This is a genomic window from Streptomyces sp. NBC_00154 (genome assembly GCF_026342835.1).
Lineage (GTDB): Bacteria > Actinomycetota > Actinomycetes > Streptomycetales > Streptomycetaceae > Streptomyces.
Window position 1 is genome coordinate 5,307,156 of record NZ_JAPEMI010000001.1, and the last position, 56,567, is coordinate 5,363,722.

At 70.9% G+C, this 56,567-nt stretch carries 50 protein-coding genes, 2 pseudogenes and 1 riboswitch (2 of these 53 cut by a window edge); of the genes and pseudogenes, 22 read left to right on the forward strand and 30 right to left on the reverse strand.

Annotated elements, in window-relative coordinates:
- The 5 genes from OHA03_RS23790 to OHA03_RS23810 form a co-directional block, all read right to left on the reverse strand.
- Positions 1-384 carry the 5' portion of a metallophosphoesterase gene (locus OHA03_RS23790; RefSeq protein ID WP_267005817.1) on the reverse strand. 2,046 nt of this gene lie to the left of the window's left edge, so 384 of the gene's 2,430 nt are visible here — the first part of the coding sequence; it begins with the start codon at positions 382-384; the stop codon falls past the left edge of the window.
- A 10-nt stretch (positions 385-394) separates the two neighbouring features.
- On the reverse strand, positions 395-1,519 hold the full coding sequence (locus tag OHA03_RS23795) for a phosphodiester glycosidase family protein (RefSeq protein WP_267005818.1): 1,125 nt from the start codon (positions 1,517-1,519) through the stop codon (positions 395-397).
- 390 nt (positions 1,520-1,909) lie between these two features.
- Positions 1,910-4,657: an alkaline phosphatase family protein gene (locus OHA03_RS23800; protein ID WP_267005819.1), complete on the reverse strand. Its 2,748-nt coding sequence runs from the start codon at positions 4,655-4,657 to the stop codon at positions 1,910-1,912.
- A 6-nt stretch (positions 4,658-4,663) separates the two neighbouring features.
- Complete coding sequence (locus OHA03_RS23805; RefSeq protein ID WP_267005820.1) at positions 4,664-6,040, reverse strand: ABC transporter permease; 1,377 nt, start codon at positions 6,038-6,040, stop codon at positions 4,664-4,666.
- A complete protein-coding gene (locus OHA03_RS23810; protein WP_267005821.1) occupies positions 6,037-6,978 on the reverse strand; it encodes an ABC transporter ATP-binding protein in 942 nt (313 codons plus the stop codon). The genes OHA03_RS23805 and OHA03_RS23810 overlap by 4 nt, the downstream gene beginning before the upstream one ends.
- A gap of 654 nt (positions 6,979-7,632) precedes the next feature.
- Here OHA03_RS23810 and OHA03_RS23815 point away from each other — a divergent pair.
- The 6 genes from OHA03_RS23815 (at position 7,633) to OHA03_RS23840 (ending at position 14,075) form a co-directional block, all read left to right on the forward strand.
- Complete coding sequence (locus OHA03_RS23815) at positions 7,633-8,103, forward strand: GNAT family N-acetyltransferase (RefSeq protein WP_267005822.1); 471 nt, start codon at positions 7,633-7,635, stop codon at positions 8,101-8,103.
- Positions 8,104-8,246: 143 nt separating this feature from the next.
- Positions 8,247-10,718, forward strand: a complete 2,472-nt coding sequence (locus OHA03_RS23820) for a Tox-REase-5 domain-containing protein (RefSeq protein WP_267005823.1) — start codon at positions 8,247-8,249, stop codon at positions 10,716-10,718.
- An 80-nt stretch (positions 10,719-10,798) separates the two neighbouring features.
- A complete protein-coding gene (locus tag OHA03_RS23825; protein ID WP_267005824.1) occupies positions 10,799-11,509 on the forward strand; it encodes a hypothetical protein in 711 nt (236 codons plus the stop codon).
- Positions 11,506-12,033 (forward strand): hypothetical protein, encoded by a 528-nt coding sequence (locus OHA03_RS23830; RefSeq protein ID WP_267005825.1) that lies wholly within the window; start codon positions 11,506-11,508, stop codon positions 12,031-12,033. The genes OHA03_RS23825 and OHA03_RS23830 overlap by 4 nt, the downstream gene beginning before the upstream one ends.
- A 151-nt stretch (positions 12,034-12,184) precedes the next feature.
- On the forward strand, positions 12,185-12,904 hold the full coding sequence (locus OHA03_RS23835; RefSeq protein ID WP_267005826.1) for a DsbA family oxidoreductase: 720 nt from the start codon (positions 12,185-12,187) through the stop codon (positions 12,902-12,904).
- Between the two features lie 109 nt (positions 12,905-13,013).
- Positions 13,014-14,075 (forward strand): aminotransferase class V-fold PLP-dependent enzyme, encoded by a 1,062-nt coding sequence (locus tag OHA03_RS23840; protein ID WP_267005827.1) that lies wholly within the window; start codon positions 13,014-13,016, stop codon positions 14,073-14,075.
- 4 nt (positions 14,076-14,079) lie between these two features.
- Here the strand turns inward: OHA03_RS23840 and OHA03_RS23845 are convergent, their stop codons facing one another.
- Positions 14,080-14,574: a MarR family winged helix-turn-helix transcriptional regulator gene (locus tag OHA03_RS23845; RefSeq protein WP_267005828.1), complete on the reverse strand. Its 495-nt coding sequence runs from the start codon at positions 14,572-14,574 to the stop codon at positions 14,080-14,082.
- Between the two features lie 165 nt (positions 14,575-14,739).
- On the opposite strand from OHA03_RS23845, the gene OHA03_RS23850 reads away from it, so the two are divergent.
- Entirely contained in the window at positions 14,740-15,807 is a 1,068-nt protein-coding gene (locus OHA03_RS23850) for an alkene reductase (protein ID WP_267005829.1), read from the forward strand.
- A 4-nt stretch (positions 15,808-15,811) separates the two neighbouring features.
- On the opposite strand, the gene OHA03_RS23855 is transcribed toward OHA03_RS23850, so the two are convergent.
- The 4 genes from OHA03_RS23855 to OHA03_RS23870 are packed head-to-tail and all read right to left on the reverse strand — an operon-like array spanning position 15,812 to position 20,021.
- A complete protein-coding gene (locus tag OHA03_RS23855) occupies positions 15,812-16,873 on the reverse strand; it encodes a LacI family DNA-binding transcriptional regulator (protein ID WP_267005830.1) in 1,062 nt (353 codons plus the stop codon).
- 42 nt (positions 16,874-16,915) lie between these two features.
- A complete protein-coding gene (locus OHA03_RS23860) occupies positions 16,916-17,782 on the reverse strand; it encodes a carbohydrate ABC transporter permease (protein ID WP_267005831.1) in 867 nt (288 codons plus the stop codon).
- Positions 17,779-18,705, reverse strand: a complete 927-nt coding sequence (locus OHA03_RS23865; protein ID WP_267005832.1) for a carbohydrate ABC transporter permease — start codon at positions 18,703-18,705, stop codon at positions 17,779-17,781. Before OHA03_RS23865 ends, OHA03_RS23860 begins: the two co-directional genes overlap by 4 nt.
- A complete protein-coding gene (locus OHA03_RS23870) occupies positions 18,702-20,021 on the reverse strand; it encodes an ABC transporter substrate-binding protein (RefSeq protein WP_267005833.1) in 1,320 nt (439 codons plus the stop codon). The genes OHA03_RS23865 and OHA03_RS23870 overlap by 4 nt, the downstream gene beginning before the upstream one ends.
- 180 nt (positions 20,022-20,201) lie before the next feature.
- Between OHA03_RS23870 and OHA03_RS23875 the strand changes: the two genes are divergently transcribed.
- Together OHA03_RS23875 and OHA03_RS23880 are read left to right on the forward strand one after the other, a co-directional pair.
- Complete coding sequence (locus OHA03_RS23875; protein ID WP_267005834.1) at positions 20,202-22,247, forward strand: beta-galactosidase; 2,046 nt, start codon at positions 20,202-20,204, stop codon at positions 22,245-22,247.
- Between the two features lie 58 nt (positions 22,248-22,305).
- Positions 22,306-22,470: pseudogene (locus OHA03_RS23880) on the forward strand (arabinogalactan endo-1,4-beta-galactosidase); the annotation flags it as partial.
- A 19-nt stretch (positions 22,471-22,489) separates the two neighbouring features.
- Here the strand turns inward: OHA03_RS23880 and OHA03_RS23885 are convergent.
- The 6 genes from OHA03_RS23885 to OHA03_RS23910 form a co-directional block, all read right to left on the reverse strand.
- Positions 22,490-23,506 carry a VOC family protein gene (locus OHA03_RS23885; RefSeq protein WP_267005835.1) on the reverse strand — a complete coding sequence of 339 codons (1,017 nt, stop codon included), beginning with the start codon at positions 23,504-23,506 and terminating at the stop codon, positions 22,490-22,492.
- Positions 23,507-23,618: 112 nt separating this feature from the next.
- Positions 23,619-24,512, reverse strand: a complete 894-nt coding sequence (gene thpD / locus OHA03_RS23890; RefSeq protein ID WP_267005836.1) for an ectoine hydroxylase — start codon at positions 24,510-24,512, stop codon at positions 23,619-23,621.
- Between the two features lie 3 nt (positions 24,513-24,515).
- The gene (locus OHA03_RS23895) at positions 24,516-24,914 is read right to left on the reverse strand and encodes an ectoine synthase (RefSeq protein WP_267005837.1); all 399 of its coding nucleotides are present in this window, start codon (positions 24,912-24,914) and stop codon (positions 24,516-24,518) included.
- Positions 24,915-25,018: 104 nt separating this feature from the next.
- Positions 25,019-26,287, reverse strand: coding sequence for a diaminobutyrate--2-oxoglutarate transaminase (gene ectB / locus OHA03_RS23900; RefSeq protein ID WP_267005838.1), 1,269 nt, complete (start codon positions 26,285-26,287; stop codon positions 25,019-25,021).
- 92 nt (positions 26,288-26,379) lie between these two features.
- Positions 26,380-26,910, reverse strand: coding sequence for a diaminobutyrate acetyltransferase (gene ectA / locus OHA03_RS23905; protein ID WP_267005839.1), 531 nt, complete (start codon positions 26,908-26,910; stop codon positions 26,380-26,382).
- Between the two features lie 309 nt (positions 26,911-27,219).
- Entirely contained in the window at positions 27,220-28,326 is a 1,107-nt protein-coding gene (locus tag OHA03_RS23910) for an alanine--glyoxylate aminotransferase family protein (protein ID WP_267005840.1), read from the reverse strand.
- A gap of 105 nt (positions 28,327-28,431) precedes the next feature.
- Here OHA03_RS23910 and OHA03_RS23915 point away from each other — a divergent pair, with 105 nt between their 5' ends.
- A complete protein-coding gene (locus OHA03_RS23915; RefSeq protein WP_267005841.1) occupies positions 28,432-29,532 on the forward strand; it encodes an amidohydrolase family protein in 1,101 nt (366 codons plus the stop codon).
- A gap of 338 nt (positions 29,533-29,870) precedes the next feature.
- On the forward strand, positions 29,871-30,839 hold the full coding sequence (locus OHA03_RS23920; RefSeq protein WP_267005842.1) for an SCO1860 family LAETG-anchored protein: 969 nt from the start codon (positions 29,871-29,873) through the stop codon (positions 30,837-30,839).
- Positions 30,840-30,978: 139 nt separating this feature from the next.
- Here the strand turns inward: OHA03_RS23920 and cobC are convergent.
- The 8 genes and pseudogenes from cobC to OHA03_RS23965 form a co-directional block, all read right to left on the reverse strand.
- Positions 30,979-32,558: pseudogene (cobC, locus tag OHA03_RS23925) on the reverse strand (Rv2231c family pyridoxal phosphate-dependent protein CobC).
- A 104-nt stretch (positions 32,559-32,662) separates the two neighbouring features.
- The gene (locus tag OHA03_RS23935) at positions 32,663-34,135 is read right to left on the reverse strand and encodes a cobyrinate a,c-diamide synthase (protein WP_267005844.1); all 1,473 of its coding nucleotides are present in this window, start codon (positions 34,133-34,135) and stop codon (positions 32,663-32,665) included.
- Positions 34,129-34,737, reverse strand: a complete 609-nt coding sequence (cobO, locus tag OHA03_RS23940; RefSeq protein WP_030920034.1) for a cob(I)yrinic acid a,c-diamide adenosyltransferase — start codon at positions 34,735-34,737, stop codon at positions 34,129-34,131. The genes OHA03_RS23935 and cobO overlap by 7 nt, the downstream gene beginning before the upstream one ends.
- Complete coding sequence (locus OHA03_RS23945) at positions 34,737-36,761, reverse strand: putative cobaltochelatase (RefSeq protein ID WP_267005845.1); 2,025 nt, start codon at positions 36,759-36,761, stop codon at positions 34,737-34,739. The genes cobO and OHA03_RS23945 overlap by 1 nt, the downstream gene beginning before the upstream one ends.
- A 175-nt stretch (positions 36,762-36,936) precedes the next feature.
- Entirely contained in the window at positions 36,937-38,496 is a 1,560-nt protein-coding gene (locus OHA03_RS23950; protein ID WP_267005846.1) for a cobyric acid synthase, read from the reverse strand.
- Positions 38,493-39,473, reverse strand: coding sequence for a cobalamin biosynthesis protein (locus OHA03_RS23955; RefSeq protein WP_267005847.1), 981 nt, complete (start codon positions 39,471-39,473; stop codon positions 38,493-38,495). The genes OHA03_RS23950 and OHA03_RS23955 overlap by 4 nt, the downstream gene beginning before the upstream one ends.
- A 150-nt stretch (positions 39,474-39,623) precedes the next feature.
- Positions 39,624-39,755, reverse strand: a riboswitch (cobalamin riboswitch).
- A 163-nt stretch (positions 39,756-39,918) separates the two neighbouring features.
- The gene (locus OHA03_RS23960; RefSeq protein ID WP_267005848.1) at positions 39,919-40,152 is read right to left on the reverse strand and encodes a hypothetical protein; all 234 of its coding nucleotides are present in this window, start codon (positions 40,150-40,152) and stop codon (positions 39,919-39,921) included.
- Positions 40,153-40,164: 12 nt separating this feature from the next.
- Positions 40,165-41,451 (reverse strand): inorganic phosphate transporter, encoded by a 1,287-nt coding sequence (locus OHA03_RS23965; RefSeq protein WP_267005849.1) that lies wholly within the window; start codon positions 41,449-41,451, stop codon positions 40,165-40,167.
- Between the two features lie 293 nt (positions 41,452-41,744).
- Between OHA03_RS23965 and OHA03_RS23970 the strand changes: the two genes are divergently transcribed.
- From OHA03_RS23970 to OHA03_RS23980, 3 genes are all read left to right on the forward strand, one after another.
- Entirely contained in the window at positions 41,745-42,467 is a 723-nt protein-coding gene (locus OHA03_RS23970; protein WP_267005850.1) for a class II aldolase/adducin family protein, read from the forward strand.
- Between the two features lie 82 nt (positions 42,468-42,549).
- Complete coding sequence (locus OHA03_RS23975) at positions 42,550-43,677, forward strand: alpha/beta hydrolase (protein ID WP_267005851.1); 1,128 nt, start codon at positions 42,550-42,552, stop codon at positions 43,675-43,677.
- A gap of 182 nt (positions 43,678-43,859) precedes the next feature.
- Positions 43,860-45,170 (forward strand): hypothetical protein, encoded by a 1,311-nt coding sequence (locus OHA03_RS23980; protein ID WP_267008136.1) that lies wholly within the window; start codon positions 43,860-43,862, stop codon positions 45,168-45,170.
- A gap of 40 nt (positions 45,171-45,210) precedes the next feature.
- On the opposite strand, the gene OHA03_RS23985 is transcribed toward OHA03_RS23980, so the two are convergent.
- Entirely contained in the window at positions 45,211-45,624 is a 414-nt protein-coding gene (locus tag OHA03_RS23985; protein ID WP_267005852.1) for a VOC family protein, read from the reverse strand.
- 90 nt (positions 45,625-45,714) lie between these two features.
- Complete coding sequence (locus OHA03_RS23990; RefSeq protein WP_267005853.1) at positions 45,715-46,605, reverse strand: neutral zinc metallopeptidase; 891 nt, start codon at positions 46,603-46,605, stop codon at positions 45,715-45,717.
- A gap of 284 nt (positions 46,606-46,889) precedes the next feature.
- On the opposite strand from OHA03_RS23990, the gene OHA03_RS23995 reads away from it, so the two are divergent.
- The 3 genes from OHA03_RS23995 to OHA03_RS24005 all read left to right on the forward strand — a co-directional run bounded on the left by OHA03_RS23995 (position 46,890) and on the right by OHA03_RS24005 (position 49,980).
- The gene (locus tag OHA03_RS23995) at positions 46,890-48,488 is read left to right on the forward strand and encodes an ABC-F family ATP-binding cassette domain-containing protein (protein ID WP_030974527.1); all 1,599 of its coding nucleotides are present in this window, start codon (positions 46,890-46,892) and stop codon (positions 48,486-48,488) included.
- 320 nt (positions 48,489-48,808) lie between these two features.
- Complete coding sequence (locus OHA03_RS24000) at positions 48,809-49,030, forward strand: helix-turn-helix domain-containing protein (protein WP_267005854.1); 222 nt, start codon at positions 48,809-48,811, stop codon at positions 49,028-49,030.
- A 158-nt stretch (positions 49,031-49,188) separates the two neighbouring features.
- Positions 49,189-49,980 (forward strand): enoyl-CoA hydratase/isomerase family protein, encoded by a 792-nt coding sequence (locus tag OHA03_RS24005; protein ID WP_267005855.1) that lies wholly within the window; start codon positions 49,189-49,191, stop codon positions 49,978-49,980.
- A gap of 42 nt (positions 49,981-50,022) precedes the next feature.
- Here the strand turns inward: OHA03_RS24005 and OHA03_RS24010 are convergent, their stop codons facing one another.
- Positions 50,023-50,724, reverse strand: a complete 702-nt coding sequence (locus tag OHA03_RS24010) for a hypothetical protein (protein ID WP_267005856.1) — start codon at positions 50,722-50,724, stop codon at positions 50,023-50,025.
- 93 nt (positions 50,725-50,817) lie between these two features.
- Between OHA03_RS24010 and OHA03_RS24015 the strand changes: the two genes are divergently transcribed.
- Genes OHA03_RS24015 through amaP form a run of 5 tightly spaced genes read left to right on the forward strand, consistent with a single transcriptional unit; the run spans position 50,818 to position 53,153 of the window.
- Positions 50,818-51,306, forward strand: a complete 489-nt coding sequence (locus OHA03_RS24015) for an Asp23/Gls24 family envelope stress response protein (RefSeq protein WP_267005857.1) — start codon at positions 50,818-50,820, stop codon at positions 51,304-51,306.
- Positions 51,307-51,338: 32 nt separating this feature from the next.
- Positions 51,339-51,530, forward strand: coding sequence for a hypothetical protein (locus OHA03_RS24020; protein ID WP_030920082.1), 192 nt, complete (start codon positions 51,339-51,341; stop codon positions 51,528-51,530).
- Positions 51,531-51,535: 5 nt separating this feature from the next.
- The gene (locus tag OHA03_RS24025) at positions 51,536-51,889 is read left to right on the forward strand and encodes a hypothetical protein (protein WP_267005858.1); all 354 of its coding nucleotides are present in this window, start codon (positions 51,536-51,538) and stop codon (positions 51,887-51,889) included.
- Positions 51,886-52,569 carry a DUF6286 domain-containing protein gene (locus tag OHA03_RS24030; RefSeq protein WP_267005859.1) on the forward strand — a complete coding sequence of 228 codons (684 nt, stop codon included), beginning with the start codon at positions 51,886-51,888 and terminating at the stop codon, positions 52,567-52,569. The genes OHA03_RS24025 and OHA03_RS24030 overlap by 4 nt, the downstream gene beginning before the upstream one ends.
- Positions 52,566-53,153 (forward strand): alkaline shock response membrane anchor protein AmaP, encoded by a 588-nt coding sequence (amaP, locus tag OHA03_RS24035; protein ID WP_267005860.1) that lies wholly within the window; start codon positions 52,566-52,568, stop codon positions 53,151-53,153. Before OHA03_RS24030 ends, amaP begins: the two co-directional genes overlap by 4 nt.
- A gap of 114 nt (positions 53,154-53,267) precedes the next feature.
- Here the strand turns inward: amaP and OHA03_RS24040 are convergent, their stop codons facing one another.
- The 3 genes from OHA03_RS24040 to OHA03_RS24050 all read right to left on the reverse strand — a co-directional run.
- Positions 53,268-54,023: an SDR family oxidoreductase gene (locus tag OHA03_RS24040; protein WP_267005861.1), complete on the reverse strand. Its 756-nt coding sequence runs from the start codon at positions 54,021-54,023 to the stop codon at positions 53,268-53,270.
- A 5-nt stretch (positions 54,024-54,028) separates the two neighbouring features.
- Positions 54,029-55,828, reverse strand: a complete 1,800-nt coding sequence (locus OHA03_RS24045; RefSeq protein ID WP_267005862.1) for a glycoside hydrolase family 15 protein — start codon at positions 55,826-55,828, stop codon at positions 54,029-54,031.
- Positions 55,829-55,946: 118 nt separating this feature from the next.
- Positions 55,947-56,567: the 3' portion of an SURF1 family protein gene (locus tag OHA03_RS24050; RefSeq protein WP_267008137.1), read on the reverse strand. The gene runs 195 nt beyond the window's last position; the window shows 621 of its 816 coding nt (coding positions 196-816); its start codon lies off the right edge, out of view; the stop codon is at positions 55,947-55,949.

A 56,567-nucleotide genomic window follows, 5' to 3' on the forward strand; every position in this document is an offset into this window, starting at 1 on the left:
CGTGAACGTGCGATGCGCCTTGGCCGGGGCCGTGAGCGTGCCGCCCTCGACGGGTGCTCCGTCCGCGGTCCACAGCACGGACTCCGGGTCCACCGTCACCGGCGTCTCGTGGTTGTCGACGCCCTCCGCGACGAGGCGGCGGTGCAGCCCCGGGAAGACCTTCACGCCGCCGTCGGCCGACGCCGCGCCAAGCGCGGGGTTGACGAGGAGCTGGTCCAGCTTGCCGTCGCCCTTCGTGACGAACACGCCCACGCCGTTCGGGTCGTTGCGCTCCTGGCCGTCGGACGGGACGTTGCGGACGGTCGCGGAGTCCTCGCCGAGCGCGCGGGCGACCATCGTGGTCGAGCCGCCGCCGTCGAGGTTGACTGCGGTCTCCACGCCCATCGCGGCGAGTTCACGCGCTTCCTCGTCGATCCCGATGCCGCCCCTTGCCGGTGCCGCCCGGGCCGTCCCAGGTGGCGAGCACGAGCTTCTTGCCGCCGTCCTTGAAGCCGAGCGCGGTGCGGGGGGCGATCGAGGTGTCGAGACCGCTGACGACCTTGCCGCCGGAGATGATGGTGCCGCCGTGGCCGACCGCGAACTTCATCGTCTTGGCAACGTTGTCGGCGAGATCGTAGTTGAGCTTCGCCGGGTCGCCGGGCTGCAGCCCGCGGAGCGCGGTCGCCGCGGCGCCGCGCCCGACGAGCACGAAGCTGTCGTCCGGGATCGTCCCCGAGCCCGCGGGACCGTTCGGCGTGACCGACACGACCGAGCCGTTCTTGACCAGCACCTCGGCGATCTGGTCGTTGGGCACGCCCGTCAGGCCGCGGTTGCGGCTGTAGTCGCCCCACGCCGACGTGAACGCGATCAGACCGTCCGCGGGGACCCCGCCGCCGTTCGCGGCGTTGAGCGACAGCACCTTGTGGTCCGCGCCCGCGAAGTTCGCGTTCGCGTCGACCGTGAGGTCCACGAGCTGGGCCATGCCGTCCTTGCTGACGCCCACGTGCTGACGGCCGCCGGTGTCGGCGGACTTGATCAGCTTCCCGTTCTGGACCTCGCCACCGAGGGCCGCGTTGGAGTTTCCGATGTCGAAGAACTCGCCGTTGACGCCCGCGACCGCGCCGGCCTTGTTGGCGGCCTTGCTGAGCGGGCCGCCGGAGGCGACCGATCCGGAGGTCAGCAGGTCCGTGCCGACCGCGCTGTTGGACAGGTCCACGTTCAGGAACTGCGCGTCGTACCAGCCCTCCTGGGCGAGCGCCTTCACCTGTTGCAGGTCGATCCCCGGGCCGATCTTCTCGGACGTGTTGGTCACGGGGATTCCACCGGTGGCGGGCGTGCCGGTGGCGGGCGCACCAGTGGCGGGCGTGCCGGTGGCCGGCACACCGGTGACCGGATCGATGTTGGCCGGAGCAACAGGGACCGGAGCGGGCGCGCCGCTGCCCGCGTACGCGACGGCAGGCGCGGCGGCCAGTGCTGTCGCTGTGGCGAGCACCACCATCAGCGGTCTCGCACGCCGACGGCTGAGGACCGTCAATGTCATGGGAACCTCGGGTCAGGAGATGAAGCGGGGGAAACACCCCGCTACGCCCATTTCGATCATGGATGCGTGCCTGATTGAAAAGATCAACCGATGCGTGCGAATGACGGCAGCACGAGCAGTCGGTGAAACCCGGCTGTGAATTTGCCTTTTGTCGTTGCGGTGGGCCGCGAGCCTTTGTCGTGCCCGCCTGCAGGGTGAGGCCTTGTCAGGAGTGGCCTGCGGGCGGTGCGGTGTCGCCCAGGTGCCCGCTCATCTGGCCGAAGGGCCGTCACGCGTAGGCGCTTCAGCTGCCTCTCTTTGCCGTACAGGAGACAGAAGACGGCCCCTGGTCGGCGGCGACGCCGGCCAGGGGCTCGTTTACGCGATCAGGCTGTGCTGACCGGTCCTACGTCAGCCGTCGTTCTCCGCCGACGGGATGAACGCGCCCGGCACGTCCTGAGGAGCGTAGATCTTCTTCTCGCCCGGGTAGGGCTTCTTCCAGTTGTGCGACTCGTACCAGGACATGTGGTTCATCTGCGCGGGCGGAGCGTAGTCCGGCACGGCCTGGGGGCCGGTCAGCCGCTGCTTCGACTTCCACCGGTCCCACTCGGCGGCGACGTTCTTCATGTCCGCCGGCACCGAGGCCGACGGCACGGCCGCCGCCTTCGTGCTCTGCGCCGCGGGGGTGTCCAGACCACAGGACGGCGCGGTCTTCACACCGTCGGTCAGCGAGACCCGGTTGGGCAGCGCCTTGAACGGCGTGAAGTCCGGGTGCTGGGTGAACGCCGCGGCCATCGGGGTGGCCGCGGTGTCCTTCTGGTTCATCGGCTGGACCCCGAGGATCTGCTCGATGGTCCGCATCATGTTGATCTGCGAGTAGTAGTGGCTGTCCACCACGCCGTGCTTGGCCCAGGGGCTGATGATCTGGACCGGGGCGCGGTGGCCGTCGACGTGGTCGAGGCCGGCCTGGGAGTCGTCCTCGACCACGAAGATCGCCGAGTCCTTCCAGTACTTGCTGTGCGAGATCTCGTCAACGATCTTGCCGACGGCGAGGTCGTTGTCCGCGACCTGGGCGGGACCGCTCACCGGGCCACCGGTGTGGTCGCTGGAGAGCCAGAACATGTTCAGGTTCGCCGGACCGTTCTTCTGGAAGTCCTTCTTCCAGATCTCGGAGCGGTAGACGTCTGGGACGCTGGTGTCGAACTTCGGGAAGCCGTGCACCGACACGTCGTTGAGCGACGGGATCGGCGAGGTCGAGTTCAGCGGGTAGGCGGTGTCCTGACCGGTCGCCGCCATGTTCCTGGTGTCGCAGTACAGGTTCTGCCAGCTCGCGTCCGACGGCTTGGTCAGGAACTGCTGGAACTCACCGAAGTTGCGCACGGACTTGCCCGCGTCCTGCGCACCGGTCCAGATGAAACCGGACTTCTGGTGGCCGAGCGCGTCGTCCTCGGTGTCGTAACTGCGGGTGTACTCACCGGCGGAGGACTCGGTGTACTCCGGGTTGTCCGCCTGCATCAGCCAGTTGTGGCCCTCGGCGGAGTTCGTGCCGATGTCGTACGTGTTGTCGAACAAGCCGAACTGCTTGGCCAGGGCGTGCTGGTTCGGCGTGACGTTCTCGCCGTACTGGGCCAGCGACGGGTCGCCGTTGCCCTCCGGGATGTCACCGAAGACCTGGTCGTAGGTCCGGTTCTCCTTGACGAGGAGGAAGACGTGCTTGATCGTCGAGGGGTCGCCGAGCTTGACCGGGACCGGCACCGGCTTGGCCGGCTTGCCGTTGGACTTCTTGAGCGACTCGCCGTTCCAGCCGTTCTGCTTGAAGACCTTGCCGGTGTAGGACTTGATCACGCCGTCGTCGGGCAGCGTGAACTTCGTCAGGCTCGACGTCGTGTCGTGGGTGCCGTGACCGCTGGCCTTACGGCGGGCGTCGATACCACGGGTGTTGGAGACGTAGACCTGGTCGCCGACGGTGGTGATCTCGGACGGGAAGTAGTCCGTCGGGAGCAGGCCGACGTAGCTGACCGGCTCCTGCGCGGAGGTGTAGTTGTAGACGGCGACCGCGTTGGCACGGCCGAGGGTCACCAGCAGGTGACCGTCGTCGGTGAGGGTCACCGCGTTGGGCTCGTAACCCACGGAGGCCTCGGCCCACGGCTGGGTGGCGATGGTCTGGACGACCTTGCCCTTCGCCGTGTCGATGACCGACACGTCGTTGGTCGCCGTGTTGGTGACGAACAGCGCCCCGTTCTTGGCGTACAGGGCGGTCGGGTGCAGACCGACATCGATGCTGGAGACGGCGGCGTCCTGGTTCTCCAGGTCGATGACGCTGACCGTGCCGCTGAGGGTGGCAGCGGTCTTCTGGTCGGCGAGTACCTGCGTGCCGTACGAGTTGATCGTGGGCTCGCCGGGCCTGGCCGGGCGGCCACCCTCGTTGCTGACGTAGAGCTTGCCGCCGACGACGATCATGTCGCGCGGGGCGTTGCCCACGTTCCAGCTCTGCTTGATGGCGCCGGTCGCGGCGTCGATGGCGACGACCCGGTTCTGGCCGTTGACCGCGGAGTACACGGTCTTGCCGTCGGCCGAGAACACCGCCTCGCCCACCAGGGCCTTCTTGGAACCCTGCGCCGGGATGGCGACGGTCCTCGGGCTGGAGACGCTGCCGTCCGCGTTCACGGTGAGCACGGTGTAGCCGTCCGGCTGGCCCAGCCACAGCTGCTTGCCGTCGGGCGAGTACGTCGGGCCTTCCTGGCCCACGTTGATGCTGCTGAGGCGGGGGTTGGACGACGCGGCGTTGCTGACGAGCTGCTGCGTCTTCCAGTTCTTCAGGTCCACGATGGCCAGGGCCGCGCCACCGTCGGTGACCGAGGCGGCCATGTGCGTGCCGTCCGGGCTGACCGAGGACGACATGATCTTGCCCTCGTTGATGACAAGACGGTCGCCGTACGGGGCGATGTACTGGTTGCCGGAGACGACCTGGCCGTCGGCAGTGACCTGACCGACCTGGTCCGTGCCGAACTGGTGGGTCTGCGCGTACGCCGTGCCGGCGACCACGAGAGCGACGGCGGTGGTGCCGGCCGTCAACAGCGGTATCCGGCGGCCGATGAGTCTACCGAGGAGGCTGATCCGAGCTTCCTCAGCGAGCTTGCGGCGGCGAGTTACCTGCATTGAGTGTTATCCCTTCAGGGTGGTGTCGAGCAGTTCGACATTGCCGTCGAACTGCCACAGCGGGTTCGGTGCGTCCCCTTCGGGGGTCCGCACCAGGAAGTAGCCGTTCACTTCCTTCGGTCCATCGCCATCGGCCATGAACCGCCCGTCCGGAGTGACGTCGAGTTGGTAGATGGCCTGTCCTGTGGCCTCGACGCCGGGAAGATGCCAGGTCACGACGCAGCGCCAGTCGTTGCCCGGGCCCTGCGCTGCGACCCTGGTGCTTCCCTTGTTGCACGCCGCCGTGGCCTTCAACTGGGCCTCGGTGACGGCGGGTCTGTTGAGTTGGTCGGTCTGCATGCGGTACAGGTGCGCGAACGCCGTGGCGACCGAGCGCTGCACCTTGTCCTGCTCGATCCCGGAGCCCGTCGCCGAGGTCGTCGCGGCGACGACCGCGAACGACACGGCGGCCACCCCGACGAGCGGCAGGACTCCGACGGTGATCGCGCGGCGGCCCGAACCGTCGTGGGTCGGGTTGGTGAATTCGCGCCGTACGAAGAGCGCATAGGCCAGCGCCGTCGCGACCACGGCCCACACGAGGCTGACGACGACGCCGATCAGCAGCGGGCCGAGCTGCTGCGGGCCGGTGAACAGTCCGTTCCAGGAGACGAAGGCGTAGCTGGGCAGGGCGACCCGGACGGCCACGGGGAGCGGCAGTATCTGGGCGACCGCCATCGCGAGCGAGACGAGTACGGGCACCAGGAGACCCATCGGGGACCGTCCCAGCGTGACCGACCCGAGGAAGCCGAGCGCGGCAAGCGCCAGGGTCGGAGCGAGGACGCAGATCCAGGAGAGCAGGACCTGAACGGCGGCGTCCGACGGCGCCAGGAGGTGGCCGTCGAGGCCGACCAGCGGCTGGTTGCCGACCGCAAGCAGGCCGCCGACCGTGCTGGAGACCGCGAGCCCGGCCACGAGCAGCAGCAGGACGGTGAGGCTGGCGGCTGCCTTCGCCACGAAGATCCGCCGAGGCGAGCGGACCGCCACGAGCAGCTGACGCCAGGTGCCGAGCCGGTCCTCGGAGGCGAACACGTCACCGGCCACGATCGAGGTCAGCAGCGGGAGCGCCCAGGACCCCGCGAAACCGAGCATCACCAGCGGCCCGGCCCACCCGGAGGCGTGCATCCAGCGCCCGAAGAGGGTGTCCACGGGGAGCGTGGCCTGCTGGCTCACGCCGGCGACGAAGACAGCAGGCACGATCCAACAGGCGAGGACCAGCAGGCGGATCCGCCACTGGGAGACGAGCTTGACGAACTCGAAGCGACAGACGCGGGTGACGGGGACACGAGGGCCCCTGGTCACCTGCTCGTGTTCCTGTTCCCGGCTCGGGGTGAGGGTCGCGGTCATCGGCCGACCTCCTGCTGTTCGGTGAGGGCGAGAAACGCGGCTTCGAGCGGCGACACCACGGGGGCGAGCTCGCGCACCGCGATGCCCGCGTGCACCAGCCCCGCCACCAGTTCGTCGAGGGCGGGCACCTGCGCGCGCACGACGAGCATCTGGGCGTCGTGCCGTACGTCGGCGTCGTCGACGACCTGGATCCCGGCCGTGTCGACAGCCAGTCGGCGGGCGGCCTGCGGGTCGGAGGTGAGCAGCCGGTAGTCGAGTTCGCGGTTTTCGGTAGCCAGCTTGCTCAGCGGGCCGGAGAAGACGATGCGTCCGGCGGCGAGGATGGTCACCTCGGAGCACAGCGCCTCGAGGTCGTCCATGTTGTGGCTCGAGAGCACGACGGCGGTTCCGTCGGCCGTGAGCCGGTTGAGGACACCGTGCACGTGCTTCTTGCCCGCCGGGTCGAGGCCGTTGGACGGTTCGTCGAGCACGAGCAGCCGGGGCTTGGTCAGCAGGGCGGCGGCGAGTCCGAGCCGCTGGCGCATGCCGAGGGAGAAGCCGCGGGTGCGGTCGTCGGCGACGCCGGTGAGGCCGACCTCGGCGAGTACGTCGTCGACTCCCGCCGTGCGCGCGTCGTGGCCGCGGAGTGCGGCCAGCGCGGCGAGGTTCTGCCGTGGAGTGAGCGAAGGGTAGAGAGCGGGACTGTCCACGAAGCCGGCGACACCGTCGGGAGCGTCGAGTGCCCGCCCGACCGGTGTGCCCAGGACCTCGAGGCGACCACTGTCGGCAACCGCGAGCCCCAGCAGGAGCCCGAGCAAGGTCGTCTTCCCGGCGCCGTTCGGTCCGACCAAGCCGTGGATCTGACCTTGCGCCACGTCCAGATCGATGCCGTCGAGTGCGACGACGTCGCCGAAGCATTTCGTGACCCCGCGTGCCCGGATGGCGATGTGTGTGTCCATGAGCCCCTTCTTTCGAAACCTCCAGTGACCTTAGGGACGGCACACAGCGCAGGCAGGGGCGGCGAGTTGAATGTTCGTGTAATGGGAAACGACCGGAAGACGCTGCATCGATTCCTCGCCGGCAGCCGTCACCCGCACCTTTTCGATGCCGGATCGCAGAGCTCACCGGGCCACCGGACACTCGCGGTCGCAAGCATCTCCGCCAGTTGGATCGTGATCACGACAGGGCATCGGCAAGTCCCGTGTGCACGAAGTAGCCGACATCGAGCAGCCGGACTTGGGTCACACCTGGACGCACCGACTCCGTACGAAGTGCCGTGGCCGCACTCCGGTGCGCTACCGGCACGAAGCGTGCCCGGGACGCACTGTGCAGGCACCGCACCGCAGCGGCCGACGGGGCTCGACGATCTGCGCGACGGCAACTGAGCCGCCTCGCAGACGCGTCGAACCATCCGGCACCCCGTCGTCCCCGTACAGGGCAGAGCCCGCTCCGTCCGTCGTCGCACCGGTGACCGGCGGAGCGGGCGACGGGAAGACCTGAGGCGTGTCCGCGGTCGTGTCCGCACGGTCCGTCCGCACGGCCGCCGCGGTCCGTAGTGCGGGTGCGCGGCAGCCGGTGCAACCACGAGATGATCCGCGCGCGTCCCTCCCCGCATGATCAGAACCGCCACACCCGCCGATCTCGACGCCGTCGTCCGGCTGCACACCGAGGCCCGCGCCACGTACTACCGGGGCCACCTCCCGGAGGAGGAGTACGCGGGCGCCGCCGAGGTCGGTCGCAGCCGCGACGGCTGGTCCCGCGCGATAGACCGCCCGGACGCCACCGTGCTCTGCGCCGAACGGGACGGGACCCTCGCCGGCGTCGCGGCCTTCGCCGTACGCGACGGCGTCATGCACCTCACCCAGCTCCATGTCTCCCCGTCCCACTGGCGTACGGGAATCGGCACCGAACTCCACACCGCCTGCGTCGACGCCTGGCGGCAGGCCGGAGTGGACAGTGCCCGGCTGGAAGTCTTCGTGCACAACACCCGCGCCCGGTCCTTCTACGCCGACCGGGGCTGGACCCCCGATCCCGACCACCCGCGCGCCGGCACCCATCTGGTCCTGCGCCTCACGGTGAGCTGACGGCCACCGTCCTCGATAGGGCCTCACCACGCCCCCTTGGGACCGGAGTTGGGCCCTGGGGCCCAAGACTCCGACCCGCAGCGCCCCTAGCCTGAACGGGCATCACTCTGCTTGTCGGCAGGTCTGGTTGGGGGAGACAAGGCATGTCCGCGATCGGTGGCATACCCGCATACGGAGGTGACGCTCCGGCGCCGGGTGAGGGGCGACGGGAGCTGCCACGGGCACTCGGAGCGGCCCGCATCCTGCTGCATGTCCTGTTCGGCGCCACCGTGCTGGGCGGCCTCGGGCTGTTCGGCTCCGCGCTCGCCGCGGACGCGATGGGCGGCGTGGTCATCGGCCTCGCGCTGTACGGGGCCGCGCCCGGAGTCGTGGGCTGGATGCTCTCGCGACGCGCCTGGACCGGCGGCAGGGGCGTATGGGGCGGCCTGATCGCCGTACAGGTGTGGCTGATCCTCGGCGGCCTCGCCAACGTTGCGAACGGGTCGGTGCACGGCTTCACCCAGTTGTTCCTGCCCGTACTGATCCTGGTGTTCCTCACCCGGACGCAGAGCCGCGAGTGGTTCCGGCTGCCGGCGAGGGCCCGGGAGGACAAGCCCGAGTTCTCGTTCTCCCACATGATCACCTGGCGGCGGGACCGGGGGCAGACGGCTCTGGAGTACCTGGGCCTGGTCCTGATCGTCGTGGCCCTCATCGGCGCGCTGGTGCTGAGCGGAGTCGGCGGCCAGATCACGGACCGCCTCCAGGCGGCGATCTGCTCGCTCACGGGTACGTCGTGCGAGGTGACGGGTACCGGCAGCGACACGGTCGGGGCCGGTAGGACCGCGGGCGGTACGGACGGGGGCGGTTCGGGCGCGGGTGGCAGCGCCGTCGCCGGGGGGTCGGACTCGAGCGGCGCCGACAACGGCGGCGCCGTCGCCGGTGGCACGGATGGGGGATCCACCGGCACGGGTGGTGCGAACGGCACCGGCGCGGGTGGTGCGAACGGCAGCGGCGGATCCGACGGCGGTGGTGCGAACGGCGCCGGCGGCTCCACCGGCGGGACAGCGAACGGGGGCGCCGACGGAGGCTCCACCACCGGATCCGGAGGCGGCACCGGCGGACCCGACGGTCCGGGCACCGACACCTACCCCGAGACCAGCACCGAGCCCGAGGCCACGTACGACACCCCCGTCTCGGACGCGGACTCCGACGACTCCGGCGACTCCGGGAACGACGGCGACAAGAAGGAGGACTGCGGCGGCTGGGGCTTCTTCGGCTGTGCATGGGACCGCACCACCCAGGTCGTCAAGGGCCTCGCCGTCGACGGTGTCTGGGGTGATGTCACCGGCATCATCGACCTGTTCAAGCCCGAGACCTGGTCCGGCCTGGCCGATTACGGCAAGCAGCTGGGCAGCACGTGGATGCAGGACTCCAAGGACGCCGGGAGCAAGTGGGACAAGGGCGACTACCTCGGTGCGCTCGGCGACTGGGGCAAGGCCTCGGTCAACACCGTCGTGAAGGTCGGCGACGACATGTTCGTCGGCGACGAGGTACGGGACCGCTGGAACAACGGGGAGAAGACGCGGGCCGTCACCGATGTCGTCTGGAACATCGGATCGCTCTTCATCCCCGGCTACGACGTCGCGAAGGTCGTCGGCAAGGCCAGCAAGCTCGGCAAGCTCGGCAAGGTCGCCGCGAAGGTGGCCGAAGCCGCCGAGAACGCCGGCAACGCGGCGCGCCGCGCCCGTAAGGCCGCTGAAGTCGGAGACATCGACGGGGTCCGCAAGGCGGCCAAGGAGGCCGACGAGGCGGCGGACGAAGCAGAGGATGCGGCGCGCAGGACGGGCTGCAGCATCGCCCTCGGCCCCCGGGTGCGCTACGGCGGTTACGGTGGGATCTCCGGGGCCGGAACCGGGGTGCTCGCCGCAGGGCCCCCGAACCATGTGATCCTCGCCGACGACGGCTGCGACAAGGCCGCCGAGGCCAAGGCGAAGGAGGCCCGGGAGCAGGAGCGGGCCGCCTGGACGGACAAGAAGCGCGCCGAGGAGAAGGATCGCGCGGCCAAGGCTCTGGCGAGCAAGAAGCCGTATCCCGATCCCAAGCGCAACGACACTTCGGACCCCCGCAATTACAACCCGCCGGACTGGGCCAAGGACCTCAAGGACCCGGAACTGGGGTCCGCCGACCTCGGCGACGGCTACTGGGCGAGCCGCGACCGCAACCCTCCGCCCAACTGGGAGAACGAGTCCTGGCTGCGTTACCAGGAGCAGGTCACCGGCACCAAGCGCGGCAAGGAGTACGTCGTCGCACACCCCGACGAGGGTGTACCGCAAGTGGAGTACGACGGCTGGGACTCCGGCAGGCAGACGTTCCTGGAGGCCAAGAACGGCTACGAGAGCTACCTCTCGGATACCGACAAGGGATCGCTGACACCGTCCGGCAAGAAGAAATTCATCGACGAGGCGCAGCGCCAGATCGATGCGTCCGGGGGCCGCGCCGTCGAATGGCACTTCTCCAACCCGGACGTGGCCAAGGCTGCCCGCAAGGCGTTCCGGGAAGAGGGGAAACGGATCAGGGTCGTCTACACCAAGCAGCACCCGAGCAACAGCACCAGGAAGCCCGGGGCGTTCGACTGATGCTCCGCGCGGCAGGCACTAGCCTGGCTCGGGCGGTGACTCTGGCCGGCCCGGCGGACGACAGATGACGGAGACTGGACATGCGGCGTGTGGTGCGGGGCTTCTGGGGGCCCCGGGAGGAGTCGGTCGATTCGGTGGCCCGACGGTGGGAGTTCACGCTGGACCGGCTTGCCGAGAGCCTTCCGGCGGCCGGCTCGGGGGCAGGGTGGACCTGGCGGCAGATCCACTCGTCCGGGCCCGCCACCGACCTCGTGCCGGACAAGGAATCCCTCCTTGCCGCTCTGCACGCGGTCCGGGAGGCCGACGGCTGGTCGGCCCGTGTCGGGTTCGGGCTGCGGCTCGTCCTCGCGGGTCAGCCGGACTGGACGATCGAGGTCAGTGGAAACGGGGGCGGCACCTCGGAGTTCCTCCTCCAGTCGATGGTGATCGGCATCAAATCTCCGGACACCGCCGAGATCCCCGATGCGGATCTCCTCGGGGTCGTCGCCGAGGCGTGGGAGCCGGACTTCGGTGATGTGACCGACGACGACGTGCTCGACGCCCTTGAGGACGATGCCGGTTTCGCTGTCGGTGAGCCGTGCGTCGGCTGGGTGGGCTGTCTCTCCCCGTCACGTGCGGCCCTCCTGCCGGAGGCCATGACGGCCGCCGGAAGGGAACTGCGCAGCGGCGGTGTGCTTCTCGCCGTTGCGCCACGTGGTGACGTCGAAGGAGTCGTCCGGGCCAACCTGCAACTGCGTGATGCCGGTGCGCTGCAGCCTTTGCCCAGCCCGATGGACCGGGCCACGCTGTGACTGCCCGGGCCGGGGAGACATTCGAACTCGACCGGGCGGTCTCCGACATCGAGGCGCTGCTCGCCGGGCCCGTACCGGCGACCGGACCGACGGACAGCCAGGGGGACCCGGTCACGGGGGAGTGGATCGCCACCTCGGGCGAGGGTTTCCGGATTCTGCCGCTCTGGGAGAGCGGCAGCCTCGTCGGCGTGTACGCGCCCGAGTGGAATGACGCGGACGAAGCCGCCCGCGGGCATCTGGACGACCTCGTGGCGGAATTGGACCGTCGGTGGGGTGCTCACCGGAAGGTGGGCATGCGGGTGCCGATCTTCCGGAAGATCGCGGACGAGTCCATGCCGCCGCTCTTCCAGGCACTGTGCGACAAGGACTGCCTCGGCGATCTGTCGGTGTGGGGGCCGGTGGCCGCCGGCCCCGGCGCCGCGGACGTGTGGGTCGCGGCCTCCGTCAACCAGTGCGACGGCGACGCCCCGATGATCATCGTGGCCCTCGTCAGCGACCGCCCGATCGTCGAGCTGCAGGATTAGCAGCCGACCGCCTTCCGGCTCGGTCGGGAATGACAGGGTCCGGGCGTGTGTTCGTCGAAGGAGCGGAGGGTGCCTCCGTGCTGCTCTCGCACAACCGTGCCGGGGCAGCGGCACGATCCATCTGTACAACGGCCTGGAGAGAAGAAGAGTCATGCGCGTCGAGATCTGGAGCGACATCGCCTGCCCCTGGTGCTACATCGGCAAGGCCCGCTTCGAGAAGGGCCTGGCGGGGTTCGCCCATCGCGACCAGGTCGAGGTCGTGCACCGGTCCTTCGAGCTCGACCCGGGCCGCGCCAAGGGCGACACCGCCCAGGTGATCGACATGCTGGCGCAGAAGTACGGGCGTACCCGTGAGGAAGCCCGGTCCATGGAGGCGAACGTCGCGGCCAACGCGCACGCCGAAGGGCTCGGCTACCGGACCGAGGGACGCGACCACGGAAACACCTTCGACATCCACCGGCTGCTCCACCTCGCCAAGGCCCGTGGACGCCAGGACGAGCTGCTGACACTCGCCTACCGGGCGAACTTCGCCGAGGAGCGGTCCGTCTTCGACGCCGAGGTGCTGATCGAGCTCGCCCTCGAGGCCGGGCTCGACGGCGACGAGGCGCGGGCCGTGCTCGCCGACCCGGACGCGTACGCGGCCGAGGTGCGGGCCGACGAGCAGGAGGCGTCCGAGCTGGGCGCCAACGCCGTGCCGTTCTTCGTCCTCGACCGGCGGTACGGGATCTCCGGCGGCCAGCCCGCCGAGGTCTTCGCGCAGGCGCTGGAGCAGGCGTGGAAGGACCGTCCGCTGACCGCGATCGGCTCGGACGGGGCGGCCTGCGACGCCGACGGGGCCTGCGAGGTTCCGCAGTCCGGCAGTCAGGGCTGACCCTGCCCCGCCCCGCCCGGCCGCTCAACTGCATCGATAAGCATTGCTTGGGGGTACCCCTCAACTCTTCGTGATTGACGATGAGTTGAGGGGCATTCAGGCTGGACGCATGGAGATCTCCTCGCTCACCCAGGCCGTAGCCGCCGAGTTTGCGCCCAAGTCCACCTACCTCAACACCTCCAGCTGCGGGCTGCTACCCCGCCGGACCGTCGAGGCGGTGAAGACGCTCACCGACGAGAACGCCGCGGGCACCGGTGCGGGCGCCGGCAGCTTCGACGCCGTGGACGCCGCACGGACCCGGTTCGCCGGGCTCGTCGGTGTCGGTCCCGACCGGGTCGCCACCGGCAGCTCGGTCGCCGTCCATGTCGGTCTGATCGCGGCCTCGCTGGAGCCGGGCGCCGAAGTGCTGGTCCCCGAGGGAGAGTTCAGCTCGGTCGTCGGCCCCCTCGCGATCCGTGGGGATCTGCGGATGCGGTACGCCCCGTTGGACGCCTTGGCCGAGGCGGTGCGGCCCACGACCGCGCTGGTCGCCCTGTCCTCCGTACAGTCCGCCGACGGCCGGATCGCCGACCTCGACGCGGTTCGCGCGGCGGCTGCCGCGCACGGTGCCCGGGTCCTCCTCGACGCGACCCAGTCCGCGGGCTGGCTGCCGCTGGACGCCGGAGCCTACGACTACACGGTCACGGGCGGCTTCAAGTTCCTGCTCTGCCCACGCGGTACTTCGTTCCTCACCGTCACCGAAGAGGCGCAGGAGACCCTGGCGCCGTTGTACGCGAGCTGGGTGGCCGGCGAGGACCGCTGGAACAGCACGTACGGGCCCGTCGGCCGGCTCGCCGCCACCGCGCGCCGCTTCGACGAGGCGCCCGCCTTCCTCGCTTACCACGGCGCCGAGCGCTCCCTCGCGCTGCTGGCCGAGATCGGCATCGACACCGTGCACGCCCACAACACCGCGCTCGCCGCCCGGTTCCGTACCGGGCTGGCCGGGATCGGCCACGAGCCGGTGCCCGGCCGGTCCGCGGTCGTCGCCGTGCCGGGGCTGGGAAGCCGGGAGTCGGCTCTGGCCCGGGCCGGTATCGCGGTGTCGGTCCGGGCCGGAAATCTGCGGGCGGCCTTTCACCTCTACAACACGCAGGCCGATGTGGACCACGCGCTGGAGGTGCTCGCGGGCTGACCGGTCAGCTGCCTTCCGGGCAGTTCTCGGTCTCCCGGGAGAGGTTCTCCTCGACCTTGGCCAGCAGCCGGGCCAGCTCGGCGCGCTCCGTCGCGTCCAGCCCGGCGAGCGTGCGCTTCTCCAGATTCGTCCAGGCCCGCTCGACATCCAGGTGCAGCGCGCAGCTGTCCGCGCTGGCCTCGACCAGGACGGCCCGCCGGTCGTCCGGGTCGGGGCGGCGGCGGACATGACCGGCCTGTTCGAGCCGCTGGAGCATCTTGGTGACGGTCGACGGATCGAGGTCGGCGGCCTTGATCAGCTCCGACTGGCGCGCCGCGCCCGCGTCCCACAGGTACATCATCAGGAACTCCTGGCCGGGGTAGAGCCCGGCGCACCTGAGCGCCTTGCCGGCGGCGATCCGGTGCAGCCGGGCGACCCGTGAGACGGCGTGGCTGACCGGGCCGCCGCGGGCGGCGCTGGGCAGCTCGGTACAGACGGGGTCGACGGGTTCGGCCTTCATGGGGACTCCTCGGGGTGATGCTCCGGCCTGCGGCCTGTCCGGCGGATCGGGCCCTGTCCGGGTCCGGCGCTCTCCACGAACTTTACCTTGGTCGGCCAATCAATGCGCTACAGTGGCGCAGGACGAAATACTTGGCCGACCATGTAAATTTCCTTAGGGGCTTTCATGACCACCGCATTCGACCCGATCGACCTGTCCGGCACCCAGCTCGCCAACCGCATCGCCATGGCCCCGATGACCCGCAGCCGTGCCGGTGACGGCGGTACCGCCACCGATCTCACCGTCGAGTACTACGCCCAGCGCGCCTCGGCCGGTCTCATCATCACCGAGGGCATCCAGCCGTCCGTCGTCGGACAGGGCTACCCCTTCACCCCGGGTCTGCACAGCGCGAAGCAGGTCGCGTCCTGGCGCAAGGTCACCGACGCGGTGCACGCCGCGGGTGGCCGGATCTTCGCCCAGATCATGCACGCGGGCCGCATCGGCCACCCGGTCCTGCTGCCGGACGGACTGACCCCGGTCAGCGCCTCCCCGGTCAAGGCCGACGGCCAGGTCTACACCCACGTGGGACCGAAGGACTTCATCGAGCCGCGTGAGCTGACCGACGCCGAGATCCGGCAGACCGTGGCCGACTTCGCCTCCGCCGCCCGCAACGCCGTCGACGCGGGCTTCGACGGGGTCGAGCTGCACGGTGCCAACGGCTACCTCATCCACCAGTTCCTCGCCCCCAACACCAACCTGCGCACCGACGAGTGGGGCGGTTCCGACGAAGCCCGCATCCGGTTCGCCGTCGAGGTGGTCAAGGCCGTCGCCGCCGAGATCGGCGCGGAGCGCACCGGGCTGCGCATCTCGCCCGGAAACGCGTACAACGACATCGACGAGCCCGCACCGGACGCCGTCTACACCGCGCTGGTACAGGAGATCGAGCCGCTCGGCCTCGCCTATCTGCACGTTCTGGAGGCGAAGGAGATCCGCGAGCTGACCCTCGCGCTGCGCAAGCAGTTCTCCGGAACCTTCGTCATCAATGTGCTGACGGACGGGCCGACCGGACCGGACGACCACTCGGTGATCGACGACGGGATCGCCGACATCATCTCGTACGGTGCGCTGTTCATCGCCAACCCGGACCTGCCCGCCCGGCTGAAGGCCGGCGGCCCGTTCAACAGCCCGGACCCGTCCACCTTCTTCGGCGGGGACGCCAAGGGGTACGTCGACTACCCGGCGCTGGGAGCCTGAAGGCCTACGCCGAATCCCGGCGCACCAGTTCGGTGGGGAGGATCACCGCAGCCGGCTCCTCCCCGCCGATCCGGGCCAGCAGTACCCGTACCATCTCGGCGCTGATCCGGTCCCACGGCTGCCGGATCGTGGTGAGCTCGGGCCGGGACGCGAGCGCCGCGGGCGAGTCGTCGAAGCCGCCGACCGCGACATCCTCCGGCACCCGCCGCCCGCCCTTCTCCAGTGCGGCGAGCACGCCCTGGGCCATCAGGTCGGAGGCGACGAACACCGCGTCGAGGTCCGGGGCCCGCTCCAGCAGAAGTGCGGCGGCCGCCTCGCCGCTCGCCCGGCTGTAGTCGCCCGGGACGATCAGCGCGTCGTCGGCGGGCAGCCCGCACTCGGCGAGCATCTCGCGGTAGCCCGCCAGCCGTTCGACGCCGCCGGGGGTGTCCAGCGGGCCGCTGACCGTACCGATCCGGCGGCGTCCCGACTCGTACAGATAACGCACCATGTCCCGGGCGCCGTCCCGGTCGTCGGCCGCCACATAGCTGACCTTCGAGCCCTGCCCGAGCGGCTTGCCGCAGGCGACGAGCGGGACCCCGGCCTCGTGCAGCCGGGCGGCGACCGGGTCGCCGGAGTGGCTGGAGACCAGCAGCACTCCGTCCACATGACCGGCGATGTAGCGCATGTTCCGGCGGCGTTCCGCCTCGGTTCCCGCGATCATCAGCAGCAGCGGGATGTCGTGCGCGGCCAGCGCGGCGGTGCAGCCCCGCAGCAGCACATTGAAGTTCGGGTCCTCGAAGAACCGCTCCTGCGGCTCGGTGAGCAGGAACGCCACCGAGTCGGAGCGGCCGGTGATCAGCGATCTGGCGTGGCGGTTCACCGTGTAGCCGGTCTTGCGGATCGCGGAGTTGACCGCATCGAGCGCGGCCGGGCTGACGTTGTGCCCGCCGTTGAGTACCCGCGAGACCGTGCCGCGCGAGACTCCGGCCTCCCGTGCCACGTCGTGGATGGTCGGCGGCCTGCGGCGTCCCGTGCCGGACTGTCCGTGCCGTCCGGGCTGTCCGGGCTGTTCTGTGCGGCTCATGGTGCATGATCTTTCATCAATGGAAGTCCTGGCGGGGACCGGTCAGGACTTTACGGCGCCGGAGAGCAGGTCGAGGCTCCAGAAGCGCTGGATGACGAGGAACAGCGCGATCAGCGGGACGATTGCCAGCAGCGCCCCCGTAATCACCAGGGTATAGAGGGCCGGGGTGGTGGAGCCCTGCTGGAGCAGGGTGTAGAGGCCCAGGGTGACCGGGAACTTCTCGTCGTCACCGAGCATGATGTACGGGAGCAGGAAGTTGTTCCAGATCGCGACGAACTGGAACAGGAAGACGGTCACCAGACCCGGCAGCATCATCGGCAGGGCGATGGTGCGGAAGATCCGCCACTCGCTGCCGCCGTCCATCCGTCCCGCCTCGATCACATCGCCCGGTACGGCGGAGGCCGCGTAGATCCGGGCGAGATACACCCCGTACGGGGAGAGGATCACCGGCAGCAGGACCGAGAGGTAGGAGTCCGTCAGATCGGCCTCGGCCAGCAGCAGGTACTGCGGTACGGCGAGGATGACCGGCGGCATCAGCACGCCGGCCAGCAGGATGTTGAAGATGCTCTCCTGCCCGCGGAACCGGTACACGGCCAGGGCGTACCCCGATACCGCAGAGACGGCTGTGGACAGCAGGGCGCCGGCTCCGGCGTAGAACGCCGAGTTGGCCATCCACTTCCAGTACACGCCCTCGCGGTACGCCGACAGATCGGAGACGTTCTGGCGGAAGCCGGTGCCCGGCAGGAAGGTGAAGGTGGAGAACAGCTCGCTGCCGGACTTGGTCGAGGCGACCAGTACCCAGGCGACAGGCAGCAGACAGTAGAGCGCGCCGAGGAGCAGTGCGGCGGTCGGCGCGAGCGCGAAGCGGCGCGAATCCGCGGGGGTGGATGCGAGGCGCGGCGTACTCATCGGGAACCTCCCTTCTTGGTACGGGAGTTGGCCGCCCTGAGGAAGCCGAAGGACAGGACCAGGGTGGCGACGGCGATGATGACCGCCTGAGCGGCCGCCGCGTAGATGTCGTTGTTGACGAAGGCGTCCTGGTAGACCTTCATCAGCGGACTCCAGGTGGTGGAGAGGGAGTTGGTGAGCGGCTTCAGCGTCGTCGGCTCGCTGAACACCTGGAGCGTCGCGATGATCGAGAAGAAGAACGTCAGGACCAGCGACGGCGCCACCATCGGGATCTTGATCCGGAGCGCGATCTGCAACTGCGAGCAGCCGTCGATCCGTGCCGCCTCGAACACCTCGGCCGGGATCGCCCGCAGCGAGGTGTAGATCACGATCATGTTGAAGCCGGTGCCGCCCCAGACCGCGATGTTGGCGAGGGCGAGATACAGCGGCCCGCCGTCGAGCAGGTCGGGCTGCGGCAGCCCGGCTTTGTCGAGGAGGTAGTAGAAGGGGCTGACGTCCGGGAGATAGAGGAAGCCCCACATGAGTGCGGCGACGACACCCGGGATCGCGTACGGCAGGAAGATCGCGAGCCGGGAGAAGCCCCGCAGCCGGAGCCGGTCGGTGTCCAGGAGCAGGGCGAACAGCAGGGCGAGACCGAGCATCACGGGGACGACGATCGCGCCGTAGCCGAGGATGCGCAGCGCGCCGTGCAGCAGTTCCGAGTCGGAGAGCGCACCGGTGTAGTTGGCGAAGCCGGCCCAGATCTCCTCGCGGGCACCCTTGCCCAGACCGAGCCCCTTGACCTCGGTCCTGCGGAAGCTGAGGTAGAGCGCGTACCCGATGGGAAGGGCGAAGAAGAGCAGGAAGAGCACGGTGGCGGGGGCCAGGAAGGCGTACGGGGCGCTCTTGAACCCGTACGCACTCCTGCGGCGTGCGCGTGTCACTCGGAGACCCCGAAGCCCTGCTTCTTGAGGTCGGCGACGGTGGCGTCCTGCATCGCGGTCAGGGCGGGTCCGAAGTCCGACCTGCTCTTGGCGGCCTCGGCGAAGTTGTCCTTGAAGGCGGTGTACGCGACGTTCACGTTCGGGCCCCAGGCGGCGGGGGCGGTGCCCTTCGCGATCTCGGCGGCCTTCGTGTAGAAGTCGGGCTGGTTGGAGAAGTAGTCCGGGGCCTGGGCCAGCGCGCCGCCGGTCTGGGCGGCCGTGGCGGCGGGGTAGATGCCGCTCTCCTTGACCAGTGCGGCCAGCGCCTCGGAGTCCGTGTTCAGCCACTTCGCGAAGGTCGCGGCGGCGGCCTTGTTCTTGGAGTCGTTGGTGACGGCGGTGGAGGAGCCGCCCCAGCTGCCGGTGACGTTCTGGCCGGCCGTCCACTGGGGGAGCGGGGCCATGGCCCACTTGCCCTTGGTGTCGGGCGCCGCCGTGGTGAGGGTGCCGGGCGCCCAGACCGCGCTGACCCAGGCGATCTGCTTGCCGGTGTTGAGCGCCTTGTTCCAGGCCGGGGTGTACATCGGCTGGTTGTCGACGGCGCCCTCCTTGACCAGACCGCCCCAGAAATCGGCGACCTTCTGCGTGGCGGCGTCGTCGATGGCGACCTTCCACTTGTCGCCGCCGGTGGTCCACCACTTCGCCCCGGCCTGCTGGGCGAGGCCCGCGAAGAGACCGGAGTCGTTCGAGGAGAACGTGGTGAGATCCTTGCCCGGCGCCTTCTTCTTCAGCGTGCGGGCCGTCTCGGCGAACTCGTCCCAGGTGGTGGGCACGGACAGGCCGTACTGCTTGAACAGGTCCTGGCGGTAGTAGAACATCAGCGGGCCGGAGTCCTGCGGCACGGCGTACAGGGCGTCCGATCCGAGGGTCGTCTGCTGCCAGATGCCGTCGGCGAACTCACCCTTCGCGTCGCCCGCCTCCTTGGATATGTCGGCGAGCACGTCGTTGGAGACCAGGGTGGGGAGCGCCTGGTACTCCGCCTGCACCAGGTCGGGGGCCTTGTGGGCCTTGGCCGCCGTGATGATCTTGGTGACCAGGTCGTCGCCCGACGCCTGCTTCTTCACCGTGACCTTGATGCCGGTCTTCTTGCCCTCGCCCGCGTTCCAGATGTCCGCGACCTTGTCCAGGCCGGGCGCCCAGGCCCAGTAGGTGAGTGAGACGGGACCGGATGCGGCCGGGCCGTCCCCGCCGTCGTCGTCCGACGAGCCGCAGCCCGAGAGCAGGCCGGTGGCGGCGAGTGCAGCGGCCGTGGACACCGCGACGATGCGGTACTTCATGGAATTCTCCCCTGACGAGAAGCGAGGGTGCAGCGCCGAGATGCGCTGTGAGCGTTCACAGTAGAGAAACGAATCCGACACTTGTCAATGGTTGTTGCTGTGCGGTTATGTTGGATCTGCGCCACCGAGAATGTGTGTGCACGTTCCCAGAAGTTGTACCAAAGAGCCCAGGAGACCCCCATGCCGCACACCGCGCCCGAGCCTGCCCCGCACGGTCTGCGCCGGCTCGCCTTCGGCGGCGACTACAACCCCGAGCAGTGGCCGGAAGAGGTCTGGCACGAGGACGTGGCCCTGATGCGGGAAGCCGGCGTGACCATGGTCAGCGTCGGGATCTTCTCGTGGGCACTTCTCGAACCGGAGCCCGGCGGCTACGACTTCGGCTGGCTCGACCGGGTCCTCGATCTGCTGCACGGGGCAGGCATCCGGGTCGACCTCGGCACCCCCACCGTCGCCCCGCCCGCCTGGTTCTACCGCGCCCACCCCGAGGCCCTTCCGGTCAGCCGCGAGGGTGTCCGCTACGCCTTCGGTTCACGCGGCGCGATCTGCCACAGCAACCCCGCCTACCGGTCGGCCGCGGCGAACATCACCGAACAGCTCGCCCGCCGGTACGCAGACCATCCGGCGCTCGCGATGTGGCACGTCCACAACGAGTACGGCGTTCCGGTGAGTGCCTGCTACTGCGACAACTGCGCCGCCCACTTCCGCCGCTGGCTGGCCGGCCGCCACGACGGCGTCGACGCCGTCAACGAAGCCTGGGGCACCGCCTTCTGGGGCCAGCGCTACCGCAGCCTCGACGAGATCGACCCGCCCCGTGCCACTCCGACCGTCGCCAACCCGGCGCAGCGCCTGGACTACGCCCGCTTCGCCGACGCCACCATGCGCGAGAACTTCCGCAGCGAACGGGACATCCTGCACCGCCTCGCCCCCGGTATCCCGGTCACCACCAACTTCATGACCGCTCTCAGCCAGTGCGACTCCGTCGACTACTGGGCCTGGGGCCGCGAGACCGACCTCGTCACCAACGACCACTATCTGATCACCGACGGCCGCCGCACCCATGTCAACCTCGCGATGGCCGCCGACCTCACCCGATCCGTCGCGGGCGGCGCACCCTGGCTGCTCCTGGAGCACTCCACCAGCGGCGTCAACTGGCAGCCCCGCAACCCCGCCAAGCGCCCGGGCGAGATGGCCCGCAACAGCCTCGCCCATGTCGCGCGGGGCTCCGACGGGGCCATGTTCTTCCAGTGGCGGCAGTCTCGCAACGGAGCGGAGAAGTTCCACTCGGCGATGGTGCCGCACGCCGGTACGGACTCCCGGGTGTGGCGGGAGGTCTCCGGGCTCGGCGCCGACCTCGGCCTGCTGAGCGGCATCCGCGGGACCCGAACCGTCGCGGACGCGGCCATGCTCTGGGACTGGCAGTCCTGGTGGGCGCAGAAGCTGGAGTGGCGACCGAGCGAGGACCACGACGCCCGCGAGCGCGCCGACACCTTCTACGCCTCGATGTACGACCGTCACCTCACCGTCGACTTCGCCCACCCGGACGCCGATCTTTCCGGGTACCCGCTGGTCGTCGTCCCGGCCCTCTACCTCGCCACCGAGGAGACCGGCCGGAACCTCCGGAGCTACGTCGAGAACGGCGGCACGCTCGTCGTCTCGTACTTCTCCGGCATCGTCGACACCCATGACGCCGTGCACCCGGGGCCGTACCCGGGCGCCCTGCGGGACGTACTCGGGCTGACGATCGAGGAGTTCTCACCGCTCGGCGAGGGCGGGACGGTCCGCCTGATCACGCCCGAAGGCGCCTCCGAAGGCCCGGAGCTGACCGGAGACCTGTGGTCGGACGTGGTGGTCCCGCGCGGCGCCGAGACCGTCTGGTCGTACGCCGACGGCATTCCCGCGGGCCGCCCCGCCGTCACCCGGCACCGCCTGGGCAGGGGCACCGCCTGGTACATCTCCACCCGGCTGTCCGGACCCGACCTCGACGCCGTCCTCGACCGAGCCTGTGACGACGCGCGGATCGCGCCGCGCACCGGTCTCCCGCACGACGTCGAGGTCGTACGCCGCACCGGTGACGGCGGCACGTACCTCTTCGCGATCAACCACACCGGGGACGACGCGACGGTGCCGCTCGACGGCCCCGGCACCGAGCTCCTCACCGGCGAGCACACCGTGGGCCATCTCGCCGTTCCGGCGGGCGCGGTCCGGGTCGTACACCTAGACGGCTGAGTCGCCCCATCCCCGCAATTCCCGCGCAACGGTCGAAGGGACAACGACGATGTGCGGAAACGGCCGCGGTCTCGGCGCCGTGTACCGGGAGCCCGCCAGGACCGCCGTCGGCGGCAGCGGATGGCACCCGGCAGATCCGGCGTTCGGCAACGCGTGGGAGAACCAGGCGCTGTTCGACCACAACGCGACGCTGCTCCCGGCAGCGAGCCGGTTCTCCCACCGGTGGGCCCCAGGGAGTCCGCCTAGGCGGCATCGAGCGGCGCGCTGCGCCACTTCCACGAGGTGACGCGCTCCCGCCCGGGCAGCTCGGCGCGGCCGGTGGACCAGAGCAGGACGGTCCACCGGTCGGCGTCGTCCGGGGAGTCCGGGAAAAGCCGGGCCAGCGCGCGGTCGCACAGATCGGCGGGCGGCGCCCAGGAGATGTCCAGGCCCTGGACGACATCGTGCGTATGGACCAGGGTCTCCACGATTCCCATGGCCGCGAAGCCCTCCGGGTCGGACACCCCGTACGAGTGGTAGGAGCGGACCTCTGACGCGGTCGTCCGTACCATCGCCGTCAGCAGGGCGCCGCTCGCCTCCAGGGTCTGGAGCAGGCCGACCGGCCCCGCATCGGGGTTCGCGAAGATCGAATTCGCCGGGCCGCCCTTGCGGTCGGCTCCCCAGCGGTACGGGACCTCGCGGTCCAGCGGCGGCTTTTTCGGGCCCAACTGGGCGGCGTACGCGAAGAGATCGTCGTTCAGATGTTCCACGGTCTCCCAGGAGTCCCACTCCAGCGACCCGGCGGGTGCCCGCCAGTGGTCCTCCGGAACCTCACGGAGGGCGGCGAGCGCGAGATGGACCGCGGTGGTCACATCGTCCGCGGTGACCGGCAGCCGGGTCGCGGTCAGCGTGGCCCGCTCGACGGCGCTGCACTCCACACAGAACTCATTGCCCTCGGGGTCGGCGAGCGTCGCCCAGCCCCGGCCGTCGGACCTGCGGTGGTCGCCGACGAGCGTGGCGCCGAGGGCGAGCAGCCGTTCGACCTCCTCGTCCCGGGTGCGGTCCTGCGGCTGGATGTCCAGGTGGACTCGGTTCTTGACGCTCTTGGGCTCGGGCACCGAAACGAACAGCAGCGCGGCGCCGGGGGTCTCGACGAGCGCCTCGGGGTCACCGGGCCTGTCGTCGTCGGACAGCCGGGCACCGAGCACCTCGGCCCAGAAACTGCCGAGCTTGTAGGCGTCGGCGCAGTCGATGGTCATGTGACGTACGAGTGAGGTCATGGGACCAACTGTCGCCGTTGCCGGCCGCCGGGGTCCACCAACTTTCGACAGGGGCCGGCACGACGAACGTCGTCCCGGCCCCTGTCACTTCGCGGCGCGGCCCGTCAGCGCCTCACCTCACCGGCGAGAAATCGCGCGCCCCGATGAACTCCGGGCGCCGCACCGGCGCCGCGAACGGTTCCTCGGCCGTGTTCTCCACGCTGTTGAAGACGATGAAGACATTGCTGCGCGGGTACGGGGTGATGTTGTCCCCCGAGCCGTGCATGCAGTTGCAGTCGAACCAGGTCGCCGAACCGGCCCGGCCCGTGAAGAGCTTGATGCCGTGCCGGTCGGCCATCTTGGTCAGCGCCTCGTCGGACGGGGTGCCGGCGTCCTGCATCTTCAGCGACTGCTTGTAGTTGTCCTTCGGCGTCTCGCCCGCACATCCGAGGAACGACTTGTGCGAACCGGGCATGATCATCAGCCCGCCGTTGGTGTCGTGGTTCTCGGTCAGTGCGATCGACACGGAGACGGCCCGCATGTGCGGAAGACCGTCCTCGGCGTGCCAGGTCTCGAAGTCCGAGTGCCAGTAGAACCCCGAAGCGCCGAAGCCCGGCTTGACGTTGATGCGCGACTGGTGGACGTACACATCCGAACCGAGGATCTGACGGGCCCGGCCCACCACCCGCTCGTCGTTCACCAGCCGGGCGAAGACCTCGCTGATCCGGTGGACCTCGAAGACCGACCGTACGTCCTGCGACTTCGGCTCGATGATCGACCGCTCATCGGCCCGCACCGCAGGATCGGTGATCAGCCGGTTCAGTTCGGCGTGGTGGACGGCCACTTCGTCAGGCGTGATCAGCTCGTCGACGGTGAGGAAGCCGTCCCGCTCGAAACCCTGCAGATCCTTTACGGCGATGGGGCCCGGGGCGCCGGGCGCGGACCAGATGACCGGGTCCTGGCGGGGGATGGTCATCTCGGCCGTGCGCCGGGTGGGATACAGGTCGGCGCGTAGATCGGTGGTCATGGTTCAGCCCTCCTCGGTCAGTACCGGGTAGACACCGTTCTCGTCGTGCTCCTCCCGTCCCGTGACGGGAGGGTTGAAGACGCAGACGCAGCGGAAGTCGGTCTTGGGGCGCATGGTGTGGCGCTCATGGCCGTCCAGCAGGTACATCGTGCCGGGGGTGATCCAGTGCGTCTCGCCGGTCTCGTCGTCGGTGAGCTCGGCCTCGCCCTCGACACACAGGACGGCCTCGATGTGGTTCGCGTACCACATCGACGTCTCGGTACCTGCGTACATCGTGGTCTCGTGGAGTGAGAAGCCCACCTTCTCCCGGGCGAGCACGATGCGCTTGCTCTCCCAGGTGCCGGAAGCGGCTTTCACATGCCGGTCGGTGTTCTCGATGTCGCTGAACGATCTGACGATCACGGTGAGTCGGAGCCTTTCTCTCTGCAGCGGTACTTCTGTGCGGGCCTGCCCGGGGTGGGCCCGGCCAGGCGGTCGGGATGTCGCGCGACCCGCGGGCCGGGCGGTCAGACGGTGTCGCGGACCGCGCGGGCCAGCGTGCGCAGGCCCTCGTCCAGCTCTTCGGGGGTGATGGTCAGTGGCGGCAGCAGCTTCACGACCTCGCTGCGCGGGCCGGAGGTCTCCACCAGCAGCCCGAGCTCGAATGCGCGCGCACAGACCGCGGCGGCGCGCGAGACATCGGTGAACTCGAGTGCCTGGACCAGGCCGCGGCCGCGGAACTGCGCGCCGAGCCGGGTGTGTTCGTCGCAGATCTCGAGCAGCGCCTGCTCGACCTGCTCACCGCGGGCCAGCGTCTGCTTCTCCATCTGGCCGTCCGCCCAGTAGGCGTCGAGCGCGGCGGCGGCGGTGACGAAGGCCGGGTTGTTGCCGCGGAAGGTGCCGTTGTGCTCGCCCGGGCCCCAGATGTCCAGCTCCGGGTTGAACAGGCAGAGCGACATGGGCAGTCCGTAGCCGCTGATGGACTTCGACAGGGTGACGATGTCCGGGGTGATGCCGGCCTCCTCGAACGAGAAGAACGCACCGGTGCGGCCGCAGCCCATCTGGATGTCGTCGACGATCAGGAGCATGTCGCGGCGGCGGCAGAGATCGGCCAGCGCCCGCAGCCACTCGGGCCGCGCCACATTGATGCCGCCCTCGCCTTGCACCGTCTCGACGATCACCGCCGCGGGCTGGTTGAGACCCGAGCCCTGGTCCTCGAGAAGCCGCTCGAACCAGAGGAAGTCCGGGACCCGGCCGTCGAGGTAGTTGTCGAACGGCATCGGCGTGCCGTGCACCAGCGGGATGCCGGCCCCGGCCCGCTTGAAGGCGTTTCCGGTGACGGCGAGCGAGCCGAGCGACATGCCGTGGAAGGCGTTGGTGAACGAGACGATCGACTCGCGCCCCTTCACCTTGCGGGCCAGCTTCAGCGCGGCCTCGACCGCGTTGGTGCCGGTCGGGCCGGGGAACATCACCTTGTACGGCAGGTCGCGCGGCCGCAGGACGACATTGTGGAAGGTCTCCAGGAAGGCGCGTTTCGCGGTGGTCGCCATGTCCAGGCCATGGGTGATGCCGTCGCGTTCGATGTAGTCGATCAGTGCGCGTTTCAGCACCGGGTTGTTGTGGCCGTAGTTGAGGGATCCTGCACCGGCGAAGAAGTCGAGGTACGAGTGGCCGTCCTCGTCGGTCAGCCGGGCGCCCTGCGCACGGTCGAACACGGCGGGCCAACTGCGGCAGTAGCTCCGGACCTCCGACTCCAGGGTCTCGAAGACGCTCAGGGCGGGCGGGGTGATGGTCACAGGGGATCTCCTGCTTGTGGGGGTGTGACGGGCGGCGGTGGAACGGGCGCTTCGGTCGACGCCGGGCCGGGGGGTGTCACCCGGGCTGCGCCTCAGACGTGGAACGGACCGATGCGGTAGAGCACTTCCGGAAGATGCGTCCCCTCGGGGAACAACCCGCCGTCGAAGAGCACTTCGCGCTCCACGGCCGCGTCATGGCGGAGCGCATAGGAGGTGAACAGCCGGTCGGAAGCGGTGTTGTCCGGGGTGATGGTCGTCTCGACCCGGGCCAGGCCCTGTTCCGCGGCGACCCGCGCGGTCAGCGAGTCCAGCAGCTCGGCGGCCAGTCCGATGCCGCGATGGCCGTGGTCGACGGCCACCTGCCAGACGACGAGCGTCTCGGGGCGGTCGGGTCGGATGTATCCCGTCACGAAGGCGACCGGCTCGCCGGTCGCGTCGCGGGCGACCACGGAGGTCGCCGCGAAGTCACGGCACCACAGCAGGTAGCTGTACGAGGAATTGAGGTCCAGGACCTCGGAGTCGCGGGCGATGCGCCAGATGGCGGCCCCGTCCTCCACTCGTGGGGTGTCGATGGTGATGAATTCGCTTCGGGCACGTGCAAAATCTGCTGGTGCGGCGGTCATGCGAATGGAATTTACCCAGCAAATTTTGAAATTGCATCGACGAAAGGGGTTGGGTCAAGGAAGCGGCTGTGTTATCACGCGGGCGCGCACCCCGGCGCGAAACCGGTTCGATTTCTTCCGTTTTGGGCCTTATTGATGCCGCAAAACGGCCACGTTGTGGAGTCGGTCACAGAGCTGTAACTCCCCGGAGAAGCAACCGAATTGTGCCGATCGGCGTTGTTGAAACATTGGCGTTTAGGCTCCGGGGGAGCGGGCAGAAGAATGCGGGGAGCTGCTCAAAATAAAGCAGCTCCCCGCATTGATGAATTCTTATTCGCTCGGCCAGGTTTCCGAAACGGCCTTGCGGGCAGCTTCGAAGTCGACCTGCCGGCCCTCATCGGCCAGCGCCGACCCCAGAGCCGCGATCGAGGACTGCACCACGCCCCGCGTCGCATCCACACCGTAGTGATTGACCCGGATCATCTCCTTGGACAGGGCCCCGCCGCCCGCGATCAGCGGCAGCGAGGGGTCGGTCGCGAGCGCCTTGGCGACCAGCCCGGCGGCGTCGACTCCCGCGGGGGCGCGCAGCGTCGTGGCGACCGGCGCCGCGTCCTTCGCCTCGTGCACGTACGGTGCCAGGCCGCCGCCGAGCGCCACCGCGCCCGCCCTCGTGGCCGCCGCGGCCGCCGCGTGCCGGGCCATCAGCGCCTCCGGGCCCTCCGCCTCGATCCGCTCCAGGCACGCCTCGAGCGCCAGCATCTCCAGCTGCGCGGGGGCGTGCAGGAGCGCCTTGCGGCCGCCGTCGATCCAGCGCTCCTTCCAGTCCAGGAGGGAGAGGTACGAGTGGCGAGGGGCCTCGGGGTTGGCGGCGATCCGCTCCCAGGCGCGCGCGCTCACCGACACCGCCGACACCCCGGCCGGGCCGCCCATCGCCTTCTGCGCGCCGATCACGCACAGGTCGACACCCCACACGTCCGGCAGCAGCGGCTCGGCGCCCACCGAGGCGACGGCGTCCAGCATGAAGAGCGCCCCGTGGGCCCGGACGACCTCACCGATCTCGGCGACCGGGTTGGTGTTGCCGGTGGCCGCCTCCGCGTGGACCAGCGAGACGAAATCGATCTCCGGGTGGGCGGCGAGCGCCTGCGCGACCTGGTCGGCGGTGACCGCCGTGTGGAACGGCACGGCCAGGTCGATCACATTGGCACCGCAGTCCCGCAGCCAGTTCCCGAAGGTCTGTCCGTACGGCCCCGTGACCACGTTCAGCGCGGTCGAACCGGGCCGGGCGCCGCCCCGGATGCAGCCTTCGAGAGGAAGCAGTGCCTCGCCCTGCATGATGACGACGTCCTGCTCGGTGGCGAGGAGACCGGCCACGCGCTGCTCGATGACGGCGAAGTGCGCGGCGGTGAGCGGGGCGAGGTCGAGGAAGGGGTGCGTCACGGTGGTGCTCTCTTCGGATCGGGTCGGCCTGCGGTTCGGCGTGCGAACAGCGCTTCCGTCGAGAGTACCCAGGGCCTCCCGGACACCGCCTCGTACAGTGCTGCCATGAGTGATCACAAGGCGCAGCCGGTGCTGCACGTGAAGGGGCGGGTGCTCGTCGGTCCCGACGACGTCAGGGACGAGCTGTGGGCGGTCGGCGGGCGGATCTCGTACGAGCGGCCACCCGGGGCGGACGCGGCGGAGACCGTCACCGGCTGGGTGCTGCCGGGTCTCGTCGATGCCCACTGCCATGTGGGGCTCGATCACCACGGCCCGGTCGACGCCGCCACCAGCGAGAAGCAGGCGCTCACCGACCGGGAGGCCGGCACGCTGCTCATCCGGGACGCCGGATCGCCCTCCGACACCCGGTGGATCGACGACCGGGAGGACCTTCCCAAGATCGTCCGGGCCGGCCGTCATATCGCCAGGACCCGCAGGTACATCCGGAACTACGCCCATGAGATCGAGCCCGGCGACCTCGTCGCGTACGTCGCGCAGGAGGCGCGGCGCGGCGACGGCTGGGTCAAGCTGGTCGGCGACTGGATCGACCGGGACGCCGGTGACCTGACCGCCTGCTGGCCGCGGGGCGAGGTCGAGGCGGCCATCGCCGAGGCACACCGGCTCGGCGCACGGGTCACCGCGCACTGCTTCGCCGAGGCCGCTCTCATCGATCTCGTCGAGGCCGGGATCGACTGCATCGAGCATGCGACGGGCCTGACCGAGGACACCATTCCGCTCTTCGCCGAGCGCGGCGTCGCGATCGTCCCGACGCTGGTCAACATCGCCACGTTCCCGGACCTCGCGACGGGTGGCGAGGCCAAGTTCCCGCGCTGGTCGGCGCATATGCGGCAGCTGTACGAGCGCCGTTACGACACCGTGCGCGCGGCGTACGACGCAGGGGTGCCGGTCTATGTCGGCACCGACGCGGGCGGCTCGCTGGCCCATGGACTCGTGGCGGCGGAGGTCGCCGAACTGGTCAAGGCCGGCATCCCGGCGCGCGAGGCGCTCTCGGCGACCGCCTGGGGTGCCCGCGCATGGCTCGGGCGGCCGGGGCTGGAGGAGGGCGCCCCGGCGGACCTGGTGGTGTACGACGAGGACCCGCGGGCGGACGTACGGGTGCTGGCGGCGCCGCGGCAGGTGGTGCTGAACGGGCGGGTGATCGGCTGACGCCACCGTGTCCCAGCAGAAAGGGTGACACGTTGACAGCCAGTGTCCGAACCGCCCTCGCGCTCGTTGCAGCACTTCTGCGCACACTCCGGTGCGCTTGCGCCACACCACCCATGCGCTCGGCGGAACGGGTGACGGTGAGGAGCACCGAAGGAACAGACGTACCTCGATATTCGAATACAGGCGCGGAAACCCCCCCTTGGAGTGAACTCGCCGCAGGTGTCTGTCAGTTCACCCTCTGTGCGTAAAGATTCACGGAGTCGAGGTCACCGGCGCCCGCGATGTCCCCCATTGGGCGGTGCCGGTGGCTCCATGTCTCTTGTGGGGGTTCCACCATTTTGAACAGCAACACCTTCCGCCTGGCCGCCCTGGCGGTCGCCGCCGCTCCTGTCGCTCTGCTGGTCGCCGCCCCGGCGCACGCCACCGGAGCCACCACGACCACCGGTGGCGGGAAGGCGAGCGCGGTCGTGCTCCGTACCGCACTCGATGTATCGCTCCTGAGCAAGACCGTCGATGTGCCGCTCAAGGCCACGCTGAACGAGGTGCACGCACCGGCGAGCGCCGAGCAGACCGCGCTCCGCGGGCGGCTCGACGGCGTGAATCACGGGCGCCCGTTCAGTGTGCTGCGCGCCGACGTGGCCACGGCGAAGGCGACCGTCGACAAGCGCCGGGCGGAGGGTTACAGCAACCTGGCGAAGGCCCGTGTGCATCTGCCCGGACTGCCGCTGCTCTCGCTCATCGAGGTCGAGAAGGTCACCTCGAAGGCGGTCTGCGAGGTGGGCCGCAAGCCCGTCGCCGAATCCAATGTGCTGGGCCGTGTCTCGGTCCTCGGCAAGCGGGTCACGCTCACCTCGGGCGGCACCACGCGGGTCGACGTGCCGGGTGTGGGCGAGGTGACGCTCGACCTGTCGAAGACGCGGGCCACGTCCCGTACCGCGGCGGCCGCCGCGCTCCGGCTGGAGGTGTCGGTCAACCCGCTCAAGCTGAACGTCGCCGACGTCAAGGGGGAGGTCACGCTCGCCGAGGCGACCTGCGAGACCCCGAAGGGGCCCGAGCCCACCAAGCCGGCGGGCGGCAGCGACGGCGGTTCCGGCGACGGCGGCACCACCGGTGGCGACAGCGGCGACGGCGGAACCGAAGTGAAGCCCCAGACCGGGACCGGGCACGCCCCGGCGGCGGTCGACACCAATCTCGCGGAGACCGGCGGCAGCTCCACGACGCCCTACATCGCAGGCGGCGCGGCCCTGCTGCTGGCGCTGGGTGCGGGCTCCATGGTCGTGGCCCGCAGGCGCGGCGCCCAGGACTGACGCGACCCGGCCCGAGGGGGGCCGAGGGGCGGCGTAACAGGGGACGGACGAGCAACAGGGAGGCGGGGAGCGGTGTTCGCGTGATCTCACGCGAACACCGCTCCCCGCCCGTGCCTGAGATCAGCCGGGCCCCTGACCGTCAGCGGCCGACGAGGACCAGCGCCTGATCGAGCGCCTGCAGAAAGCGGTTGGTGGTCGCACGGTCGCGTACGGCCAGCCGCAGCCACTCGGGGCCGAGACCCGGAAAAGTGTCGCCGCGCCGCGCCGCGAACCCCAGCGTCCGCAGCCGCTCCCGCACCTGCGCGCCCCGCTCCAGCCGGACCAGCACGAACGGTCCGTCGGCCGGCTCCGCCACCCGCACCTCGGCGAACTCCATGAGCCCCGCCACCAAATGGGCCCGGTCCACCGCGATCCGGTCCGCGGCGGCGGCCGCCTCCGCCAGCGCCCGCGGCTCCATGCACGCCTCGGCCGCCGCCAGCGCCGGCGAGGACACCGGCCACAGCGGCTGGGCCTCCTGCAGTGCGCCGACGGTCTCCGGACCGGCCAGTACGTAACCGATCCGCAGCCCCGCCAGTCCCCACGTCTTGGTGAGGCTGCGCAGCACGACGAGGCCGGGGATGTCCGTACGCCCGCACAGCGCCTCGCGCTCGCCCGGGACCGCGTCCATGAATGCCTCGTCGACCACCAACGTCCGTCCGGGGCGGGCCAGTTTCTCCAGTGCGGCCGCCGGATGCAGGACCGACGTCGGGTTGGTCGGATTGCCGACGACCACCAGATCCGCCTCATCGGGCACGGCCGCCGGATCCAGCCGGAAGCCGTCCTCGGCGCGCAGCAGCACCCGCCGGACCTCGTGCCCGGCCGCGCGCAGCGCCGCCTCGGGCTCGGTGAACTGTGGATGGACGACGACCGGCCGCCGGGCCGGCAGCGCCCGGGCGATCAGCACGAACGCCTCCGCCGCGCCCGCCGTCAACAACACCCGTTCCACCGGCAGCCGGTGCCGCTGCGCGACCGCGGCCCGCGCCGGGCCCCCGTCCGGGTAGACGGCGAGCGTGGCGAGAGAGGCGGCTATTCGTCCCCTCAGCCAGGCCGGGGGCGTATCCGTGCGTACATTGACGGCGAGATCGGTCAGATCCCGGCCGCGTACCTCCGCGTCACCGTGATGCCGCAGATCGTGCCCGCCCGCGCTGTTCACGTCGGGACTCTCAGTGGGAGTGTGCATGACTTCCAGGGGGGTGTGGGGGGACTGGTTCATGACTGTGGGGTGGAGCGACAGCAGGACGACTATGTGCCCGGCACCGGGCTCCACGCAACGGTCGGATCCGGATGCGCGTGCGACGCCCGCCGGGCCACCGCACACGTCACCTTCCCCGCCCGCCCCCGGGGGCTCGACTTCCGCTTCGGTACGAGCAGTTCGTCCGCGCCGACGAGAGCCGCCGCCTCCGCGACCGACGGCGTGCCGACCGCTGCGAGCGACACACCCGACGGATTCGGTACGACAACCGCGGCCAGCTCGTCCGCGCGGTACGCACGCACCGGTACGCCCAGCCGCGCCGCAGCGCCGACGATCCCCGGCTCGTCCGCCTTGGCGTCGACGGTCGCCAACTCCACGACGCTGCGGGGCGAGAGACCGGCTTCTCGCAGTACGGAAAGGACGAGCCCCAGTACTTCGCCGACCGTCACACCGCTGCCCGCCCCGACCCCGACGACCAGCAAAGCCATGGGAGAAATCCTTTCGCCGACTCGAGGGACGGGGCGGGCCCGGGATGCGGGCACCGGGGTGCGTTACCGACTGCTACCACCGTGGGCATCGCGGACCGACGGTGTCATTCCGCGGCCCGCCCGACGAACCGCCGGGCGATGCCCGGCGCCGAAGCCCAGTGCGTATGCAGATAGCTGGCATGGACGCCCTGTTGCACGAAGCCCTCCACACGCCGCTCCGGCAGATGCATGCCCCATGCGGGCGCGGAACCGGCACCCGGCTCCAGCACCGTCCGGTGGAACTCGTGCCCGCGCAGCCGTGTGCCGACCGCGGCCAGCGCACTGTCGGTGATCGCGACGGCCTCCCGGTAGCCGAGCGTCAGCCGCTTCGACATCCGGCCCTCGGCGTCGAGCACCCCGCACATCGGCAGCCCGTCGAGCGAACGCGACAGATAGAGCAGCCCGGCGCACTCGGCCGCGACCGGCGCCCCGGCGGCCGCGAGATCGGCAACGGCCTTGCGGAGCGGCTCGTTGGCGGACAGCTCGGGGGCGTAGACCTCCGGGAACCCGCCGCCGATCACGAGCCCCCGGGTGCCCTCGGGCAGAGCCACGTCCCGCAGCGGATCGAACGTCACGACCTCGGCCCCGGCGGCGGCGAGGAGCTCGCTGTGCTCCGCGTAGGAGAAAGTGAACGCCGGCCCCCCGGCCACGGCAATGACGGGCCGGCCACGACCGGGGCCGTCCGGGCCACCACTCTCCGGTCCGTCCGGCGTCCGAGCACCGGAGCCCAGGTTCCGGGAAGGGCCGGGCAGGGGAACGACCGCGTCGCAGGCGCCTCCGCCTGCCACCGCACCCCGCACGGCCTCCACCGGTTCCCACGCCCCCGAGCCCGCAGGCGACCGGGGCGCCGACCGCGCCAACGCCATCAACGCATCCAGATCACACCCGGCGCCCACCTGCGCGCCCATCGCCGCGACTGCGGACACCGCATCGCCCCGCCGCTCGGCCACCGGCACCAGTCCCAGATGCCGCGAGGGCGTGGCCACCTGCTCGGCCCGCCGCAGCACCCCCATCACCGGCACACCGGACTCGTCCAGCGCCTCCCGGAGCAGCATCTCGTGCCGGTCCGAGCCGACCTTGTTGAGGATCACCCCGCTGATCCGTACCTCCGGATCCCACGAGGCGAAGCCGTGCACCAGCGCGGCGACCGACCGCGACTGCGACGACGCGTCCACGACCAGCACCACCGGTGCCTGCAGCAACTTCGCGACGTGGGCGGTCGACGCCAACTCACCCTGCCCGGAAGCCCCGTCGTACAGCCCCATCACCCCCTCGACGATCGCCAGGTCGCACCCACGCGCCCCGTGCGCGAACAGCGGAGCGACCAGCTCCGGCCCGCACATGTACGCGTCGAGGTTGCGCCCCGCCCGCCCGGTGGCCAGCGAGTGATAGCCGGGGTCGATGTAGTCGGGTCCGACCTTGTGCGGCGACACGGCGAGACCGCGCTGAGTGAAGGCCGCCATCAGACCCGTCGCCACGGTGGTCTTGCCGCTGCCGGAGGCCGGCGCGGCAATCACCAGTCGCGGAATCGTCACCACTCGATGCCCCTCTGGCCCTTCTGCCCGGCGTCCATCGGGTGCTTCACCTTCGACATGTCGGTCACCAGATCGGCGGCCTCGACGAGCTTCTCCGGGGCATTGCGTCCGGTGATCACCACATGCTGCGTGCCGGGACGGTTCCGCATCACCTCGACCACCTCGTCGGTGTCGATCCAGCCCCAGTGCATCGGGTACGCGAACTCGTCGAGGACATACAGCTTGTACGTCTCGGCCGCCAGGTCACGCTTGACCTGCTCCCAGCCCTCCCGGGCCTTCTCCTCGTTGTCCGCGTTGTCGCCGTGCAGGCCGCGCTGCACCCACGACCAGCCCTCGCCCATCTTGTGCCAGGCGACCGTGCCGCCCTCACCGCTCGCGCCGAGCACCTTCAGCGCGTTCTCCTCGCCGACCTTCCACTTCGCCGACTTGACGAACTGGAACACCCCGATCGGCCAGCCCTGGTTCCAGGCGCGCAGCGCGAGTCCGAACGCGGCCGTCGACTTGCCCTTGCCGATACCGGTGTGGACGAAGAGCAGCGGACGGTTGCGGCGCTGGCGAGTCGTGAGCCCGTCGTCCGGCACGGTGGTCGGCTGTCCCTGCGGCATCAAGCTGCCCTCCTGTTGGATCCGTTGGTTCCCTGGGTTCCCTGAACGTCCCTGACGAGTCCGGCGATCGAGTCGGCCCGCAGCTCGTCGAGCGTGACGGCGGTGCCGCCGAGATCGCGCGCCAACCGGCCGGCCAGCCCGAGCCGCACGACCCCCGACTCGCAGTCCACGACGACGGACGCCGTGCCCTCGGCCTCGTGCAGCCGCGCGGCCCGCGCGGCCAGCGCCACCGGGTCCGGGCCACCGGTCGCCCGCCCGTCCGTCACCACGACCAGCAGCGGCCGCCGCGACGGATCGCGCAGCCGCTCCACCCGCAGCACGTCATGGGCCTTCAGCAGACCGGCGGCGAGGGGGGTACGTCCACCGGTCGGCAGCGTCTCCAGGCGTGCGGCGGCCGTGTCCACGGACGACGTCGGCGGCAGCGCCACTTCGGCGCCCTTGCCCCGGAAGGTGATCAGACCGACCTTGTCCCGCCGCTGGTACGCGTCCAGCAGCAGCGACAGCACCGCGCCCTTCACGGCACCCATGCGCTGCCGGGCGGCCATCGACCCGGATCCGTCCACGACGAAGAGCACCAGGTTCCCCTCGCGCCCCTCCCTGGTGGCCTGCCGCAGATCATCGCGCCGCACCACGAGGCCGCGCCCCGTGCGTCCGCGCGCGTGCTGGTGCGGGGCGGCGGCCTGCACGGTCGCCGTCAGATGCAGCTTGGTCAGCAGCCCCTCGGGCCGCCGCGCACCGGTCGTGCGACCGTGCTCGGTACGCGCCCGGGACCGCCGCCCCGCCGCACCCTCGCCGATCCCCGGCACACTGAGCATCTTCGTCCGGAACGGCTCGGCAGCTCGTACGGGCTGCTGCTCACCGCCCCCGGCCGGGCGGCCCTGCGAGGGGAGTCCGGGCGTGTCGCCGTCCCCCGCCTCGGGCTGCGGCGGCGTGTCGGGCCCGTCCCCCTGCGGCGGCTGCCCACCCCCATCCGGCCCGTCCGGACCGGGGTCGTCCCCGCCGCCGTCCCCTTCACCGCTGTTCTGCTCCAGCGTGTCGTCGAGCTTGTCCTCGTCGAGACCGGGCGCGTCGAACGGGTTGCGGCGCCGCCGGTGCGGGAGCGCGAGGAGCGCTGCCTGCCGGACGTCCTCGGCGAGCACGTCGGTACGTCCCGCCCACGCGGCCAGAGCGGTCGCGGTGCGGGCCATCACGATGTCGGCGCGCATCCCGTCGACCTCGAAGGCAGCGCAGGTGGCGGCGATCTGGCGCAGGGCACGGTCCCCGAGCGTCACCTGAGGAAGCAGCGCCCGCGCGGCAGCGATCCGCTCCCGCAACGCACCTTCCTCATCGGCCCACCGGGCGGCGAACCCGGCCGGATCGTCGTCGTACGCGAGCCGCCGCCGCACCACCTCGACCCGCTGGTCGGTCTCGCGCGACGCCGCGACCTCGACGGTCAGCCCGAACCGGTCGAGCAACTGCGGCCGCAGCTCGCCCTCTTCGGGATTCATCGTCCCGACGAGCAGGAACCGTGCGGCATGCCGTACGGAGACGCCTTCGCGCTCCACGTACGAGGCGCCCATGGCCGCCGCATCCAGCAGCAGGTCCACCAGGTGGTCGTGGAGCAGGTTGACCTCGTCGACGTACAGGATTCCGCGATGTGCATCGGCGAGGAGCCCCGGCTCGAACGCCTTGACCCCCTCGGCGAGCGCCCGCTCGATGTCGAGCGCCCCGACGAGCCGGTCCTCGGACGCGCCCACCGGCAGCTCCACGGTCCGAGCCGCCCGCGACACGCCGCCCCCGGCCTCGTGAGGCCCATCGGGACACGCGGGATCGGGCGACACCGGGTCACACGAGAACCGGCACCCGGAGACGACACCGACCTCGGGCATGAGTGCGGCAAGCGCCCGTACGGCGGTGGACTTGGCGGTTCCCTTCTCCCCACGCACGAGCACTCCACCGACAGCGGGCGATACGGCGTTCAGCAACAATCCGAGCCGCAGATCGTCCTGCCCGACGATGGCAGTGAAGGGATACGGGGTAGTCACAAAGCCTCCTTGACGACGTCATCCATCCAAGAACCGGCGCCCCGGCCGGGCCCGCCGTCCAGCGTGACCGGACGGCTGCTCAGCCCGTCCCGTGCCTGAGCACCGGGGTCCGGGGCGGAGCCCCGGTCACGGGAAGGGGCGGCACCGGGAACGGAGCCCGCCGCGGGTGCCCCTCTCACGCCGATCCCCCGGTCACCCCGGCGCCGCGCCCCCCACGGGCCGCCGGCACCTCCGGGGCACCGGGGCCCACGAACGGCAGTCCTCCCGGCACCCCCGCCTCGATCAACCGCATCAACGCCCCCGTATCCGCATGCTCCTCGATCAAATCCCCCAGCCGGTCCAACTGCTCCTCCCGCAGCGCCCCGAAACTCGTGTCCGGCGCCGGCACGAACCGCCGCCCCGCAGCCGCCGCGACCTCCACCAGGAACCGGCGCCGGAACGCATCGCTCTCCAGCGAGCCGTGCCAGTGCGTGCCCCACACCGCCCCCACCCGGCACCCGTCCAGGAACGGCTCGCCGCCCCGGACATCGGCGACGCCGTGATGGATCTCGTACCCCTCCACCGGCTCCCCGAGCGCCGAACCGACCGGCCGGGCCAGGGTCTTCTCCCGGTCGAACCGGATCCGTACCGGAAGTAGCCCGAGCCCGTCGACCTGCCCGGCCCGCGACTCCACCTCGTCCTCGATGCGCTCACCGAGCACCTGGAACCCGCCACAGATGCCGAGCACCGGACGCCCCTGCGCGGCCCGCCGCAGCAGCGCGTCGGCCAGCCCCCGTTCGCGCAGCCAGGCCAGCGCCTTCACCGTGCCGCGCGTGCCGGGCACGATCACCAGGTCCGCGTCGGCCAGCTCCTCCGCCCGGTCCACGAACCGCACCACCACACCCGGTTCGGCGGCCAGCGCGTCCACATCGGTGAAGTTCGACATCAGCGGCACCGCGCACACCGCGACCCGCAGCACGTCCTCGCCGTGCGGAGGCGCGACGACCGACTCGCGTACGGCCCCGCGCAGCGAGATCCGCAGTCCGTCCTCCTCGTCGATGCCCAGGCCATGGGCGAACGGCAGCACTCCGTACGTCGGCCGCCCGGTCAGCCCGTGCAGCATGTCGAGCCCCGGCTCCAGCAGCGACACGTCGCCGCGGAACTTGTTGACCAGGTAGCCCGCGATCAGCGCCTGGTCCTCGGCGCTGAGCAGTGCCGTGGTGCCGAAGAAGGAGGCGAAGACACCGCCGCGGTCGATGTCGCCGACGACGACCACCGGGAACCGTGCGGCCCGCGCGATCCCCATGTTCACGATGTCGGTGCGGCGCAGATTGATCTCGGCCGGGCTGCCCGCCCCCTCGCAGATCACCGCGTCATACGTGCCGCGAAGCTGCTCCAGGCAGTCCACGACCGTGGAGAGCAGCGACTCCTGCCGTCCCCCGTGGTAGCCGCGTGCACTCATCTCGCCCACCGGCCTGCCCATCAGGACGACCTGGCTGGAGCGGTCGCTGCCGGGCTTGAGCAGTACCGGGTTCATCAGCGCGGTCGGCTCCACCCGGGCTGCCTGGGCCTGCATCGCCTGTGCACGTCCGATCTCCGCGCCCTCGCGGGTGACGAACGAGTTCAGCGACATGTTCTGCGCCTTGAACGGCGCGACCTTCACCCCCTGGCGCACCAGCCAGCGGCAGATGCCTGCCGTGACCACGCTCTTGCCCGCGTCCGACGTGGTTCCGGCGACCAGCAGTCCGCCGCTCATTTTCCGCTCCGTCCCGCGGCCGGGCGCCGCCCCGTGGACGACCGCCTTCCCGCGATCAGCCGGCCCGCCGCGCACACGCCGAGGGCCAGCACCCCCACCCGGCGCGACAGCCGCACCGCGCGCTCGATGTCCTCGGTCTCCACCGCACGGCCGGCCGCGCCGTTCAGCACCGGCCGGTGCTCGACACGGCCGCCGTACGCGAGGGTCCCGCCGAGCCGTACGCCGAGCGCGCCCGCGAACGAGGCCTCCACCGGCCCCGCGTTGGGGCTCGGGTGCTTGCCGGCGTCGGCCCGCCAGGCGCGTACCGCCCGACGTGGCTGCCCCCCGGCAACCACGGCGAGCGCGGCCGTGAGCCGGGCACCGGGCCAGCCGACGACGTCGTCCAGCCGGGCCGAGGCCCAGCCGTAGCGCAGATGGCGAGGTGATTTGTGCCCGACCATGGCGTCGAGGGTGTTGACGGCCCGGAAGGCGACGAGTCCGGGCACGCCGCCCAGCGCGCCCCACACCAGCGCGCCGACCACCGCGTCGGAGGTGTTCTCGGCGACGGACTCCACCACGGCGCGGGCGATCTGCGGCCCGTCGAGGGAGTGCGGGTCGCGGCCGCACAGATGGGGGAGCCGCTCACGGGCCAGTGCGATGTCACCGGCGGCCAGCGCGCCGCCGATGGCGCGGGCCTCGCGCCCCAGCGAGGTGCCGCCGACGACCGACCAGGTGGCGGCCGCGGTGAGGGCGACGGATGCGGCGGGATGACGGCGTACGGCACGGGCGGCCAGTGCGGCTCCGCCCGCGGCCCCTCCGGCGCAGACCAGGGTGTGCAGTGCGCCCCACCCGCGGTGGTCGCGCCACAGGCGGCGCTCGACGGCCGCGGCGGCCCGTCCGAACGCGGCGACCGGATGCCGCCGGCGGGGATCACCGAGCAGCAGATCACCGATCAGACCGGCCGTGGCGCCGTACGCGAAGATGCGGTCGGCTCGCACGGCTCAGCCGGCCGTTGCGCCTCGAAGGACCTTCGTACAGCCGGCTCCTGGTGGGAGCGGCACAGAAACGGACGACGACGCACGGCAGCCGGGCATGGCGATATGTCCTCACTCAGGGTCCGCGCCCTGGTTCGACGTGACCGGCGGCGAGAGTCTCCTGGCTCCCGGATCCGCAGTTCCCCCGGCCTTCCAACCCGCCTGCGCGAGCCGTGACTTCCGGTGTGGGGGACTGCTCCCCGGTGACAGTGGCGGGACCGCGCCGGATTCGCACCGGCTTCCTCTGCTGTCGCCGTAAATGGCTCCGGCAGTCCACCACGCTCCGCGAATGCCCGTCAACCTGGCCTTGACCTGCGGCGGCGCAGTGTGCGCAGACGCACATCGGGCCGGACACACGCGAGGTGTGTCCGGCCCGGTGAGACCCCGATGACGGAGTGCGGGTTGGTGCTCAGGCGACGATCAGATAGATCCCGTACGCGACCGCGGCCGCGCAGAGCCCGAAGCAGAGGTACGCGCCGGTGCGGGCGAGTGCCAGGGAGCCTGAGGTGGAGCCGCCCTGCGCCGCCGGTTCCGGCTGCTTGGAGAGGCCGACGATGCCCAGGGTGAAGAGGCCCACCAGCGCCACGGTGACGACGAGGGAGACGCCGAAGACGGAACCGAGAGCTGCCCAGTCGATGTTCATGGTGATCTGTCCTTACACCGTGGCGGGCCGCGCCGGATCGGCGACGGTTCCGGCCGGGGCCGGGATGGTGGTCTTGAGGTCCGTGTCCGTGGCTGCGGTCGCGTCCGCCGTCGTGGCCGGAGCCGCAGCCCCGGTGGGCGGCGGGGTGACGGCCGCCATGGCGGTGGTGATGACACCCGCCGGTTCGGCGTCGGGAGCGACATCGCCGTGACCGACCGGCTTGCGGCGGGACAGCAGCCAGATGGCGGCGGAACCGCCGATCAGCAGCATGGCGACGACGACGACACCCCAGGTGCCCTGCTTGGTGAGGAATTCCGCGCCCGCACCGACCAGACCGGCGGCCGGCAGGGTCAGACCCCAGGCGACGAACATCCGGGTCGCGGTGGACCAGCGGACCACACCGCCCCGGCGGCCCAGTCCCGCACCCATCACGGCGCCGGAGCACGACTGGGTGGTGGAGAGGGAGAAGCCGAGGTGCGAGGAGGCCAGGATGACCGTGGCCGCGCTGGTCTGGGCGGCGAAGCCCTGCGGCGGCTTGAGTTCGGTGAGGCCACTGCCCATGGTGCGGATGATGCGCCAGCCGCCGAGGTAGGTGCCGAGCGCGATGGCCATACCGGCGGAAACGATGACCCAGACCGGCGGGTTGGAGCCGGGGGAGAGAACGCCGCCGGTGACCAGGGCCAGGGTGATGATGCCCATGGTCTTCTGCGCGTCGTTGGTGCCGTGGGCGAGCGAGACCAGTCCGGCCGAGGCGATCTGGCCGGCGCGGTAGCCCTTGGCGGTGGCCTTCTCCTGGGCGTCGTTACGGACCTTGCCGCCGATCCGGTACGTCAGCCTGGTCGCCAGCAGTGCGGCGAGACCGGCGACGACCGGGGCCGCGACCGCGGGGAGCAGCACCTTGGTGACGACGGTGCCGCCGTCGACCGAGGACCAGCCCGCCGACATCACCGCGGCGCCGATGAGTCCGCCGAAGAGGGCGTGGGAGGAACTGGACGGCAGGCCGACCAGCCAGGTCAGCAGATTCCACAGAATGGCGCCGACGAGGGCCGCGAAGATGACTTCTGTCCGCAGCCCGTTCTCGTTGATGATCCCGCCGGAGATCGTTTTGGCGACCTCGATCGACAGGAACGCGCCGACCAGGTTGAGAGCGGCGGACATGGCCACCGCTGTCTTGGGTTTGAGAGCGCCGGTCGAGATGGTGGTGGCCATCGCGTTGGCGGTGTCATGGAAACCGTTCGTGAAATCGAACACTAGAGCTGTCACGATCACAATCGCGAGGAGCAGCGTGATGTGTTCCATTTACCCAGGCAATCGCTCGACGTCATTGGCTCGTGGACCGTAGGCAACCTGGGTGAACGGAAGATGAACTGGACGGGGCTCTGTGGTGACTCGAAGCGGAGTGGCGTTGATCGTTTCGTCCGCCACGCGGCAGTCGGAGGCCACCGCGGGGCGTGCGGTGGCTGGAATTCGCCGCCCTCGCCCCGTCCGGTGGGCCGCCGGTTCCGAGGGCGAATCCGCCGGAAAATCCGACAAAGAGATGTCGGTCACCCGACGATCTCCTGCCGCGCCCGCCCCGCTGACAGGATTCCCCCATGAGCGATCGGCATGAGGACGGAAGCGGCGCAACAGCCGCGCAGGACACACAGGATGCACACGCCGCACATGACGCACAGGACGCCGTCGAGCAGGCCTGGCACGGCGTCGTCGCCACCGCCCGCAGGACCGCGGCGGAGGGCCTGGTCGTCGGGACCTCGGGCAATGTGTCGGCGCGGGTCGGCGACCTCGTCCTGGTCACGCCGAGCGGTGTGCCCTACGACCGGCTCGGCCCCGGAGACACCGTCGCCGTCGACCTGGAGGGCCGCCAGGTCCTCGGCGAACTGACCCCGACCAGCGAACTCCCGCTCCATCTGGCGGTCTACCGCAACAGCGACGCGGCCGCCGTCGTGCACACCCACGCCGTGCACGCCACGGCCGTCTCCACCCTCGTCCCCGAGGTCCCGCTCGTGCACTACGCCGCCGCCATGCTCGGCGGCCCCGTCCGCACCGCGGCCTACGCGCGGTACGGAACGCAGGAGCTGGCCGACAACATGCTGGGCGCCCTGCGCGACCGCACAGGCTGTCTGCTCCGGAACCATGGGACCGTCACCTACGGATCCACCCTCGACGAGGCCTACGACCGCACCGCCCAGCTCGAATGGATGTGCAGGCTCTGGCTCACCGCCAGCTCCGTCCCCGGCCACTCCCCGTCCCTGCTCACCCGGGCCCAGCTGGACGAGGTGCAGGACGCCCTGAAGGGGTACGGGCAGCCCGGCTGACCGGGAGGCGCGCCCGCCCGCCCTGCCACCGGACGGCCCCCGCCCACTGGCAGGGTGCGGCGCACCCCCCGACACTGAAGCGGTGCGCCCGGCTACAGCGACGGCAGCAGCCGTCATCACCGTCCTCGGCGTCGGCGCGGCAGTGGTCGCGGCCGGCCGGTACGCCAGCGACGCCGCCCTCGGGCCGCCGTCCGGACGTCCCCTCCCCGCCGACCGCAAACTCACCGTGCACGCCACGGCGGCCGGACAGGTCACGCTCACCCGTTCCTTCGCCGCGCTCCGGCCCGGTACGTACGGACTGATGGGCGACGGCGTCCACGCTGTCGTCGGCCCGGTGATCGAACAGGCGCCGCACGCCGCCGATGCCGTCGTGCGCCGACTGGAACGCGTCAACAGCGGCAGCCTGGAACCCGGCACCCAGGTCCGGATCACACCCGCGCTGTACAGCGGCGACCCGGGCACCGCCCTCGGCCTCGACCACCAGGACGTCGAGATCCCCGGCGAACTCGGCTCCCTGCCCGCCTGGTTCCTGCCCGGCCCCCGGGACACCTGGGTCATCACCGTGCACGGCCTCGGCACCACCCGCGAACACCCCATGAATGTCATGAAATTCCTGCACGGGCTGCAGCTCCCGGTCCTCGACCCGGCCTATCGCGGCGACCCCGGAGCCCCACGTTCCCCGGACGGCCTCGCCCACCTCGGCGAGTCCGAATGGCGCGACCTGGACGCGGTGATCCGTTTCGCCGTGCGGTACGGCGCCGAGAAGGTCGTCCTGCACGGCTGGTCGACCGGCGCCTCGATGGCCCTGCACGCGGCCGTCAATTCCGCTCTCCGCGACCGGATCTGCGGCCTCGTCCTGGACTCCCCGGTGCTCGACTGGGCCACCACCCTGCGCGCCCTGGCCACCGCCCGCGGCGTCCCGTCCGCACTGATGCCGCTAGCCGTCCGCGCCGCCCAGGGCCAGACCGGACTGCACGGAGCCAGGCTCCTCGACACCTCCCTCCCGCAGGCCCTGCACGTCCCGACGCTGATCTTCCACGGCCCCGACGACACCCTGGCCCCGTGGCAACCGTCCCGCGATCTTGCCGCGCGCCGCCCCGACCTGGTCGCCCTGCACCCCGTGCCGCAGGCTCCGCATGCGGCCATGTGGAATGCCGGTCCGGCCCGTTACGAAGAGGCCATGCGGCGCTTCCTCACGCCCCTGATGTGACCTGATGCGATGGATCGACCGGTTGGTCCGGCCCGGTCCACCGCCCCTTCCCCCGCGAATTCGGGTTCCGTTTGGGCTTTCGGGCCGTCAGAGGCAAGACTGCTCCCGTGACGTCCCGTACCCCGCGCGACTCCAGGCTGCGACTTGTCCGCCCGCGACCCCTTGCCACCGCCCACAAGGTCGTGACCACCCGGCGCACCAGGCCGGCCCCCCGGCCGCCCGAGGGCACCCCGCCCCGGGCGGAACTGGCCCGCCAGGCCAGGGCCGCGCTGGCCGACGCCGTACGGATCGCCCGCTGGGCCGCCGACGGCGCGAGCCCCGGCACGGCCCTGCTCGCCGCCCACGCTCTCGAACGGGCCGCGGCCGCACTGGAATTGTCCCCGGCGCAGGTGCGCTCCGGATGGGACCGGGCCCGCCTGGCCGGCCTGGTGGAGCTGCACGGCGAGACCGCACGCCCGGGCTGGCGGCTGCGTGCCTGGGACCGCGACGACTCCGCAGTGCTCCGCGGCTGGGTGGCGCTCTTCGACGCCTGGTCGCTCGTCCACCCGGCGCCGGAGGACATCGAGGCCACGGCGGTCGCCGAAGCCGTCGAGGCCGTGCCCCAGGTGCTCTCCCTCCTCCAGCTCTCGGCGGGCCCGGTCACCGTGCCCGCCCTCCTCGATCTTCTCGGCCAGCGCGTCGCGGAACTCCACGAGGAGCGCTGCGAGGTGCCGTACGGGCCGCAGGCGCTGCCCGAACCGGCCGAACCCGCCCCCACCGCACACCCCGCCGCCCTGGTGGCGCGCCTCCTCGACTGGGCCCTGGAGGGGCTGGCGGCCGTCGGCGCACTCACGCTCGGCGTCGGCCATGCCACCCTCACCCCGCTCGGCAACTGGGCGGTCTGGGTCAAGCTGGAACAGATCTGCGTCGCCGCCCAGAGCCCGGCCGGGAACATCGAGCAGTCCGCCGCCGACATGCTGCTCGGCTGCGCCCGGCTCACCCCGGGGCCTGCCCGCGCCGAGTACCGTGCCTGGCTCGCCGCCCGCCCCGTCGGCAGCGCCGTCGCCGAACTGCTCGCCGTCGCCCGCGGTGAGGACGCACTGCTGCGCGGACTCGCCTTCGAAGCGCTCCGGGTCGTCGGCGCCCCCGCCGAGCCCGTGGTGCGCTCCGTCGTCACTGATGCGTCGCTGCGTCCGTACGCACTGATCTGGCTGGCCGAGTACGACGGAGCCGACCCCGAGGACGCCCAGGAGGTCCTCAGCCGCGAGGAGTCCACCTGGCTCTGGGTCGACACGGCGGCGGCCGTTGCCGACCACGGCGAGACCGCGCTGCTGATCCGCCATCTCGACTCGGCCGTCCAGGGCACCGTCCCGGCCCTGCTCGAAGAGGTACGGGCCGTCGGCCACCCGCGCACGGTCCAGGTGCTGGTGGCGCTGGCCGCCGCCCACCCGGATCCGGCCCTGGCCAAAGCCGTCCGCCGGGCGGCGTTCCAGGTGCACACCGGCGGTGCCTGACCGACCCCCGGCCGGCCGGCCGGGGCAGGACACAGGTTGCTCAGTCCGCGGACCCCGGGGCGTACGTCCCGAAGCTCCACACATTGCCCTCCGCGTCCCGCGCCATGTAGTCGCGCGAGCCGTAGTCCTGGTCCGTGGGCGGCATCAGGATCTCCACGCCGTGCTCCACGGCCCGGGCATGGTGCGCATCGACCTCGTCCACCACGACGTACACACCGCTCGGCCCCGCGCCCGCCATCGCCTTGGCGAAGACCCCTTCGCGGCCCTTCGAGCCCAGCATCACCCTGCCGTTGCCGCAGGACAGCTCCGCGTGCAGCACCGTGCCGTTCTTGCCCTCGTACACCGCTTCCTCGGTGAACCCGAGGCCCTCCGTGAGCGTCTTGATCGCGGCCTTGGCGTCGTCGTACAGAATCGTCGGATAGATCGTCGGAACCCCGGCCGATGCGCCTGCCATGGCGCTCACCCCATTTCGCACTCCGCTTGACCCTCTGCTGTGATCTGCGTCTCAGTCTTCCACCGGCCACTGACAACGGCCCGGACCGGCTCAGCGGAAGGTGTTGCAGTCGGCCATGTCGCCGCTGCGGAAGCCGGTGGTGAACCACTGCTGGCGCTGCGCGGCCGATCCGTGCGTCCAGGACTCGGGGGTGACCCGGCCCTGGAACCTCTCCTGGATCCGGTCGTCGCCGACCGCCGCGGCCGCGTCGAGCCCGTCCCGGATGTCCGCCGGCGTCAGCGAGGTGATCAGCGGCCGACCGGTCGACTCGTCGGGCGTGGTCGTCGCGTGGTGCGCCCAGACCCCGGCGTAGCAGTCGGCCTGCAGCTCCACCTTCACAGCGTTGCTGTTCGAGCCCGTCCGGCCGTCCTGCGACCGGCTCAGCGTCCCCATCTCGTCCTGCACATGGTGGCCGTACTCGTGCGCGACGACGTACGCCTCGGCGAACGGGCCGCCGCTCGATCCGAACTTCGTCCGCAGCTCGTCGAAGAACCCCAGGTCCAGATAGACCTGCCGGTCGCCCGGACAGTAGAACGGCCCGACCGCCGAGGTCGCGGCACCACAGGCGGTGCCGATCCGGTCGGTGAACAGAACCGTCTTCGCGTCCGGGTACCGCGCGCCCCGCCGGGCGAACTCCTGGCGCCAGAAGTCCTGCACGCTGTTGACGACCGCGACGGTCCGGCAGTCGTCCCGGGTGTTCGCGTCCTGGCCGGTCCGGCAGCTCTGCTCGACCTGCGCCGCCGAGGACGCGGTGGCCGTCGTACCCGAGTCACCCGACGAAAGGCCCAGCTGGTCGGGGCCGACACCGAAGAACAGCCCCAGGATCAGCGCGATGACACCGATGATGCCGCCGCCCACCGTGGCCTTGCCGCCCGGGATCCGGCTGCCGCGCACATCCCGGACCTCGGACGTGTCCAGATCGGCGTCGTCGTCGAACCGCATGGGGCACCACTCCCTGCTCCGGCCGCGGCTGCCTCACCGCCCTTCGCCGAGTATCAGACAGTTCATCCGCACCTGCCCCTTTTTGGTAACGGGGCGCAGTGGGCCGGCAGCAGTGGGCGAGCGCCCGGCGGTCCCGGTGGGGCAGCGGCGCCAGCACGCGGAAAAGCAGTTGCACACCGCCAGTAGACTGACCCCTATGGCAATTCTCCTTGTGCACTAGACGGCGTCGAGATAACTCCGCCCGTCGTCCCGCCCGCCGTCCATACCGCCCTGGAGTTTTACCCGTGATCACCGCTTCCGGCATCGAGCTGCGTGCCGGCGCCCGCATCCTCATCGAGTCCGCCTCCTTCCGCATCGCCAAGGGTGACCGCATCGGTCTCGTCGGCCGCAACGGGGCGGGCAAGACCACCCTCACCAAGTGCCTCGCAGGCGAAGGTGTGCCCGCCGGCGGCACCATCACCCGCTCCGGCGAGGTCGGCTACCTCCCGCAGGACCCGCGCACCGGCGACCTCGAAGTCCTCGCCCGCGACCGCATCCTCTCCGCCCGCGGTCTCGACGAGATCCTGCGCAAGATGCGTGAGAACGAGGAGCGGATGGCGAACGGCAAGGGCGCCACCCGCGAAAAGGCCATGAAGAAGTACGAGCGGCTGGAGACGGAGTTCCTCACCAAGGGCGGTTACGCCGCCGAGGCCGAGGCCGCCACCATCGCCGCCGCGCTCAGCCTGCCCGACCGGGTGCTCGGGCAGCCGCTCCACACGCTCTCCGGCGGTCAGCGCCGCCGCGTCGAGCTGGCACGCATTCTCTTCTCGGACGCCGACACCCTGCTCCTCGACGAGCCGACCAACCACCTCGACGCCGACTCGATCGTCTGGCTGCGCGACTACCTGAAGAGCTACCGCGGCGGCTTCATCGTGATCTCCCACGATGTCGACCTCGTCGAGACGGTCGTCAACAAGGTCTTCTACCTCGACGCCAACCGCTCGCAGATCGACGTCTACAACATGGGCTGGAAGCTCTACCAGCAGCAGCGCGAGGCCGACGAGAAGCGCCGCAAGCGCGAGCGTCAGAACGCCGAGAAGAAGGCCGCGGCCCTCAACTCGCAGGCCGACAAGATGCGCGCCAAGGCCACCAAGACCGTCGCCGCGCAGAACATGGCCAAGCGCGCCGAGCGGCTGCTCTCCGGCCTGGAGGCGGTCCGGGTCTCCGACAAGGTCGCCAAGCTGCGCTTCCCCGAGCCCTCGCCGTGCGGCAAGACCCCCCTGATGGCGGAGGGGCTTTCCAAGTCCTACGGCTCGCTCGAAATCTTCACCGATGTGGATCTCGCCATCGACAAGGGCTCCCGCGTCGTCATCCTCGGCCTCAACGGTGCGGGCAAGACCACCCTGCTCAGGCTCCTCGGCGGCGCCGAGAAGCCGGACACCGGCGAGGTCATCGAGGGTCACGGGCTCAAGCTCGGTTACTACGCGCAGGAGCACGAGACCCTCGACCCGGAGCGCTCCGTCCTGGAGAACATGCGCTCCGCCGCCCCGGACCTCGACCTCGTCGAGGTCCGCAAGACGCTGGGTTCGTTCCTCTTCTCCGGCGACGACGTCGACAAGCCGGCCGGGGTGCTCTCCGGCGGTGAGAAGACCCGTCTCGCGCTGGCGACCCTGGTGGTCTCCTCCGCCAATGTGCTGCTCCTCGACGAGCCGACGAACAACCTCGACCCGGCCAGCCGCGAGGAGATCCTCGGCGCGCTGCGCACGTACAAGGGCGCGGTCGTTCTCGTCACGCACGACGAGGGTGCGGTCGAGGCGCTCCAGCCCGAGCGGATCATCCTGCTGCCGGACGGCGTCGAGGACCTGTGGGGCGCGGACTACCGGGACCTGGTCGCACTGGCCTGATCCACTTCGACTGGATCATTCGGCCCAGACGTGATCCATCATCTGTGTGAGGACCTCTCATACCTCGGCGCGGCGCCCGGCAGATACCTGCCGGGCGCACCCATGTGGGGCCGAAGCTCCCCGTACGGCCCTGACCTGGCCGTTCATCTCGGGGCCGCAGTCACCCGCCCCCATCGCCCTCCGGAACGTCGAATTCCGGTTGTGATGGCGTATTCCCGGGGTGCCAAACCGGTTGTACGGACCTTGCCGAATGGGTGGCCAGGAAGCCCGCGAGGGGTGATCATGAGAGTCCAGAGCGCACTTCCCATGAGGAGGCACGGGTGGCCGAGACTCTGAAGAAGGGCAGCCGGGTTACCGGCGCCGCGCGCGACAAGCTCGCGGCAGACCTGAAGAAGAAGTACGACTCCGGTGCGAGCATCCGGGCGTTGGCCGAAGAGACCGGCCGCTCCTACGGATTCGTCCACCGGATGCTCAGCGAGTCCGGAGTCACGCTGCGAGGGCGTGGCGGAGCAACACGAGGCAAGAAGGCCGCCGTGGCCTGACGGCCGTCGGCGGATCGGGACACGTCGCAGGACGGACGCGTTCCGAGGGCTCACCGGTTTCGGCGGTGGCCACCCGGTAGATCGTGTGATCGACCGGGTGGTTACTGTTCAGTCACTTAGCTCGACATGCTGACTGCACCCGATCCCGGAGGCGCCCCATGACCTCGCTCGACTCTGTGCTCGACCAGGACGGCGTACGACTCACCGTCGATGACGCGGTTGCCACGGTGACCCTCACCAACCCGGCCAAGCGCAACGCTCAGTCCCCCGCTCTGTGGCGGGCGTTGACGGCGGCCGGAAGGGCACTGCCCGGCAGCGTGCGGGTCGTCGTGCTGCGCGGCGAGGGGAAATCCTTCTCCGCCGGCCTCGACCGGCAGGCGTTCACCCCTGAGGGGTTCGACGGTGAGCCGTCGTTCCTGGACCTGGCGCGCGGCTCGGAGTCCGATCTCGACGCGACCATCGCCGAGTACCAGGAGGCGTTCACCTGGTGGCGCCGCAACGACATCGTGTCGATCGCGGCCGTCCAGGGACATGCCATCGGTGCCGGCTTCCAGCTCGCCCTCGCCTGCGATCTGCGGATCGTCGCCGAGGACGTGCAGTTCGCCATGCGCGAGACCAGCCTGGGCCTGGTCCCGGACCTCACCGGCACGCACCCTCTGGTGAACCTGCTGGGGTATGCCCGTGCGCTCGAAATCTGCGCCACCGGCCGCTTCGTATACGCGGAGGAGGCCGAGCGCACCGGCCTCGCCAACCTCGTGGTCCCCGCCGACCAGCTCGACGAGGCGGCCCGCGACCTGTCCGCAGCACTGCTGGCGGCCCCGCGCGACGCCGTCATCGAGACCAAGGCGCTGCTGAGCGGTGCCGTCTCGCGTACGTACGAGGACCAGCGCACCGCCGAACGCGCGGCGCAGGGCCGCCGGCTGCGCGACCTGGCGGGCGTCACCGACTGAGAGCACGGCACCGGCCGGGCGACGAGCCGCCCGGCCGCCCTCTCAGTCCTCCTCCACCACCGCGGTGACCAGCACGGTGACCGGCGGATGCCCGTCCACGGCATCCGACACCGCCGTGCGCACCGCCAGCGCCACGTCGAGTGCCCGGTGGTCCCCGGACGTCGCCAGTTCGACCCGCACATGGTCCGGGCCCGTATGTACCGCGCTGCCCAGCACCCGGGTCAGTGTCGCGACGCCGGGGACCCCGGCGGCCGCGGTTCCCGCCACACCCTCCGGCTCCGTTCCACGCACCGCGGACGGCTCCGGTGCCGGCCGTTCGGGGACCGTGTCCAGCAGCTCCGTCACCCGTAGGTCCACCTCACCGACCACCAGGCCCAGTCGCTGTGCGGCGGCTGTCAGCAGCGCCGAGCGCAGTGCGGCAGCGGCGGTGGGCAGCGGCCGGTCGGCCGTTGCCGACATCGTCGCCTCGATCCGCAGCGGCCCGGGCGGCAGCGCACTGGGCGGGGCCGGCAGCGCCGGGTCCGGGGCGGACTCGGGATCCGCCACCGCGATCCGTACCTCACCGAGCACCGGGCCGGGGCCGGGCGCGCCCGCGGTCCGGCGCAGCACCGCGACGGCGGCCCGCTCCGAGATCCACGCACCGTCCGCCGGACCGCCCAGAGGGAGCAACCGGCCCAGGCCGAGCCTCTGCCGTACCGCAGCTGTCCATCCGTCGGCCCTGTGCGGGCTGTCAGCCGTCGTCATTGCCCCAGCCTGCCGCATCCACGGCGCGAGATGGGGCAAGCGCACTTAATGTGGGCAACGAAGTCCGACCCTGCCCTGAAGGGAAGTGTGGCGATGACCGACACCCCACAGCGGAACCGGCCCGAGACCCCCGACCACGCGACGGGGGACGACAGCAGAAGGAGCCCGCTGACCAAGCGCGGTGGGGGAGATCCCGCCACCCGTGGCCGTACCACCATCGCCGACGGTGTGGTCGAGAAGATCGCCGGCATGGCGGCGCGCGACGTGGTCGGTGTCCATGCGATGGGAAGCGGCCTCTCCCGTACCTTCGGCGCGGTGCGCGACCGGGTCCCCGGCGGCGGCAAGTCCGTGACCCGCGGCGTCAAGGCCGAGGTCGGCGAGTCACAGACCGCCCTCGATCTGGAGATCGTCGTCGACTACGGCGTTTCGATCTCCGATGTGGCCCGTGATGTGCGGGAGAACGTCATTGCGGCGGTCGAACGGATGACGGGCCTCGAGGTCGTCGAGGTCAATATCGCGGTCAGCGATGTGAAGCTGCCCGACGAGGAGGACGAGGACCAGTCCGAGCCACGTCTCCAGTAGGCCTCCCACCCGAGGCAGTTGAGGAGCGCACGATGAGCATGGCTGTGGTCGGCCTGGTGGCCGGCATGGCGCTCGGGTTCGCCGGTTACTTCGGCGGATTCGGGGCCTTTCTGCTGGTCGCGGCGTTGGGAGCGGTCGGCTTCATCGCTGGTCGCTTCCTCGACGGCGATCTGGAACCCGGCGACTTCTTCCGGAGTCGCGAGCGCGGCGACCGACGGCGGTGACGGCATTGTCGGGGGTACTCGGCCGGATCCCCGCCGCGGAACGCGGGGAGACCAGGATCGCCGACCGGGTGGTCGCGAAGATCGCCGCACAGGCAGCGAAGGAGGCGATCGACGAGCCGCCGAAGGAGGGTGCGTCCCCGCGCGCCACCGTCACGGTGCACCGTGACACCGCACGGGTACGGGTCAGTCTGGAGCTCGGATACCCCAGCGACATCGGCCACCAGTGCGGTGCCGTGCGTCGGCGGGTCATCGAACGGGTAAGGGCGTTGGCGGGGATGGAAGTGCCCGAAGTAGCCGTACAGGTCGAGCGTCTGCACCCCGCGGGAGCGAGCACCGCGGCACAGGGGAGGATCCGATGACCGAACCCCAGGACCCGGGGAACAGCACGAAGCGCCTGCCCACCGTCGACCCTGTGGAACACGGCGGAGCGGTGGCCCTGGACCAGTCGGCCTCCGCCGCCTCGTACGACCCGGCGCCCACGAAGGAAGGCGGCGGCAGCGCCGGCCGCTTCTGGTCCGCGCGTCGCGTCCCCGCCGGCCTCGTCGCACTGGTGGTCCTCGGCGGCGCCGGCCTGCTGCTGTACGACGTGGTGGCGGTACGGGCCGACCATCCGGCGATGCGGTGGCGCCGCTCGCTCGCCGACGAACTGGCGCAACGCCCGCTGAACAACATGTGGGTGCTGGTCGGAGCGGGGGTCGCCATGGCGATCGGCCTGTGGCTCGTCGTCCTCGCCGCCACACCCGGTCTGCGCGACCTGCTGCCGATGCGCCGCGACCGTCCCGGTGTACGGGCCGGGCTCGACCGGACCGCCGCCGCCCTGGTCCTGCGCGACCGGGCGGTGGAGGTGTCCGGCGTGCAGTCGGTGCGGGTCCGGATGGGGCGTGCCAAGGTCGCGGTGCGCGCCGTGTCGCACTTCCGTGAACTCGACGACGTACGGGCCGACTTGGACACCGTACTGGCAACGGGCATCGACGAACTGGGCCTGGCGAAGCCGCCGAGCCTGTCGGTGCATGTCCGCCGTCCGGCCAAGAAGGGGTGACCGCGGTGCTCAGTACCGTCAACCGGGTACTGCTCGGGCTCGCCGGCCTGGTGCTTATCTGTGGCGGCGGCGGGGTGCTCGCCGCCGGGCTCGGTCTCTCCGTACCGTCCTGGTGGCCGTGGGACGGCAGGACCGATGTGCTGCTCTCCCGGGCCGACCGGGACCGCTGGCGCGCCGACAGCTGGTGGTGGCCGACCGTCATCGTGGTCCTCGCCGTGCTGGTCGTTCTCGCGCTGTGGTGGTTTTTCGCCCAGCTCCGCCGCGCCCGCCTCGCCGAGGTGCTGGTCGAGAGCGGTGACGGCGAGGGGGCGCTGCTGCGCGGCCGGGCCCTGGAGGACGTGCTCGCCGGGGAGGCGGGGACGCTGGACGGGGTGGCCCGTGCTCAGGTGATGCTGGTCGGCCGGCGCAGCTCGCCGCAGGCCCGGATCAGGCTGCTGATGGAACCGCACGCGGCACCGGGCGAGGCGCTCGGCCGCCTCACGGACGAGGCACTGGCCCATGCGCGGGACTCGGCGGGGCTGGCGCAGCTACCGGCCGAGGTGCGACTGCGGGCCGTCAAACATCGTGCAGAACGCGTGAGTTGACGGCGGGGGCGTCCGGCAGCGCACAATCGTACCCGTCGAGGGGGTCTCCCGTGCCCTTGAGAGCGTGGGAGAGCTCGAGGACAGGATCGGCCACCGGACGGCCCCGGCGCCCGCTCAGAATCCGTGCCGTACACCGCCGTCCACGGGCACCATGATCCCGGTCAGATACGACGCCGCGGGCGACAGCAGGAACGCCGCCGTCCGGCCGAACTCCTGCGGCGTACCGTACCGGCGCAACGGAATGCGCGCCTCGGCCGCCGCACGGGACGCCTCCGCGTCACCGGACAGCGCGTCCAGCTCACGCACCCGGTCCGTGTCGATCCGGGCCGGCAGCACGCCCACCACGCGGATGCCCCGCGGGCCGAGCTCGTCGGCCAGGGACTTGGCGAATCCGGCCAGGCCCGGTCGCAGACCGTTCGAAATGGTCAGCCCGGCGATCGGCTCATGGACCGAGCCGGACAGCACGAAACCGATCACCCCGCCCTCGCCGAGCGCCGCGGCTGCCGTACGGGCCAGCCGTACCGCACCCAGGAACACCGAATCGAATGCCGACTGCCACTGCTCGTCCGTGTTGTCCGCGACGAAGCCGGGGGCGGGCCCACCGACGCTGATCAGTATGCCGTCGAGCCGCCCGAACCGCTCATGGGCGGCGTCCACCAGCCGCTGCGCGGCGGCGGGCTCCGCATTGTCGGCGGCGAGGCCGACGACGTCCGGCCCCAGTTCGGCGGCGGCCGCCTCGACCCGCTTCTCGTCACGGCCGGTGATGATCACCTTCGCGCCGTCCGCCACCAACTCCCGCGCCGTGGCGTTGCCCAGCCCCCGGGTCGCGCCGGTGACGATGTACACACGGTCCTTCAATTCAAGATCCATGGCCCCTATCCTGCCGTCTCGGCCTCCAGCATGTCCTCCCCGGTCAGTGCGACCGCGGTGCCCACCAGTCCGATATGGCTGAATGCCTGCGGGAAATTGCCCAGCTGCCGCCGCGCCACGGTGTCGTACTCCTCGGCGAGCAGCCCGACATCGTTGCGGAGCGCGAGAAGCCGCTCGAAGAGTTCGGTGGCCTCCTCGGCGCGCCCGGTCAGGCGCAGCGCGTCCGCCAGCCAGAACGAGCACGCCAGGAACGCCCCTTCGCCCCCCGGCAGCCCGTCGATGGAGACACCCTCCGTGCTGTAGCGACGGACCAGACCGTCGCTGCCCAGCTCGTCCCGGACCGCGTCGACCGTGCCGACGAGTCGCGGATCGTCCGGCGGCAGGAATCCGGTCCGGGCGATCAGCAGCGTCGCGGCGTCCAGGTCCCGGGAGCCGTAGGACTGCGTGAACGTGTTCCGTACCGGGTCGTACCCCTTCTCGCACACCTCCCGGTGCACGGCGTCCCGCATCACCCGCCACCGTTGGGCGTCCCCGGCCAGCGACGGGTTCGCCTCCAGGGTGCGCACCGCGCGGTCGGCGGCGACCCAGGCCATCACCTTCGAGTGCACGAAGTGGCGGCGCTGGCCGCGGATCTCCCAGAGCCCCTCGTCCGGCTCGCGCCAGGTGGACTCCAGGAACCCGAGCAGGCTGAGCTGCAGGCTCCAGGCGTGCGGTTGATCGGCCAGGCCGGCCTCGCGCGCGAGCCGGAGCGAGTCGATGACCTCTCCGTACACATCGAGCTGCCGCTGCCGGACCGCCGCGTTGCCGATCCGGACCGGGCTGGAGTTCTCGTATCCGCTCAGCCACGGCAGCTCCGCCTCGGGCAGCCTCCGTTCGCCCGACAGGCCGTACATGATCTGCAGGTCGGCGGGGTCCCCGGCGACGGCGCGCAGCAGCCAGTCCCGCCAGGCGGCGGCCTCCCCCACGTAGCCGGCCGAGAGCAGCGCGTTGAGCGCCAGGGTGGAGTCCCGCAGCCAGCAGAAGCGGTAGTCCCAGTTCCGTACGCCGCCGATCTCCTCCGGCAGCGATGTGGTGGGGGCGGCCACGATGCCGCCGGTCGGGGCGAAGGTGAGCGCCTTGAGGGTGATCAGCGAGCGGATCACGGATTCCCGGTACGGGCCCCGGTACTTGCAGCGGGCCGACCACTCGGCCCAGTCGGAAAGGGTGTTCTTCAGCGCCTCGTGCGGATCGACGAGATCGGGGCGCGGCGAGTGCGAGGGGTGCCAGGTCAGTACGAACGCCACCTGCTCGCCCGCGGAGACGCTGAACGACGAGCAGGTGGAGAACTCCTGCCCCCATGTCTTGACCGGTGGCTCGCTGCGCAGCCAGACCGAGTCGGGTCCGGCGACCGCCACCCGGTGGCCCTGCGAGCGGCGCACCCACGGCACGATGGAGCCGAAGTCGAAGCGCAGCCGGATCACCGATGTCATGTCGACGGTGCCGCTGATCCCCTCGACGATCCGCATGACATCGGGTTCCTGGTCGCGCTGCGGCATGAAGTCGATGACCTTGACGGTGCCGGTGCGGGTCTCCCAGAACGTCTCCAGGACGAGGGAGTCATCCACGTAGCCGCGCCGGGTGCAGACGTCCGCGCCCTTCGGGGCGATCCGCCAGTGGCCGTTGTCGTCGTCGCCGAGCAGGGCGGCGAAGCAGGCGCCCGAGTCGAAGCGGGGCAGACAGAGCCAGTCCACAGAACCGTTCCTGCCGACCAGGGCGGCTGTCTGCAGATCGCCGATGAGGGCGTAGTCCTCGATGCGTGGGGTCACGTTCTGCCGTGTTCCCGAACCGGAGCCTCGCTAAGCAGCCGATGTCCCACGGGCGGCCGCAGACTCCTGCCGCGGAACCGGTCCAGCGGCCACCGGTCGAGCTGTCGCGGGCACCGTGTCAGGCCGTCGCCGGCTCGGGCTTCTCCGGCTCCGACTCCGGCTCTCCCGAGGCCTCGGCCTTGGCCGCGGCCTCCACCCGGTCGCGCTTCTCGCGCCGGGCCAGCACCACATATCCGACCGGTACGCCCGCGGCGAACAGCCACCACTGGACCGCATACGCCATGTGCGGACCGATGGAGCTGTCGTCGGGGGCCTCGATCAGCTCGGGGACGTCGCCGGCCGGTTCGGGCCCGGTCTGCTCGATGTAGCCGCCGAGGACCGGCCGGGAGAGCGCCTTGGCCTGCTGGGCGCTGTTGATCAGCATCACCTGGCGGTCCGGCAGGTCCGACAGGTCCTTGATGCCGCTTGTTCCCGTCGTCTCGTCGGCCTTGAGCCGCCCCGTGACGGTCACCTCGCCCTTGGGCACGGCCGGGACGTCCGGGAACGCGCGCTGGTCGTCGGCGGCGGGGACCCAGCCGCGGTTGATCAGAACCGTACCGCCGCCCTTGAGGTCGAGCGGGATCACTACGTGGAAACCGATGCTTCCGTCGGTGGAGGTCCGGCGGCGCACGACGACCTCGTGCTCCGTGTCGTACGTCCCCGTGGCCGTCACCGCACGCCAGTAGTCGGAGCGCGGGAT

Bases quoted from the DNA above. Each gene is read 5' to 3' on its own strand.
- OHA03_RS23985 (WP_267005852.1), bottom strand. From the start codon at position 45,624: ATGGCAGGCGCATCGGCCGGGGTTCCGACGATCTATCCGACGATTCTG.
- thpD (WP_267005836.1), bottom strand. From the start codon at position 24,512: ATGACCACCGATCTACGCGCCGACCTGTATCCCACCCGGCGCACGGCC.
- OHA03_RS23885 (WP_267005835.1), bottom strand. From the start codon at position 23,506: ATGACCTCACTCGTACGTCACATGACCATCGACTGCGCCGACGCCTAC.
- OHA03_RS23960 (WP_267005848.1), bottom strand. From the start codon at position 40,152: ATGAACATCGACTGGGCAGCTCTCGGTTCCGTCTTCGGCGTCTCCCTC.
- OHA03_RS23835 (WP_267005826.1), top strand. From the start codon at position 12,185: ATGCGCGTCGAGATCTGGAGCGACATCGCCTGCCCCTGGTGCTACATC.
- OHA03_RS23850 (WP_267005829.1), top strand. From the start codon at position 14,740: ATGACCACCGCATTCGACCCGATCGACCTGTCCGGCACCCAGCTCGCC.
- OHA03_RS23800 (WP_267005819.1), bottom strand. From the start codon at position 4,657: ATGCAGGTAACTCGCCGCCGCAAGCTCGCTGAGGAAGCTCGGATCAGC.
- OHA03_RS23855 (WP_267005830.1), bottom strand. From the start codon at position 16,873: ATGAGCCGCACAGAACAGCCCGGACAGCCCGGACGGCACGGACAGTCC.
- OHA03_RS23965 (WP_267005849.1), bottom strand. From the start codon at position 41,451: ATGGAACACATCACGCTGCTCCTCGCGATTGTGATCGTGACAGCTCTA.
- ectA (WP_267005839.1), bottom strand. From the start codon at position 26,910: ATGACCGCCGCACCAGCAGATTTTGCACGTGCCCGAAGCGAATTCATC.
- OHA03_RS24010 (WP_267005856.1), bottom strand. From the start codon at position 50,724: ATGACGACGGCTGACAGCCCGCACAGGGCCGACGGATGGACAGCTGCG.
- OHA03_RS23990 (WP_267005853.1), bottom strand. From the start codon at position 46,605: ATGCGGTTCGACGACGACGCCGATCTGGACACGTCCGAGGTCCGGGAT.
- OHA03_RS23815 (WP_267005822.1), top strand. From the start codon at position 7,633: ATGATCAGAACCGCCACACCCGCCGATCTCGACGCCGTCGTCCGGCTG.
- OHA03_RS23950 (WP_267005846.1), bottom strand. From the start codon at position 38,496: ATGAGCGGCGGACTGCTGGTCGCCGGAACCACGTCGGACGCGGGCAAG.
- OHA03_RS23870 (WP_267005833.1), bottom strand. From the start codon at position 20,021: ATGAAGTACCGCATCGTCGCGGTGTCCACGGCCGCTGCACTCGCCGCC.
- cobO (WP_030920034.1), bottom strand. From the start codon at position 34,737: ATGCCGCAGGGACAGCCGACCACCGTGCCGGACGACGGGCTCACGACT.
- OHA03_RS24020 (WP_030920082.1), top strand. From the start codon at position 51,339: ATGAGCATGGCTGTGGTCGGCCTGGTGGCCGGCATGGCGCTCGGGTTC.
- OHA03_RS23875 (WP_267005834.1), top strand. From the start codon at position 20,202: ATGCCGCACACCGCGCCCGAGCCTGCCCCGCACGGTCTGCGCCGGCTC.
- OHA03_RS23795 (WP_267005818.1), bottom strand. From the start codon at position 1,519: ATGACATTGACGGTCCTCAGCCGTCGGCGTGCGAGACCGCTGATGGTG.
- OHA03_RS23805 (WP_267005820.1), bottom strand. From the start codon at position 6,040: ATGACCGCGACCCTCACCCCGAGCCGGGAACAGGAACACGAGCAGGTG.
- OHA03_RS24040 (WP_267005861.1), bottom strand. From the start codon at position 54,023: ATGGATCTTGAATTGAAGGACCGTGTGTACATCGTCACCGGCGCGACC.
- OHA03_RS24005 (WP_267005855.1), top strand. From the start codon at position 49,189: ATGACCTCGCTCGACTCTGTGCTCGACCAGGACGGCGTACGACTCACC.
- OHA03_RS23915 (WP_267005841.1), top strand. From the start codon at position 28,432: ATGAGTGATCACAAGGCGCAGCCGGTGCTGCACGTGAAGGGGCGGGTG.
- OHA03_RS24015 (WP_267005857.1), top strand. From the start codon at position 50,818: ATGACCGACACCCCACAGCGGAACCGGCCCGAGACCCCCGACCACGCG.
- OHA03_RS23840 (WP_267005827.1), top strand. From the start codon at position 13,014: ATGGAGATCTCCTCGCTCACCCAGGCCGTAGCCGCCGAGTTTGCGCCC.
- OHA03_RS23820 (WP_267005823.1), top strand. From the start codon at position 8,247: ATGTCCGCGATCGGTGGCATACCCGCATACGGAGGTGACGCTCCGGCG.
- OHA03_RS23825 (WP_267005824.1), top strand. From the start codon at position 10,799: ATGCGGCGTGTGGTGCGGGGCTTCTGGGGGCCCCGGGAGGAGTCGGTC.
- OHA03_RS23970 (WP_267005850.1), top strand. From the start codon at position 41,745: ATGAGCGATCGGCATGAGGACGGAAGCGGCGCAACAGCCGCGCAGGAC.
- OHA03_RS23845 (WP_267005828.1), bottom strand. From the start codon at position 14,574: ATGAAGGCCGAACCCGTCGACCCCGTCTGTACCGAGCTGCCCAGCGCC.
- OHA03_RS23860 (WP_267005831.1), bottom strand. From the start codon at position 17,782: ATGAGTACGCCGCGCCTCGCATCCACCCCCGCGGATTCGCGCCGCTTC.
- OHA03_RS24030 (WP_267005859.1), top strand. From the start codon at position 51,886: ATGACCGAACCCCAGGACCCGGGGAACAGCACGAAGCGCCTGCCCACC.
- OHA03_RS23810 (WP_267005821.1), bottom strand. From the start codon at position 6,978: ATGGACACACACATCGCCATCCGGGCACGCGGGGTCACGAAATGCTTC.